Raw genomic sequence first — 47,108 nt, 5'->3', positions numbered from 1 at the left:
GGCCATACGCCGCTGAACAGGGCGCTTGCGCTTTTCTTAGTTAGATTTCTTTAAAATATTCCGGGTGATGGATTCTTATTTTTTTGGAGGTAACAGAGATAATCCTTTCTCTTTTTAGTTGATTGATTAATAGACTAACCGTTTCTCGGGTTGTTCCAGATAATTTGGAAATATGGATGGCTGTAAGGGGACAAGGAATAACGATTTCTTTGCCGTCCTTAACGCCGAGATCCTCCATTAAAAATTGAATCGTATGTAAGACACGCTCCTGAGCGTTGGGAATAAGGATTCTTTGGACTCGCTTTTGATGAAGGTATAGAATATCTGAGAGCTTATGTACGATATATAAGAGTTGTCTGGGGTTCGTTTTGAGTATCTCCTCAAGGAAATGGGTCTGAATAAAATATAAATGAACATCGGTAACGGCGATGGCCGTGTCCTGGTATACTTTATCCTGAAATATTCCGCCATAGGGGAACATTTGATTTTTTTTAATAAAATCTAAATAAAGCATATTGCCCTCTTGGCTGCCCCGTTCATACATGACATACCCATCAAGCAAAAAGAAAAATTTGTCACGCGGGTCACCCTGCATAAACAGACATTGGTTTTTCTTATAGCTGCGAAAATAAAAATGGGGAAGATAGGTTTGCAGCTTTTTTGCCGTAAGACAGGAAAAGACATCGAATTGCTGTAAATCAGATAGCACATCCATTTTTATCACAGATGAGTTGAGCATAAAAGTTCTCTCCTTTTCATGTGATTTCTATTCAATTTACGCTTGCAATAGATCGATTTGCTGCTTGAAGCTGACAGCCTCTTCAGGAGACCTGCAAATAATTAAGCACGTATCATTTCCGCAAATGGTTCCTGCTTTACCAGCAATGTCCATGGAATCCAACAGTGCTCCAAACGCATGGGCATGGCCAGGCAGTGTTTTAATGATAATAAAATAGTTAATGACCTCCATGCCAATCAGGGCATCCTTCAATTTATGGCGCAGTTTTTCAAAAATAAAATGATCCTGGTCAATCTTGAAGCTATACTTCGGAGTACCATCTTTGGAAGGAACTTTAATCAGCTTCAATTCGCGGATGTCCCTTGAAATGGTCGCCTGTGTGACCTGTAAGCCACTGCTATTTAGCCATTCTCCTAGCTCCTCCTGCGTCTTAATTTCATGCTCAGAAATAAGTTTTGAAATTGTTTGCAATCTCATCTCTTTATTCATTTGCTATGCTCACTTTCTATAAGATTCTTCATTTCCATCATATTGCCAAATGATGGAGATTGGTATGTATAAATAGTGAACATATTTAACAAAGACAACATAAATAGGACTGAGCCCAAAGTTTGAATTTGAGTTCAGTCCTGTTTAAGTGGAAATTGAAACATTTAGCCTATAAATCTAGTCCAAAAAGAAGAATTCTTATTAAAATTTACTCTAAAAGCATCTACTCAATTAATTTTGGAGAACTAACAATCGGGAAAACGCCCGCAGAAATATCATACACTTTCACAAACTTTAAGGTAACTATTTTGTCTTTAAACTCAATAACTTGACATTCTAGGAGGACAGTATCTTTAAGTGGAATTAGATCACCATTTTTCAATTCTTCCGCACCCTTCTTCTGATAAACACCAGAATCAATTACTTCGTTAGACAAACTAAACATATATACAGTTCTTCCCTTTATCAATATATTATCCAATGCAGCATTTATACTGTTATCTTTACCTTTTTTAAACGTAATAGATCCATCTGCATACTTAACTTTAATACTACTATTATCTTTTGAAATAACTAAATCATCATTATGGATTCTTTCCTTGTCACCAGGATCAACTTTATTCCAACCTTCAAGTATTGTACCCTCTGTATCGTATTTATTATCCAGGTTAATAAAAGGTAATGCTTCCCCAATCCATTTTTTGTTTTGAGCTACAGCACGCACTGATATATCTTTATTCGTAAATCCTAAGACTCTAGCAAAAGTAAATGGAACATTTCTTGTCAGGATAACCTCAATCTTGGTTGGGTCATCTTGATAAGAAGTATCAACAGAAGTAATCTCTAAATGTTTGACTCCATTTTTTTTGGCATAGTCTTCTGCTGTGCTTTTAGCAATATTTTCATTCGGTAAATCCTGCACTCCGGCTAAGGCAGCTGCATCTGCTGCAGACTGTAAACTACTTTTTTGAAAATACATGTTTCCTCCATCAGTAACCAAGGCTGTAAAACCAAGTAACGCTACTATTGATACTGCAAATAAGACAAGTGACTGACCAGACTCTTGTTTGACTAATAATTTTAACTTGTTAAGCATTCCTTATCCCTTCCTTTCTATAAGAAATTTGCCATTATATTTGGGGTAGAGGGTATCTAAGCTTTGTTTAGACTTGCATATTGATAATGCAGCCAACATAGATGCCTAACTGATTAATTGTCCCAGCTGGGAGTTCTAGTGTTGAGTAAGCAGCCTTAACTGGTTTTGTCATTCTCCAAGGCTTCAAACTATGATATACCTTGATAACCTCATTCTGTTTGTTAAGGAGAACAATATCGAGGGGAAACTTCATAAAAAACATATGGATAGCATTACATGGAACTATCCAAAGCCCTTCATCCTTAATAGGATCCTTTCGAAACATTAAACCTTTTAATCTTATAAAAAAAGAATCCGCCAATTTAATTTGATAAGGAATACTAATTACGTTTTCTACCATTCTCACAACTCCTTTAGGCTAATAATCACTATTAGTTCATTATATGCAACATGTAGTTCTTTTGAAAGAACAAAAAACTAAGAAATAATTAGAATAAGAGAGATAAAGGAAGATAAGTACATAAATACTAGTTGAAATGAACTATTTTGAATATTTGCAAGTTAGTATATTTGTCTTATATTTAGAATAAGTTCTTAATATAGAACGATATAAAACGAAAAAATTAGTAGGAGGAATAGAAATGGTACAAAAATTGAAGAACTTAGTTGTTGAAGAAGAAGGGCAAGCATTAACGGAGTATGGATTGATTGTTGGACTTATCGTGATAGGATGTATTGCTTCGATAAAATTAATTGGTCCTAAAGTCGCAAAGTTTTTTTCTGATATTGCTGCCGCATTGTAATAACTGAAGAGGACAGTAATAAAAATCATTTATAACCCTGCTCTTCAGGTGTGAGAAGCAGGGTTTATTTATACAGAATGGAGGGACAATAGCTTGGAAAATATTATTCTAATGATTGTTCTTTTGGTATGTCTGTTTACTGATATCAAATCAAGAAAAATATTAAATATTGTTACATTACCTACTATTTTATTTGGATTGGTCTTTAACATGTATTCCATGGGCATGGAGGGGGTTGTATATAGTGGAGAAGGTTTACTAGTTGGAATAGCTTTACTTATTATTCCTTATTTATTAGGTGGTATGGGGGCTGGTGATGTAAAACTATTGGGAGCAATCGGCGCACTAATGGGATCCAGCTTTGTTTTTTATTCGTTTATTTACACTGCGATACTTGGTGGAATTATTGCGCTTTTACTCATTATTAAAGCAAGGGGTTTTATTAACATAATGAAATCGTTCTTAGTTAATATTGTTTATTTTAGGAGTAATCTAGGCTCGATAATTATATCAAAGGATAAAAAAAGTAGTATCTCTTTTCCATATGGAATTGCTATCGTCCTCGGGACATTTTGCACACTTATCTGGGGTGGGTTTTGATGAAATCAGAAAAGGGCCAATCGCTTGTTGAATTTGCACTAATTCTTCCTCTTTTCCTCATGTTATTATTCGGAATTGTAGACTTTGGTAGGGCCTTTCATGCTTATCTGACAATCGATCATGCAGGAAGGGAAGCGGCTCGGGCTGCTAGCATTGGTAAAGATAATGCTGCTGTGAAGCTAGTGGCAAAGAAGCAAGGGTCTAGTATTGGATTGAATGAAGACAGGGTAGATATTTCAACTGCATCAAGGACACCGGGAACTGATATCACAATTACTATTAACTACCAATTTAATTTTATTACCCCGGTCCTTGGACCATTAGTAAAGACAATAAATTTAAAAGATACCACTGTAATGAGAGTGGAATAAATTCTAATTAATTATGAGAAAAAAGCTGTGTGTAATGATGTTGGTTATCTATTAAAACCCTATAATCTATAACACCGCTTTAATGATAGATGGAAAAATAAATCTTGGGTTTTAAGGGATGAGGAGGACACTATGAACACAAAAAAAATCTGGATAATCTCATTAATATTAGGTTTGGCGGTGGCAGGGGTTGTTTATTTGACGATCATTGATAAAGGGAATTCTTCCACTCCTGCAAGTGCGACCGTCTCTCAGGATAATGCAGAAACGAAGAGTCAAAAGACTCCTGAGGAAGTAGAAAAAGAAAAACAAGCAAAAAAAGATAAAGCGCTTCAGAGAGAATTCACCAATCCAATCGTGGATGTAACAAAAGGAAAGCGTGCAATTTCGATTAGAGTTAATTTAGAAACAGGTGTTTCCGGCTATGTTGCCCCAAATTCAATGGTCGATGTGATTGCCTATGAATCATCGAAAGACGAAAAAAAGGATAAAGAATTTAGATCTGCTGTCCTTGTCCTTGAGAACGTAAAGGTGCTTACCTCAGGTAAATCGTCTGACAACAAGGAGGCTTCCCTTCTTTATGAAACTGTTACATTGGAAGTCACCCCCGAAGAAGGGGTTGTCCTCAGTTTAGCTTCCAAAGATAAAGATGGATTCTATTTAATGCTAAGGAATACAGAGGATAAAGAAACTGGAAAAGCAGGCATAAAGCAAACGAGAGAGGTTATCAAATAGGGGGCAGTGATAAGAAATGAGTATAAACTGGGTCTACTTTTATGAAGAAGATGCTCCGCTTGGAGAAATTAAAACCTATTTAGAAAAACAGCAATTTCAATTAACGTCAACTAGTGAAATTGATAGGCTTCATTCACTTTTAAGCAGGAATAATCAGTCTGTATTATTTTTAGCGGCACATACTCAATTTAACATTTATGATCTTTGTCAGGAAATATCTGCATTATACCCATCTGTTTATATTATCTTGGTTGTGCCTGAAGAAGTGGAAAACCTTAAGAAGGCGATGCTAAATGGGGCCTCAGATACACTTCGTTCTACATATACGCTTGGAGAACTTTCTGAAGCAGTCGCTCATGCGAAGAATTTCATGCATCACCGCTCCAAGATGGAACCTAATTTACACCATCATAAAAAGGAAAAAGCCCGAGTCATTGCTGTCGCGAGCCCAAAGGGTGGAGTGGGCAGGACGATGCTTACTGTTAATCTAGCCGTTGCCTTTTCCAAAATGGGGAAGAAGGTTGCTGTGATTGATGGGAACCTCCAATTTGGTGAAGTAGCTATCTACTATAATATGAAACCGAAAAAAACGATTTATGAATGGGTAAAAGAGGGATATGGCCAAGCCGATTATTCGATCAGCCAATTTATGACACTTGTTGATGGTGGGGTCTCCATTCTAGCTGCGCCACCGCGTCCGGAATTCTTCGAAGGAATTTCAGAAAAGCATATCAAAGACGCCATTGAAGAGGCAAAGAAATCTTTTGATATCGTCTTTATTGATATGCCTGTCTATCTATCTGAAATCCATCTAAGATTTCTCGATTTGGCCGATGAGATCTTATTGCTTACAACTAATGAAATTTCTGTGCTCAGGTTAAGTCAGCTTTATCTTGATACACTAGAATCTATTCAGTTAAAGGATAAAGTAAACCTTATTCTGAACCGACAAGTAAAAAGCCAAGGGCTCGATCTTAAAAAAATTAAGGAAATCCTTGGAGTAGAGGTCTTTTTCACGTTGCCAGAACAAGTAAATGTGGCATCATCCTCGATAAAATCAGGCCAGCCGTTTATGCTTTCGAACTCAAGGAGCCAGCTTGGCAAGGCCGTTTGGAAGCTATCTGATAAGCTTTTTGAACAAAAAAGCGGTGAGATCAATGAGAGTAAGAAAGCTAAAAAATGGTTTAAGGTAGGAAAGTGAGGCGGGACGGATCGTGTCATTATTTAAACGTTATATCGAAGGATCTACGATAACTCCAAACAAGGAGGTTCCAGAGTTTTCTGTTCCGAAAAAGTCGCAGGAATTTTGGGAAATAGAAGCCGAACTTCACAATCACTTGTTAGACGAATTGAAAAAATATCCTGGACAGAGCAAAGAAGCGGAAAAAAGCAAAATAGAGGAACTGGGATCCGCGTTCTTTGACCAAGAAGGCGGAAGACTGACGTTTGAAGAAAAGCAAGAAATTTTGCATTACGTGAAGGATGAGCTTCTTGCTTATGGACCGATAACCCCACTATTAGAAAATCCTTTAATAAGTGAGGTTATGGTTAATAACTACAATGAGATTTACTATGAAAGAAAAGGTAAGGTTTACCGTAGTGAACTGAATTTTATCGATAACCAGCATGTCATGCGTGTCATCGAACGAATTGTCTCACCAATTGGTCGTCGGATAGATGAGAGTTCACCCATGGTGGATGCCCGTCTGCCAGATGGCTCACGTGTGAATGCCATCATTCCTCCACTTGCCTTAAAAGGACCGTGTTTAACGATACGTAAGTTCTCCGATACTCCGTTTACGATAAAAGATTTGGTTCAGTTTGGAACCTTATCGAAGGATATGGCTGATTTTCTAGAGGTTTGTGTGAAATCAAGGCTCAATGTCTTTATCAGCGGGGGGACAGGGTCAGGAAAAACTTCAACGCTAAATGTGTTATCTTCGTTTATTCCCAATGACGACCGGATTGTTACGATTGAGGATGCTGCTGAGCTTAAGCTTAATCAGGAACATATCATTGCACTTGAATCACGGCCCCCAAATATTGAAGGGAAAGGTCAAATCACAATTCGGGATTTAGTCCGTAACGCTCTCAGGATGCGTCCAGATCGAATTGTGGTCGGCGAGGTACGTGGTGCCGAGGCATTAGATATGCTCCAAGCCATGAATACTGGTCATGACGGTGGTTTGAGTACCGGGCATGCCAATTCTCCACGTGACATTCTGTCCCGCTTGGAAACAATGGTATTGATGGCGGGTTATGAACTTCCGGTTAAGGCAATCCGCGAACAAATTGCCAATGCGATTGATTTAATTGTTCATCAATCAAGAATGAAGGATGGGACAAGGAAAATCACGCATATCACTGAGGTGTTAGGATTAGAGGGAGAAACAATTGTCCTTCAGGATCTATATCTATATAAGGAATCGGGCATTAGCGATGATGGTCGAATAGAAGGGAAATTTACGAGTTCTGGAATTCGTCCAAGGTTCACAGAGCAACTTGAATTGAATGGCTACAAGTTACCAGCTTCATGGTTTGTTGGAGAGTGGCAGCCATGAAAATAGCCCTTTTATTGCTGGTAATATTTAGTTTTGTCACTGCTTTGATCTTTCTTTTCTTAAGTGGATATTCACGTAATAAAAGGATGAATAACCGCATGAAAGAATTTTTACCCTCTCAGCTAGTGGCTGAAACGAGCAATCAACAAGAAAAAGGACACTCATTATTTAAGCGCTTTTTCGATGCTATTGCGAATATCTTTAAAGATGTTCAATTTAGTGAGAGTACGGAGAAAATTTTATTAGAAGCTGGTAGTAAATTAAAGCCTGAAGAGTTTTTTGCGCTAAGAATTCTCGTTCCGGCAGGTAGTGGGGTCATTGCTGGCTTAATTGGACTGCCTTGGTATCTTATTTTGATTGTCATAATCATTGGATTCATCCTCCCGATGAATTTGATAAAAAGAAAAAGAAGGATACGGTTAGCGAAGGTAAACTATCAATTAATTGAAGTATTGGGGACGATGGCTAATTCGATGCGGGCGGGCTTCAGCTTCATGCAGGCGATGCAGCTAGTCGGTAAGGAAATACCTGACCCGATTGGGCCAGAATTTGAACGGGTGGTTCGCCAGGCGGGATTGGGGATGCCGGTGGATGATGTTTTTACAGACTTAGTGAAGCGCTTGCCCAATAAAGAATTGGATGTGGTTGTCCAAGCAATCCTTGCTCAAAGGCAGAGCGGCGGCAATTTAGCTGAACTGTTGGAAACCATGGAAGAAACCATTAGAGGCAGGGTGCGGATTTTGGAAGAATTGAAAACAATGACCGCACAAGGAAGGATGTCCTCATGGATTATTACCTTGCTGCCAGTCGCACTTGGTTTATATTTAGGACTGGTAAACTGGGATTACTTCGCTCCAATGTTGCAGCACCCCTTGGGCTGGACGATGATTTTTGTTGGGGCAACCGCAAATATCATCGGCTGGTTAATTATCCAGAAAATTATCCGAATCGAGGTGTAGGACAATGCTGGATTTGATTCTTATTTTTCTATTAGCAGGGTTTGTGACCACTGTTCTGGCAGGAATCTTGTTAACTGTTTTTAAAAGGCAAATTGCAGTCAATGAACGAGTAAACATGTATTTTAGTAAACCATCAAAAAAACAAAATGAGGATGAATTGAATGGAAGGAAGAGAATAACCTTAAGTGGATTATTCACTAGTTATTGGAAAAAGGGAACTGAAAAGTTAAATCAGAAGGTGTCTAAAGAAGAGAGAAAGAGGCTAGATATGCTGTTAAGGGACGCAGGCTATCCCTTTAAATCTGCGATTGATTTCCGACTTTTTCAAATCGTATTAAGTGTTGGAATGGGCTTGCCTGTTTTCCTCCTTATTTTACCCGCTTCAGAAAACAAAATGCTGGCTTGGCTGATGATTATAACCATCGCCTTTTTGGGATTCCGACTCCCAGTGTTTTACCTTGGGAAAAAGAAGACAGCGCGAATTCATGCGATTAATCTTTCGATGCCTGACTTTTTTGATACGGTAAACCTGTTGCTTGAGGCTGGGATGGGTCTTGATTTAGCTTTGGCTGAGGTCTCTAAAAAAATTAAGGGGCCACTCGCCGATGAGTTTTTTCAAACCTTAGAGGATATGAAACTGGGTAAATCAAGAAGGGAAGCTTTTTACGATCTTCGGAAACGTGTCCCATCTGATTCATTTCAAAGTATCATTACCTCGCTCATTCAGGCAGACCAGCTTGGAATAGGGATGGCGAAGGTCTTGGGGAATCTAACGGTACGCGTTCGCGAGCAGCGCCGCGAGGCAGCGCGCGAGCAGGCGATGAAAGCACCGGTGAAAATGCTGTTTCCAATGGTGTTTTTCATCTTTCCTTCCTTATTTATTGTGATACTTGGTCCATTAGTCATACAGTTGGTGACAAAGGGACTTGGCGGTTAATCTGAAAGGCTTGGGGTACAAAGGAGAGATTTGATGGATGGAAATATACTTAAAAAGGTTACGACAAGAAAAGGGATATTCATTAACAAAGTTGGGTAAACTCACGGGAATTTCAAAATCCTATTTAAGTTTGCTCGAAAGGGGGATTCAAAAAAATCCCAGTATTGAAATCATTGAAAAAATAGCCAAAGTGCTCAAAGTCGATATGAATTATTTGATTTTGCCAACAGAAAATAAAAGTCCCTATAGAAGTACATTAAAATTAGAAATTAGTTTATCTGAAGACGATATGAATCGGAAAAAGTTAAAGCAAATTCAGGAATTAATCAGCTTATTAGGAAAAGAGGAAACAGAGTAAAAATCAAAAAAGCCACTCGTATGGCTTTTTTTGTTGAGCAAAAATAGGGGAAGTAGCTAAGCGTGTAAGCAGACTCGTGATATATTACTTATATTGTAATAATTTAATAGTTTGGTAACACTTTGGTAAAAAAATCGTCTATAATGGAGAAAGAAATATAAAAAACATCAAAGAGGGATTGATCAATGGGGATCTTTAAAAGCAATTGGTCGAAGGGGACGTTAATTGCCGTCATTGGGGTTACTTTATTGTTTGTAGGAATTTTTATTGGTAATTATTTCCAAGTAAAAGCTGTTGGCAAGGAATCTAGAATTCCTCCAAAAAATGAAGCTACAAATCTGCCAATGAAGAAAAATGTATCAACAGAAATGATTGTTCGGAACACAAACGATTTAAAGTTAGAAAAAGAAATGATGAGAAAGAAACAAGAGGAAGCCGTGATTTGGAGAAATAACCAAGAACGAGAGTCAAGTAAAGTGCCAAACCCTACTACTACAGATATAGCCGCGGCACATTCCACTACAAAAGATAACACTACTTCTCAGCCACCGACAAAGGAATCTAATGCAACTCCGTCTAAACAACAAAATACACAACCTAGCAAAAGTGGGAAGAAAATAGTCTATTTAACATTTGATGATGGTCCTGCAGCTTTTTCTGATCAGATTATCGAGCTGCTTGAAAAATATCAATTTAAAGCTACATTCTTTATGATTGACGGAAATATACGCAGATATCCAGAAGCAGTTAAACTAATGACCGAATCAGGAGAAACGGTTGGATTACATAGTGTATCTCATAGTCAAAAGAAATTTTATAAATCTAAAAAAACAGTGCTCAGTGAATTAACCCAAAACCGAAACACGTTAGAGGAAGTGGCTGGTGTCAATTCTTTCATTATGAGGACCCCTTACGGAAGCGCCCCAAACATGACTCCCGAGTATAAAAAGGCCGTTAAGGAAAACGGGTATGTAATGTGGGACTGGAATATTGATAGTAAGGATTGGTACTATAAGGATAAACGCTATGTCGACAGTGTCATCGCGCAAATTAAACAAAAGAAAGACCAGAATGGACCACTTGTTATCCTTTTACACGAGCGAAAGGAAACACTTGCCCATTTGCCCATGCTTCTGGATTATTTAAAGAAACAAGGATATGAAGGTAAACCAATTGAAAAAACCACTCCGCCTGTTCAATTTTGAAATAAGACAAAATACGTGCCGATTTGATATAATAACGTTAGGATAAATATTTTTTCATGTGATTTATAGTGAAGATAATGGGGATCGATAATGGCCTATGATGAATAAATTATTGCAGAGCACAGGTTTCAAGAGAATATCAATTTTTGTCGTCATTGCTATTGCTATTTATGCAATGAAGTCGATGATTAATTTAATTTTACTGACGTTTATATTTGCCTTTTTAATGGATCGCTTAGTGCAATTCATTGAAAGAAAGATACCGCTTAACAGAAAGTTAATTGTTGTGATATCGTATGCAAGCATTGTCGGTCTGCTTTCTTATGGCTTGGTCATGTACCTGCCAATGATTTCAGGAGAAATTACTGCCTTAATCAAGCAGTTAACTGCCTTCTATACAACGAAGCATGATAATATTGTGCTGAATTACCTGATGAATCGAATGGAAGAAATAAAAATCTCTAGCTATTTAGAGCAAGGCTTTACCTTTGTCTTAAAATACTTTACGGATATTAGTAAAATTGGGTTGCAAATTTTATTGTCACTGCTAATGAGTTTGTTCTTCCTGTTAGAAAAACCGCGTTTGATTGAGTTTACAAAGAAATTCAGAACCAGTAAGGTTGCACCTATTTATTCTGAAATTGAATTTTTTGCACGGAAATTTGTAGGAACATTTGGTAAAGTCATTGAAGCGCAACTTATCATTGCTGTCGTGAATTGTATTTTGACAACCATTTCCTTATGGATATTGGACTTTCCACAGCTTGGCGGATTATCGATCATGATTTTCATTTTAGGACTGATTCCGGTTGCAGGAGTGATAATTTCGATGATTCCCCTTGCAATCATTGCGTACAGTATCGGTGGTTTGATCAAAGTCCTTTATGTCGGTATTGCGATTATGATTATTCATGGAATTGAAGCCTATATTCTTAATCCAAATCTAATGAGTTCCAAAACAAATCTTCCGGTTTTCTATACATTCCTTGTCTTGATTTTCTCTGAGCACTTTTTTGGGGTATGGGGATTGATCGTCGGAATTCCCGTCTTTGTTTTCTTGCTGGATGTATTAGAAGTGACCGAGAGTAAGAAGCGATAATAAAAAGCCCATTTGTGGGCTTTTTTGTTTATACTAAAAATATAAACCATTAAGGAGGATGACAATTTGAGCGAATGCAAATTAGATCATACCCATGAAGATGTAAAGAGTAAATACGAATCGATTGCTGCTTTTTTGCCTGAGGATATGAAGCCATTATTTATTCAATTCTTTGAAAAAGAGCATACACAGGACCTTTTGAACGAGATGTTCCATTTGCTGAAAAAATATGATTTAGCTACAGAAGAGGAACAAGCTAATAGAAACAACCGCTTATATTTGGTGCTGAAAAACGTATAAGGATCGGGGCCCCTTAATAAATGGGGCCTTGTTTATTTTTATTTTTTATAATGAAAAGGGTATTTGTTGAAAATATTAAGATAAGCAAAGTTATTTAAAGAAAAGAGGATACGATGGGAGAATTATTTCAATTATTAAAACGTGGCAATAAATCGGCTATGCTGGCGGCAATCATTAATACAATTATTTCGATTATTAAAGGTGTAGCTTTTATGTATACAGGCAATGTGGCCATGTTTGCTGAAACAATGCACAGTCTTGGCGATGCCGCGAATCAGTTCTTTGTTTTTGTCGGTTCTGCTTTAAGTAAGAAGGCACCGACGGAAAAATATCCAAATGGGTTTGGCCGGTTAGTCAACTTGGTACTTTTAGGTGCAGTACTGATTGTCGGAATTATGGCGTTTGAAACGATTAAAGAAGGCTACCATCATGTGATTCATCCAACCGAGTCAGGTGGTTTTGCTATTAATATTATCGTGTTAGCCGTAGCTACATTACTAGAAACCTTTGTCTTGTTTAAAGCAATGAAAGAGATTTTACATGATATCGAGATAGAAGCAAGCGGACTTCAGGTGTTTACGAAAAGTTTGGCCAATTTGGGAAGAGCTAAACCGGCGACAAAGCTGGTTTTCATGGAGGATCTTGTCGCAACCTTAGGAGGCTTGTTAGCGATTATTGCTGTCGTCATTTCTCGCTTTACAGGCTTCCATCAAATCGAGGGACTCGCTTCTATGCTTATTGGGGCCATGATGTTCTTTGTGGTGGGCAGGGTATTTTTGGACAATGCGGCAGGAGTTCTTGGACAAGCAGATGAAGAAATGGAAAATAGAATTGGCGTCATGGTCATGGAAGATCCAGATGTAAAGGATATTCAAGGGATAACCGTTATTAAGGAGGGGGAGGACCTGCATGTCGAGCTAGAAATCGAAGTGGACCCGAAATTAACGGTTGCTGCGGCGGATGATATTAAAGACCGTTTACACGAAAGAATTATGGCCGAAAAAGGCGTCGTCGATGTCACGATTGAGTTTGATGAAGAAGATGAAGTCATGTCTTGGAAGGCACGAACTGAGTCAACTGTAGATTAGAGATATAGAAGCAACTTGGAAGGCTTCTCTTGACGGACGAATAAAGCGCTTTTTAAGTGGAATTCTATTCTTATGAGTGATTTAGGAGGTAGGGTAAGGATGGAACACAAAATACGGTTGACCAGTGCGGAAATCGGTGGACTATGGGCTATCTATATTCAAGAGAATCTGTCTGTTTGTTTACTTACCTATTTTCTTCATCACAATCAAGATGAAGAGATTAAAAAACTTCTCCAACAGGCATATGAAATTTCGGAGGGACATGTTCAGAAGGTCACGACTATTTTAAATGATGAAGGTATTCCCATCCCTGATGGATTTTCAGAAAAGGATCTTAATTTAGAAGCACCGCCATTATTTTATGATATGTTTGGCCTCAGTTTCGTTTATTCGATGAGCCGTATGAGTATGATTAACACAGGGTTTATAACGGTAAATGTGGCAAGAAAAGATGTGATGGATTTTTTTGTTACGATGGTCCAGCAAACCTCGATGTTATATCAGCAATCCACTAACCTTATGCTCTCGAAGGGAATCTACGATCGTCCGCCGATGATACCCTATCCAAAAGAAGTGAAATATATTGAAAAACTGTCCTATTTAAGTGGATTCGGGAAAAAAAGGCCAATAAATGTGGCTGAAATTACAGAAATCTTTTTTAATACGGAGCGGAATTATTTTTCAATCCTCCTATGTATGGGGTTACTTCAAGTAGTTAAAGACAAGGAGATACATAAATATATTGAGGATGGCAAGAAAATATCTGAAAGGCAAATCAAAACTTTTAATGATATTCTAATGAGAGAAGAATTACTTGGGAATATATCAGCAAGTATCGAAGTGACAGATTCAACGGTTTCTCCTTTTTCCGATCGGCTTATAGTCACGCTTTTCCATTCATTGAACGCAATTGATATCGCGCTTATCGGCCATGCGTTATCATTATCCATGAGATCAGACCTGGCTGCTTATTATCAAAAGTACATTTTAGAAATTTTGGTTTATTCGGCTAAGGGGTTTGATCTAATGGTCGATCGCGGCTGGGCCCAGTTGCCGCCACATGCACCAAGTCGAAGGGATCTACAGAAATTGTAAGGTTCGCGAATTTCGCGAACCTTTTCTGCGCATGCGCTTTTCTTAACGGGCGCGTGCGCTTTTCTTATTCCCAAGGTTTATGTACTGTCAGCACGCTTGCCAGTTCTTTGCTGTTTTTTCTGTGGACTTTCCGTTTTTCGGCTCGTACTTTTCTTGTTTCATACAGCTTTTTTTCCTCTTCGGTTTCCGGGACGATTCCTGGGACTTTGGTTGGCTTTCCATTGTCATCCAGTGCGACAAACGTTAAAAAGGCGGTCGCGGCAATTTTTCTGTCACCGGACATTAGATTCTCGGCAATCACTTTGACGAAGATCTCCATCGAGGATGTTCCTGTTGACGAGACATACGTTTCGATGCAAACCGAATCCTTTGGTGTAATTGGACTAAGAAAGTCGACCGAATCAATCGAAGCGGTGACACATTCTGCTCTGGAATGTCTGACTGCCGAAATAGACGCAATCATATCAATATCACTGATTAACTTTCCACCGAACAAGGTATTATGGTTATTTACATCATTAGGAAAAATCCGACTTGTTCTCACAACTCGAGATTCATTACATGTTTTTGTTTCCATCCAATTCCTCCAAGAATCGTTTATTATAATTTACCCAGTTCACTAACTTTCTTGTCGTTTTTAGTGAAAAAGAGACATTTGTGGTACATTATTTACTATATCAATTGTTTGTCAGGAGGGAAACTAAATGGGATTACAAGAACAGATCATGAACGAGTTAAACATTAATCCAACCATTCAACCACAAGAGGAGATTCGGAAGCGGATTGATTTTTTGAAAAATTACATATTCAAGACAAAGGCTAAGGGATATGTGCTGGGGATTAGCGGCGGCCAAGATTCTTCGCTGGCAGGCCGCCTCGCTCAACTGGCGGTAGAGGAACTGCGCAACGAAGGAGTGGATGCATTATTTATTGCTGTTCGGCTTCCTTACGGAGTCCAGCAGGATGAGGAAGATGCGAAGCGGTCCTTAGCCTTTATCTGTGCCGACCGGGAGACGGTCTATAACATTAAAACAGCGGTAGATGACGTTCAAAAAGAATATGATGCTAGTTATCAAGGGGCGCCGTTAAGCGATTATCAAAAAGGAAATGTGAAGGCCAGAATGAGAATGATTGCACAATATGCAATTGGCGGAATGGAAGGACTCCTCGTGATCGGGACTGACCATGCAGCCGAGGCAGTTACTGGCTTTTATACAAAATATGGCGATGGAGGGGCTGACATCCTTCCGCTAAGCGGCTTAACGAAGCGGCAGGGGAAAGCCTTGTTAAAAGAGCTCGGTGCAGAGGAACGCTTATATTTAAAAATTCCAACGGCAGACTTACTAGACCAAAAACCTGGTCAGGCCGATGAAACGGAATTAGGAATTACTTACGATGAACTCGATGACTATCTGGAAGGAAAGTCTGTTTCCAAAGAGACTGCAGAGAAAATTGAACAACGGTATCTGATGAGCAAACATAAACGCCATCTTCCAGCCACCATGTTTGACGAGTGGTGGAAGTAAGTAGAAATATCCAAGAGATTGCCGCGCGTGCAGTCTCTTTTTTATTGTAATAGGAAATATTTTCAAAAAATTCATAAAAAGTCTATATTTATTCAGATTATTACGAGCAATCAGCTTTTATAATGAAATAAACAAATATTTCGTAATAAAGGGGGTGTAATGGTTTGAATTCGAGTTTAACAGAGGGCAAATTTCTTATTTACTCAACATTAGCAGTGCTTCTCCTGGTGGCTATCCATATTTTCCAACCTCAAATATACGCCATTTATAATCCTAAAAATTACGTTGGTTTTCATACACTTCTAGAGTCTTTCAGTATTTCCATTTCAGCAGCCATCATGTTATATGGGCTAAAACAATTTGGAGTGACAAGATCCAGTCGGATGCTTCTCATGACATTTACGTTTTTCTTAGTTGGGACCCTTGATTTGCTCCATACATTATCCTTTAAAAATATGCCCTATTTTATTACGGAAAGTTCCATTGCAAAAGCAACCTGGTTTTGGGTTTCCGCTAGATTCCTTCAAGCACTATTCATATTTTTAATCCTCCTGATCCCGGATCGGAAATTAACTAGAGATTACCGAGTGGCAGCCATTATCTTAGGCTATATCATCATAGGTTCCATTTCTTTCATGGTTATTCATTATGAAAATAATCTGCCGTTGCTTGTCGTTGAAGGAAAAGGAACTACGTATTTAAAAAATGGAATCGAGTATGTAGTAAGTATTATTCAATTCGGTTCATTACTCCTTACTTTATATCAATACCACCTAGAAAAAAGTGAAGAAAAATTAGCGATGGCACTAGCCATTGTCTTTCTACTATTAACAGAATTAGTTTTTACTATCTACCAGAGTGTATTTGATTTGGATAACTTCTCGGGTCATATCTTTAAAGCACTTGGTTTCTATTTCATCTTGAAAAGCTTCTATTTTGCACCCACAAAGGATAAAAGCTCCCAAAACGAACAGAGGACCAACAAGTTATTAACCGAACTTCCTGGTTTTATTTTTACAGCTGTTAAAAAAGGTAATGACTTTATTCTGACAGTTATCGAAGGAGATTTACTCCGTCAACTAGGGTTAAACCATGAGGAACTGGCCTCAAGGCCGCTAACAGAGGTTTTCTCGCCGAATAGAGGGACCTTGAATGATTATTGTCATCTTTCCTTCCGACTTCAAGAAAGCATCCGCTTTGAAATAGATTTCATGGAAAAGACTTTGCTTATTTCCATTAAACCAATTCTTGAAGATGGACAGAAAGAGACAATAATCGGAACGGTTATTGATATGACGGGAATCCATCACTTTCCCGTGCCAAGAAAAAATGAAAAAACAGACATGCGAAATAGTCAAAAAGTAGTCATGTAATCCATTTTTTACGGCCAAAGAAAAGTTTTATCAATATAATAAAATCCCCAGCCTATCAGAATTCCGCTGATAGGTTTTTATTTTATAAAAAGGGGCAAAATAAAATTGAATTCGTTCACAGCATTTCCTTTGACAGATGTCGAACTGTGTAATATGATTAATTCCGACAAAAACAATCAGAATTAGGGGGTTTCATCAGTGAAAAAACTAACAATTATTTTTGCACTCTTATTAAGCTTTATGGTTGTGCTAGCAGCATGCGGCAAGGATAATACCAATAAAGATAATAAAACAACAGACAATAAGACTGCTGAAAAGGCAAAGAATGATTTATTGAAATCGGTTAAAGACAAAGGAACGCTGTTAATAGGAACAGAAGGTACATATCCTCCCTTCACTTTCCATGATGCAAGTGGCAATCTAACTGGATTTGATGTGGACCTTGCGACTGAGGTTGCTAAACGGATCGGGGTTAAACCTGAATTTAAGGAAACACAGTGGGATGCAATGTTTGCTGGTTTAGATGCCAAGCGTTTTGATATGATTGCGAACGAAGTTGGGATCCGTCCAGACCGTCAGGAAAAGTATGATTTCTCAGACCCGTACATTACTTCAGCAGGTGTCCTGATTGCTCATAAAGATAATGATAAAGTGAAAGCATTTGAAGATATTAAAGGATTAAATGCTGCTCAATCGTTGACAAGTAATTACGGAGATATGGCTAAGAAATATGGAGCTAAGCTGGTTGGAGTGGATGGTTTCCAACAAGCCGTTGAGCTTCTTGCTCAAAAACGTGTCGATGTGACGATTAATGATAAGCTTTCATTTTTAGACTATAAAAAGCAAAAGCCAGATGCGCCAATCAAAGTGGTAGCTACCGCGAATGACGCTTCTTCAAGCGCCTTTATGTTTAGAAAGAAAAGCGACACACTTGTGGATGAAGTAAATAAAGCACTAAAAGATATCATCGATGATGGTACTTACAAAAAAATCTCTGAGAAATGGTTTGGTGAAGATGTACTTAAATAGTATTTTTGCTGATCCAGAAAGAATGGACAGGTTAATTGAAATTGCAAAGACTTCCCTCCAGCCGCTGCTGGAGGGTGCTGTTATGAATACCATTCCATTAACGATTATTTCATTTATCATTGGGATTATTCTGGCGGTGTTAACGGCTCTTGCCCGAATTTCTCAGAGTAAATTCTTTCAAGGGATTGCCAGATTTTATGTTTCGGCGATTCGCGGAACGCCATTGTTGGTGCAGTTATTCATCATTTTTTATGGACTTCCGAATATCGGAGTTACCTTGGATCCATTTATTTCAGCAGTGATTGGTTTTTCGCTGAGTGTCGGAGCCTATGCTTCAGAAATCATTCGAGCTGCGATTATCTCCATTCCTAAGGGTCAGTGGGAAGCCGGTTATTCGATTGGAATGACCTATACCCAGGCGTTAAAAAGGATCATTCTTCCCCAGGCAGCAAGAGTATCCATCCCGCCATTATCGAATTCATTTATCAGTCTTGTAAAAGATACTTCTCTTGCGTCAGTTGTCCTTGTAACAGAGATGTTTCGCCGGGCCCAAGAAATTGCTTCAACCACCTATGAGTTTTTATTGGTATACGTAGAGGCAGCGCTTCTTTATTGGGTCATTTGCTTTTTCCTATCGATCTTGCAAGGATACTTGGAAAAGAGAATGGACCGGTACACGTCTTAATGAGGGAGTTTTACGATGATTTCAATTAAAGGATTATATAAGCAATTTGGTCAATTAGAGGTGCTAAAAGGTATTGACTTAGTCGTTGAAAAGGGAAAAGTGGTTGTTGTCATCGGTCCGTCGGGTTCAGGAAAAACCACGATGCTTAGATGCTTGAATGTGCTCGAAACTCCGACTAAAGGTGTTATTTCTATTGAGGGTCAAAGCATGGACTTTTCTAAAGCTGTACCGAAAAAAAATATTGCTTCGTTTCGGCGCTTAACTGGAATGGTTTTTCAAAGCTATAATCTCTTCCCTCACAAAACAGCTCTTCAGAATGTCATGGAAGGGCCGATAATTGTTAAAGGTGAGAGTAAAGATGAGGCTCAGAAAAAAGCCAAAGCACTCCTTGAAAAAGTCGGACTTGGTGATAAAATTGATTTCTATCCCGCCCAGCTTTCTGGCGGTCAGCAGCAGCGTGTCGGCATTGCAAGGGCACTGGCAATGGAGCCTGAAGTAATGCTTTTTGATGAGCCGACGTCCGCACTAGATCCGGAGCTGGTTGGTGAAGTATTGAAAGTCATGAAGGACCTTGCCAGTGAAGGCATGACGATGATTGTTGTGACCCATGAAATGCGCTTTGCCCGTGAAGCGGCCGATGAAGTGATATTCATGGATCAAGGTGTGATTGTCGAAAGAAACAAGCCAGAAGAAATTTTTACCCATCCAAAAGAAGAACGAACAAGGAAGTTCTTGAATATGATTCAATAAGGTGTTGTAGCCATGTGCTATGGCACTTTTTTATTTTTATGGCGAAAAGTTCATAGTTTCTCCTTATTAACACGGCAGGAATTCGACAAGTTTTATCGAAATTGTAATAAATCTGGTAATATTTTAGAAAAAGTGAAACTTTTCCATAATTTAATCGTAAGTAAGTTATATACATAAGAAAGGACAGATGCTTATGGATGAGGAGTGGTGGTTACCTACCAAAATGAAACTGTAGTTTTTAAAATGAATAAGAAGGATTGATGCGTATGGAACCTTTCAGCATTCCTTTAGAAACGATTTATTTATATGGGTTAATCATTTCCGGAATATTAACCTTTGTTTATGTCTTGTTTGCCGATGTCTTTCATTTTCATGGGCCTGGAGACGGACTCGATTTTCTTAACCCTGTCCTAATCTTTGCATTCGTGACAATTCTATCTGCAAGTGGTTATTTATTTGAGCGGCTTTCATCTATTCATTATTTACTCATTCTAGGTATTTCAGCTGTTGCGGCTTTGATCGTTGTGACGTTATTAAATGTCTTTGTTCTCGTCCCATTGTCTGGTGCGGAGGAGTCACTGGTCTATAAAGAATCGGATTTACAGGGCAGGGTTGGAACAGTAATTACCTCGATTCCGGCTGATGGCTTTGGTGAAGTCATGATTGACAGTACAAGTGGAAGAATTGCGAAACCGGCATTAAGCTTTGATGGGGACTCGATTCCCAATGGTACGAGTGTCCTTGTGGTCCAGGTGAAAAATGGGGTTTTAGAAGTAACGATTCATCATCAATTAGAGAGTTTTTTATAGGGGGTTTTTAGGAGATGGAATTTAATTTTATTTGGGTGATTATCGGAATTGTTGTTCTTATTCTGGTTGCACTAATTGGCGTTTTTATTACAAAATACAGAACAGCAGGACCGGATGAGGCCTTGATTGTGACAGGAAGCTTCCTGGGCAACGGAAATGTCCACGTGGACGAATCCGGAAACAAAATCAAAATTATCCGCGGCGGCGGTACGTTTATTTTGCCAGTCTTCCAACAGGCAAAACCGCTAAGCTTACTATCTAGTAAACTGGAAGTAACGACTCCTGAGGTCTATACAGAACAAGGTGTGCCCGTCATGGCCGATGGGGTAGCGATTATTAAAATCGGCGGCTCGATCAGCGAAATTGCGACTGCTGCTGAGCAGTATCTTGGAAAGCCGAAGGAAGACCGCGAAAGTGAGGCCCGGGAAGTCCTTGAAGGCCACTTGCGTTCAATTCTTGGCTCTATGACCGTTGAAGAAATCTATAAAAATCGCGATAAATTTTCACAAGAGGTTCAAAGGGTTGCCTCGCAGGACTTGGCTAAAATGGGCTTAGTGATTGTTTCGTTCACGATTAAGGATGTTCGTGATAAAAATGGTTATCTTGATTCCCTCGGTAAACCGCGGATCGCGCAAGTAAAACGGGATGCTGATATTGCTACAGCTGAAGCAGATAAAGAAACTCGGATTAAAAAAGCAGAAGCATCTAAGGAAGCAAAGCGGAATGAATTAGAACGGGCAACAGAAATTGCCGAGGCGGAAAAAATCAATCAATTAAAAATTGCCGAATACCGCCGTGAACAAGATGTCGCCAAAGCACGTGCTGACCAAGCCTACGATCTTGAAAGTGCACGTTCAAAGCAAGAAGTAATGGAACAGGAGATGCAAATCAAGATTATTGAAAGACAGAAACAAATTGAATTGGAAGAAAAAGAAATTCAGCGCCGCGAGCGCCAATACGATTCGGAAGTAAAGAAAAAAGCGGATGCCGACCGTTATTCTGTTGAGCAATCTGCGGCCGCAAATAAGGCTAAGGAAATGGCAGAAGCCGAAGCGAATAAATATCGAATTGAAGCGATGGCGAAAGCGGAAGCCGAGCGGATTCGTTTAGATGGTCTGGCGAAAGCGGAAGCACAAAAGGCGCAGGGCTCGACGGAAGCAGAGATTATTCGCCTCAAAGGGTTAGCAGAAGCGGAAGCAAAAGAAAAAATCGCCGAAGCGTTCGAGCAATTCGGTCAGGCTGCGATTCTGGATATGGTCATCAAAATGCTGCCTGAATACGCGAAGCAAGTCGCAGCCCCATTATCCAATATTGATAAAATTACCGTTGTCGATACGGGCGGTTCTAGTGAGAATGGCGGTGCCAATAAAATCACCAGCTATGCCACCAACCTAATGGCTAGCCTCCAAGAATCATTAAAGGCCTCAAGTGGAATTGATGTCAAAGAATTAATTGAAAACTACTCCGGCAAGTCGAATGTTAGAAAAAGCATTGAGGAATTAACCCAAGAAGTTAAAAAAGCTGAATAGCATAAGAAAATCCTTATCAAAATCTGATAAGGATTTTTTTGTATTGTTTTTGTAGGTAAATAGAATTAAATTCCGAAAACCGAAATAAAGTGGTTTTTGTATAAAAAAGGAATTTTTGTTCGTTTTTTACTATAGACCTACTACGAAACCAGGGTAAAATCACTAGAATATCTGGGTGATTATGGATATTTTTATTAAAATATACCTAGTTTTTTACCTTAATTACATAAAATTTAAAATATTTACAATATTAAACATTCTTGTTAAAATTCGAATCAGACTCTTCAGAAAACATTCGACACCATATTAATAATTAGGGGGCTACATAGTTGAAGAAGAAAAGCGGCTTAAAGGTCTTTTCCAGCGTCGCAGCTACTACACTACTAGCGACGACATTATTTGCAGGCACATTTGCTGGGCCGAAAGCATCACCGGTGTCGGCCAAACAATTCTCTGCGGCAGAATCTGCTCCACTTGACCTGAATATTATTGATCAGGACAGGCTGGCAAAAGCGTTACAGAAAAGAGGTCTAATTTCTAAGAATGCTAGTCAGGCAGAAGTAACAAAAGCAGTAAAAGCTTATATCAAAAAGAAGCAAGCTGGAAAGCCTGGCAAAACTGACAAAGCTCTGACTAAAGAACAAAAGGCTTTTGACAAAAAAGCAAAGGACTTCGTCACAAAGCAAAAAGACAAGCTTACCAAGCAGCTTGCTAAAGGGCATGAAAACTTTAAAAAAGGCAAGCCTACTGGTGCCGTTAAAGTTGATTCTGCTAAACAAGCGGGCTATAACGGAGATGTTCGTGAGGATAAGGTGCTCGTATTACTAGTAGAGTATGCAGACTTTAAACACAATAACATTGACCAAGAACCGGGTTATATGTTTGCAAACGACTTTAACAAAGAGCATTATGAAAAAATGCTATTTGGCGATAAAGATTTCACTCTTTTCAATGGTGATAAAGTAAAGACCTTTAAACAGTATTATGAAGAGCAGTCTGGCGGCAGCTACACAGTTGACGGTACCATTTCTGATTGGTTGACAGTACCGGGAAACTTCGCAGACTACGGAAGTGACAACCCTGAAGGTGGTCACGATAACAAGCCAGGAACAAAAGGTCCGCGCGGCCTTGTAAAGGATGCATTGAATGCAGCTGTTGCAAAAGGAATGAATTTAGCAGATTACGATCAATTTGATCTGTATGACCTTGATGGCGACGGAAATCAAAATGAGCCTGACGGCTTGGTTGACCACTTGATGGTTCTTCACGCTGGTGTCGGCCAGGAAGCTGGCGGCGGAGCTTTAGGTGATGACGCAATTTGGTCACACCGCTGGGTTTTAAATGGAGTTTATCCAGTTGCAAACACAAATGCACAAGTTGATTATTGGGGTGGTAAAATGGCTGCCTATGACTACACTATTGAACCTGAAGACGGTGCAGTCGGCGTATTCGCACACGAATTCGGTCATGATTTAGGTGCTCCAGATGAGTATGACACTCAATATTCTGGCAATGGTGATACTGTTTCTCAATGGTCAATCATGAGCGGCGGAAGCTGGAACGGTAAGATTGCCGGTACAGAAGCACCAAGCTTCTCACCACAAGTGAAAGAATTCTATCAAAAAACAATTGGCGGGAACTGGGCTAATATTATGGAAGTAAACTATGAAAATATCGATAAAAATGGCCTTGCAGCTGTTATTGACCAGAGTGTTACCAAGTCAAAGAACCCGGGTATTGTCAAGGTAAACCTGCCTAATAAAAAGGTTCCTGGAATTGCCCCAGCGTTTGGTGCTAAGTACTATTACAGTACAAAAGGTGATAGCCTTGATACGGTACTGGAAACTCCAGTATTTGATTTAACAAATGCTACTTCAGCCACATTTGATTACAAACAATGGTACGAAGTCGAAACTGACTACGACTACCTAACTGTAAATGCAATAACTGAAGATGGCAAGAGCGTAGAACTAGATGTCATTGGGGATGAAAACACTGCAGGTGGTTTGGATACATCACAAGGCAAGTGGTTAGATAAATCCCTTGATTTAACTCAATTTGCTGGCAAAAAGGTTAAACTAGTATTCAACTATGTTACAGATGGTGGTCTTGCTCCAAACGGTTTTGCAATGGATAACCTTCAATTAACTGTTGATGGTGCTGTGAAATTCTCAGATGATGCTGAAGGCGATGCTAAAGTAACACTAAAGGGTTTCGAAGTATCTGACGGATGGATTAACAAGCCACATTACTATTACCTTGAGTGGAGAAACTACTCTGGCTCAGATACAGCATTGCAATTCTCTCGCGGTGTTAAGTATAATACTGGTTTAGTAGTTTGGTATGGTGATGATACGTTTACTGATAACTGGACAGGAATTCACCCGGGGGAAGGCTTCCTGAACGTAGTCGATGCGCATCCTGAAGCGATCATGGGTACATTAAATGGCAAGCCATCTACTAATCAAAGTGTAAGATACCAGGTTGCCGATGCAGCATTCTCCTTAGACAAGGCACCTGCTTGGTATATTGATTCACCGTCTCGAGGAATCTATGATTACAAAGGCCTTCCAGGTGTAACTGAATTTGATTCTACAAAGACTTACATGAACACAATCATTCCTGATGCCGGTGTTAAAGTACCAGCTCAGTATCCACTTAAGGTTCAAGTCATCGGTGAGGCGAAAGACAACTCCGCTGGTGCCGTTTGGGTCCATAAGTAAGATTTGATTTATAAATAAAAAAGGGAAAGACACTGTGTAAGCCTGGTGTCTTTCCCTTTTTTATTGCCTATAAAATAATCTCAAATTCTGTCCCACTATTCGGGCTGCTCTTTACCGTAATTGTGCCCTTGTGAGCCTCCACTAATTGTTTCACAATCGACAGCCCCAGCCCTGTTCCACCGAGTGCACGAGTTCTGGATTTATCAACCCGATAGAACCTTTCAAAAATTCGTGGTAAATCCTCTTCAGGAATACCCTTTCCTTCATCTTTTAACGTCATATGAATCCTTTCGTTTATCAAAGCTACATCGATGAAAATGCTTGTATTGGGTTCCGAATATTTCCGGGCATTATCAAGCAAATTTAAGATTACTTGCTCAAAGCGCACAGGGTCAATTTGAGCGTAGAGATCATCTGGACACTCAAGGTGGAGAATCATTCGATTCTCCTGGAGAGCGGGAGAAACTTTTTCAATCATCATTTCAAAATAAGGTAATAAATGAACCTCTTCTTTTTCAATCGGAAAAGTATTTTCATCCATTTTTGCAAGATTAAATAATTCCTTCACAAGTGTCGCCAGCTTGTCGGTCTCTTCAACAATAATTCCTAAATATTTTTCCCTGTCCTCATTATTAGTTTCTTGACGGCGAGCAATGTCAGCGTAGCCCTTAATATAAGTCAGCGGTGTACGGAGTTCGTGCGAAATGCTTGCTAGGAACTCATTCCGTTCATTTTTTAGAATTTCTAAATCATTTGCTAACACCTTAATAGATTCGCCAAGCTCTCCGATTTCGTCTGTGCCGAGCTTTGGCAGGGATACAGTGAAATCACCCTTGCTGATCCGTTTCGTTGCTTCATTCATTTGAATAAGCGGGTGCGTGACAAACCTTGTCAAAAAGACAATAATAATAATCATAAACAGAACAGAAAGCAGACCTGCAATCAAGAAATGCCGGTTAAGTCCTGAAATCATTTCTTTGATTTTTTGTGTAGTTTGGAACATATAGACATAAGCTGTGATTTTCTTCCCAACGGTTACTGGACTGATGGAGGCAATAAAGGGAGCATTTTTCCAGTCGTCTTCTAAGATTAATCCCTCATGCGGAATATTTTTCGGGACTGATTTTATGATTTTTTTCATTTCATCTGTAACCTTATTGGACGACATAAAGATCGTTCCATCTGGCTTGGTTAAGATGACTTGCATATCCGTACTTGCTTCCATCATCGCGATGTGTCTGATCGTATCATCATGGAAAGAAGCTTCAAGGATTTCGCTGTGATTATTTCCACGTGTCTGGAGTGAAAATAGCTCTTCATGGACCCTGGAATGAATGATATTATTATGCAGAAAAAACATCGAAATACATTCAAGGATAAAAATGGCAATAAAAAATAGTCCAGCTATTTTAACAGATATTTTATTCATATCAACCTACACCTCACTCCTTTAAGCATACATTATAGTTTGCCGCAGGAGTGCTTCATTTTGTATCGGGTTTTTTAATAATCAAAAAAAATAGGCGCCCCATCGACCGGGACGCCTGCACTATATAAAAAAGAGAGGTTAAATTTGGGATGAGTAAGATGGTTGGGAACCAAATACTGCATCGATGAGGTACTAACAAAAACTTGGGAGTCCTTTTAGTTATTACCTCATTCCTAACTACACTCACATCTTACCGAGAAAGATTGAAGATGTTATGAAGAACTTGTGGTGAATTTGTGAAGTTACAAACATCACAGACTTGAAATGATATAGTTATTATGTGGGGAGTGGTAAAAATGAAGATATTATTAGTAGACGATGAACGTAGAATCATAGAAGTTCTTGATGCCTATTTAGTAAGAGAAGGCTATGAAATTCATAGCGCCGATAATGGAATCGATGCCTTGAAAAAAGTAAAAACACTAAACCCTGACTTAATTATATTAGATTTAATGCTGCCCGACATTTCTGGTGAAGAAGTTTGCCGCCTTGTTCGTAAAGAATCGGACGTACCCATTCTCATGCTGACCGCCAAGTCAGCTGAAGATGACCGCATCAACGGGATCGTCATGGGGGCAGATGATTATTTAACCAAGCCGTTTAGCCCGCGCGAAGTTGTTGTTCGTGTTCAGGCCATTTTAAGACGTGTGAAGAAGACGGAGAAAGTGGAACGACTTGAATTCAATCGTAAAAAGCTGGTCATCGACTTAATAAAAAAAGAAGTAACCGTTAACGGAGACTACATTACCTTAACACCAATTGAATATAAGCTGTTAACCAATATGGCAGTGAATCCGGGCCGGGTATACAGCCGGATGGATCTGCTTGAAAAGATACAGGATGAAGGCATGTATTATGAAGGCTATGAACGCAGTGTCGATACTCATATCAAAAATCTTCGGAAAAAAATTGAGATAGATTCACGGCAGCCAGATTTTATTGTGACAGTTTTCGGGATGGGGTACAAATTTGGAGGGGTATTAGATGCTGCAAACGCTCCGGTCTAAAATACTCTTCTATTTAATACTCATCTCGATGATTGGGATTATTATTGTCAGCTTTTTTATCCAGTACGGTTTTGAAGAAAGTTTTAGCAGCTATTTAGATCGCAATCGGGAAAAAAAGATTGATCGAATTATCACCGAAATTGAAAAGGATTATCAACTAAATGGTCATTTTACCAGTGACCCGGTATTTGGCCTTTTGCACGAACATGCGATGACCGAGCAGCTTTATTTTCAATTGTATGATCGCCTCGGTCAATTGCAAATGGATTCTTCGAATATCCGGGGTTTGTTAAATAGCTTCGGGTTAGCTGAACCTGCTCCAAACGGGGAAGAGTGGCATTCCCAGACCTATACACTGAGGGTCGATAATCAGGTCATTGGAAAACTCGTCGCCATCTATCCGAAGGGCTTAATTGATGATGAATATACGTTTATCCAAACGATTCAATTGTACATTTATGCTGCCGTTTGTTTGACGATCGTGCTGGCGATTGTTTTTAGTATGCTTTTTTCGAAAAAGCTCACCTCCAGTTTACAGAAGCTATCATTTGCGGCAAATGAGCTGCAGAATCATAATCTTGACATTCGAATCCCTTTATCAGGCTTGCCAACGGAGGTAAAGGACATTGCCATCTCCTTTAATAATCTCGCGGTGTCGTTAGCCAAAGAAGAGAACCTAAGAAAGCATTTTACCGGCGATTTGGCGCATGAACTCCGCACACCGCTCGCGACACTCCGAAGTCAGATTGAAGCGTTTCAGGACGGCATTTGGGAGCCGACTCCGCAGCGATTGCAGACCACGCATGAAGAGCTAATGCGGTTAGTCAGACTGGTTAATGAATTAGAAAAGCTGCTCGCAGCTGAAAATCCCCAGATTCGACTTGAAAAAATTGAATTAGATGCAGGAAGTGTACTGGCAGCTTTATTTGAGATGTTTCTACCATTGTTTAAAGAGAAAGGTGTTCAGCTCCAGATTGAAGAACCAGCTCAGGATGAACTGTTTGAGGCTGATAAGGATCGCTTGATGCAAATCCTCTCGAACATCCTTAATAATGCCCTAAAGTATACACCGGCAGGAAAAAATGTCACCATTTCTGTAGAAACCAATATGGACGGCTATGTTGGCTTCAAGATTCAAGACGAAGGCTCAGGAATGGCGGGGGACGATATCCCTCATATATTTGAACGCTTTTATCGCGGCGATAAATCACGAGACCGCAAAACGGGAGGAGTCGGGATTGGCCTCTCCATTGTAAAAGCTTTAATGGATGCGCATAAGGGCGTCATTAAAGTAAAAAGCAAGTTAAATAAAGGTACGAGCGTTACCTTGTGGTTTCCGAAGGAAGATTAACGCTAAATAACACAACAGAAGACTGTACAGTATTTTGTGGCCAAGAAAAGAAAAATAGAAGTAAAAGTCATTCTAAAAAATGGCATCTTCCTACAAAGGAGGGTGCCATTTTTCTACTGATTTTCTACTTAGCTTCAGTTGCAAAATTTCCCATTGAAATGGAGAGCCGATTCCAACTGTTAATTTGATTGATCAAAATAACAAGATCTACATACTCTTTTTCACTAAAATGTGTACGCACCCGATTATAAAGATCGTCAGGTACATGTTTAGTTGGAACTAACGTCACATGTTCAGTCAATTCTAATGCCAATTTTTCAGCATCTGTGTAGAAATCGCAATCACTCCATGCGCTGACGCAGTATAAACGCTGTTCTGTTTCACCCATTTTTCGAGCGTCAGAGGTATGCATATTAATACAAAATGCACAGCCATTTATTTGAGAAGCACGGATTTTAACTAGTTCACGGAGTTTGCGGTCTATTCCAGTAGATTTAGTATACTTCTCCATTTCCATCATAATCTTAAGTGCATCAGATGCTACTTCATAATAATTAATGCGTTGTTCCATTTCGATTCCTCCTAAAATATAGTGATCTTTTATATTATCCTAAAACAGGAACGTATATTCCTATAATATGGCTCATTCTAAATTAAGGCAAGATTAGACTTATCGCCCTTGATAATTAATTGAGTCAATAAAAAAAACAGCTCCACACCGGAACTGTTAATTAGCGTGCTACAGGATAAAACTTTTTCCACTCATTTAGGAAGGAGACGGTGGAAGAATTCGGATGTTCGAGCACTCGTGGAGTAGGTCCGACTTGTTTTATTTCACCGTTTACGATGATGGCAAGCTTCGTCGTTAGGAAATGGATCTCCATCAAATCATGGCTGACAAACACGGTCGTTGTTTGAGCCTCTTCGATAATACCTTTGAAATCCTCCATTAACCTTATTTTTGTAGGAAAATCTAAAGCAGAAAAGGGTTCATCTAAAAACAGAATCTCAGGTTCGACAATCATTGCTCGTGCTAAGTTGACCCGTTGTGCCTCGCCACCGGATAAATAAAGCGCATTTTTTTTCGCTAGGTGACTGACTGCAAACAATTCCATCCATTGTTCTACTTTTTCCTTGATGATCGATTTGGGGACTTTTCTTAAGGTTAGACCAATCGCAATATTATCAAAAACGGTTCCATCTAAAAGCAAAGACTGTTGGAGCGCAATTGAGAACTTCCTTCGCAACTCAAGCGGTGCATTTCCGTTAGGAATGGCCTGCCCGCGGTAAAGGACTTCACCACTCGTTTGTTGATCAAGAAATGCCAGCACCTTGAGGAGCGTACTTTTTCCTGCGCCATTGGGACCCATGATGCCGAGAAATTCTCCCGTCTCAATCTGAAATTCAGGAATATCAAGGATCATTTTACGCTGCGCTTGATAGGTTAGCTTTTTCAACTCTAGTAATGGGCTCATGATATTCGCTTCCTTTGCTGTAAAAATGTTAACGCTGCCGTAATTAACAGGGCAACCGATAATAGTATGAACGAGAGTGCTAAGGCAATATCAAAATTCCCTTTTGAAACCTCCATCACAATCGTCGTCGTTAAGATACGCGTGTCACCTTGGATATTGCCGCCAACCATCATCGCGGCACCAACCTCAGCTATGACCCGGCCAAACCCGGCCATGATGGCAGCTAAAATAGCGATTTTCAATTGCTTGATGAGTAACCATAATGTCTGTACTTTCGTTGCGCCTAGGGCCTTTATTTGTAAAAGCATTTTTTCACTGATTTGCTGAAAAGCCGTGCAGGTCAGACTCGTGACAATCGGTAAACTGACTAAAATTTGGGCCATGACAATTGCTGTGGGGGAATAAAGAAGGGTTAGTCCGCCTAAAGGACCTGAGCGCCATAACAGCATCGTAATCCAAAGTCCGGCGACGACTGGTGGCAGCCCTAAACCGATATTGATGAACATTAAAAGAAGTCTCCGGCCTTTGAATCTAGTTAATCCCAGAAAAATACCCAGTGGTAGTCCGATGAGAGTACTAATCAGAATGGAAATAAGACAAACTTTAAGAGTGAGCCAGGTAATCGCAAATACTTCTTGATCACCGGAAAGGATCATGTCTATCGCTTTTTTCAGTCCATCAATGAGTAAGTCCATCTCTAGTGCCTCCAGGATTATCTATAGATGTATAAACAGAAGGACCCTTCGAAAAGGGCCTCCTGGTCAATTATTCTGTATATTTTTTGAATAATGATTGACCATATTCTTTCTTACCGAATTGTTCAATCACATCTTGTGTTTTTGGATCTACCATAAATTCTACAAATTTTTCAGCATCTTTGCTATTAATTTTATCATGTTTTTCAGGATTTACTTGCATCACATGGTAAATGTTCATTAAATCTTTGCCGCCTTCAACGACGATTTGAAGGGTGTTTAAGTTTTTCTCTTGGGCCAGCCATGTAGCACGGTCCGTTAAGACGTAACCCTTTTTCTCAGCAGCCACTTGCAAGGTTTGACCCATGCCTTGTCCTGTTGAAACGTACCATTCACCTGCTGGTTTAATGTTATCCATTTCCCAGATTCCAAGTTCTTTTTTATGTGTACCTGAATCGTCCCCACGAGAAACGAAAGTAGCTTTTGAATCGGCTAATTTTTTGAAAGCAGCCATAATGTCATCGCCGCTAACTCCAGCTGGGTTTTCCTTTGGTCCAACTAATATAAAATCATTGTACATTACGCGTTTGTAGTTAATTCCATCACCGGCATCAACCACTGCTTTTTCAGCTGCCGGAGCATGAACTAGAAGGGCATCTGCTTCACCTTTTGTACCCATTTCTAATGCTTGGCCGGTACCTACAGCAATCGTTTTTACTTTGACGTTATTTTCTTTTTCAAACATTGGGATAATAACATCTAATAAGCCGCTGTCCTGTGTACTAGTTGTTGTTGCTAGAATCATTTCAGTTGGTGCTGCTTTAGGTTCTTCTTTTTTCACTTTTTCTGCTGAATCTTTTGTGCCTGCATTTCCGCACGCTGCTAAAACTAACAGCATCATTGCGAATAGAAATGCTAAATAACGATTTTTTAACATGTTGTTGTTTCCTCCGTTTGACTAGTTTGATAGGTGATTTTACCTAATTCTGAAATATCATATCCTTCTAGATCCGTTAAACTGTCTTTGAAACTAGCAGATTGTAAAAACTGAATTAGGTCGGTTAAGCTTTGTTTATTTTCAGCGGTAAAGCGGAAAACCAGGTCGAAATTTTCTTTAGCTACGGGTATGAAGTCCAGTCCTAAATGGCTTGCTGCCGACTGAATTCCGAAGGTAACATCTGCCATGCCCCTGCTAATATAAGAGGCAGCTGATAAATGGTTCCATTCTTCATTGCTATATCCAGCTATTTTATTAGGTTCGATTCCATTAATGGATAACTTGGAATCGAGCAGAAATCTTGTGCCCGCGCCCTTTTGGCGATTAACAAATTGAACATCGTGTCGTGTCAGGTCAGCAAAATCATGAATGTTTTTCGGATTACCCTCCGCGACAATAAAGCCTTGTTGTCTAGCTGCTAATCTAAGTACCAGAATGGATTCATAGACAAAGAGTTGACGAATGAATGGCAGGTTATATTCCTGCGATGTCGGATCTAATAGATGAATGGCCGCAATATCGCATTGTCCCCGGTAAAGCATCATTAACCCTTCAAGACTGCCTATGTAGGAAGGATGGATTTGTAAGTTTAGGGCTCGTCCCGCTTCTTTTGTGAAATGTTCAACTAGAAAATCATGACTGCCCGATAGTTGAATCAATTTGGCAGGGTTGCTAGAATTCCCTGTTGGTTCATTGGGGCTTTTTTTAGTAGCAGGAGCCCTGGTATTCTCTTTATATCTTTCCAGCTCTGCATGTTCAATTCTCATTTTATTGCCGATTTTAAAGGCCTGCAGTTCACCTCTTTTAATCAGTTCATAAACGGTATGTTTTGAAATTTGAAAGATTTGAGCCACTTCATCGGGTGTGTACGCCTTCTCATCCATAAGTCACCCTCCTTTTTCCTATAACTACATTATCAAAAGAATAGCATACTAAATGTTATATTTGTTAAGTCTTGTTGAGTTTCGTTAAGTTTTGTTTAGAATTGTCATGAATTGTTCAAGAACGAAAGTAGTTTTCACAGTTTTTTCACAAACTTCACGGATTGTTCATTCATGAGCATAGAGATATATTGTACTATTAGGAGAGATTATTAAATTTGCGTAAAAGGGAAGGGATGTAAATGTCAAAGCTTCTATATATAACAGCAAATCCCAAAAATGATATTAGTCGTTCAAAAGGGCTGCAAATTGGGGAAGCATTTTTAGAAGAGTTTAAAAATGTTCAGCCTGATTTGGAGATTGAGCATATGCACCTATATAGCATGGATATCCCTGAGATAGACATGGATTTATTATATGCACGTGCTAAATTATCATTTATGGGCTATACAAAAGAGCAGCTTTCCGAGGATGAGCGGACGAAATTAGAAAAAATGCATGCGCTCGCTGACCGTTTTATTGATGCAGATTACTATGTGTTTGTTACCCCAATCTGGAACCTTGGCGCTCCAGCCATTTTAAAATCCTTCATGGATTGTTTATTTATTGCGGGAAAAACCTTTACCTATTCTGAACACGGTGCTGAGGGACTTCTTACTGGAAGAAAGGCCATTCACATTCAAACGCGCGGAGGTATTTATTCCACTGGAAGAATGGTCGATTTTGAAATGGGGGACCGTTATTTGAGCAAAGCGCTTGAATTCCTCGGTTTTGATTTAATGGAGACCGTCTATGCAGAAGGAATGGATCATTTTCCAAAACAGATTCCTGAAATTATGGACAAAGCGAAGAAACAAGCTGCAGAAGCGGCGAGAGAAATGGCGAAAGAGACAGTGACCCTCTAAATATAATAAAGGCGCGGTATCGATGAACTCGAACCGCGCCTTGCTTTTTTAAAATTTACCTGTGAATTGGAAAAATAACACCAGTAAACCTAATGCCCACACATAAATGGCAAATGGTTTTAATGAATGATTTTTCAAATAGCCAATCATCCATTTAACGGCAACATACCCGAAGATGGCAGATGCGACAATCCCAACGAGCAACGCCGACAAGGAGATTTCTTCGCCTTGCCCACCGAGTAGATCCTTCGTTTGCAGGACAATCGCGCCGGCAATCGCTGGTGTGGACAATAAGAAGGAAAAGTAAGCAGCTGTTTCACGGTCTAATTTCCGCCAAAGTGCCGCAACAATCGTCATCCCTGAACGAGAAATCGCTGGCATAATCGCAACTGCCTGAAAGGTGCCAATGATGAGGGCATCTTTATAGCTGATATCATCCATCTTTTTATAACCATTTTTTGCGGAATCAGCAAGCCACAAGAAAATCCCCGTAATTAAAAACTCCCAGCCAATCGTCACGCCCGTCTTCGAAATTTCATCAATATAATCCTTAAACGCCAGACCAAAGATTACGGCGGGAATCGTCCCAACAATCAACAAAAAGGTCAATTTACTAAACGGGTTTTTGATAATTTTTATAAATTCATCCTTATAAAAAACAAACACAGCCAATAACGTACCGACATGAAGCATGGTATCAAGCAAGAGCCCAGCTTCCTGCAAGCCAAATAAATTTCTGCCTAAATAAAGATGGCCTGTACTGCTGATTGGCAAGAATTCAGTCAGGCCCTGAATAATCCCCAGAATTAATGCTTCTAATTTTGTTAACATAATTACCCTCACATTCTAAAGAAATGATTAGCCTGTACATTTAAAAGATATGCTAAAATTACCTATTTAATGAAATTCTATTCTATTTTAGGATTTCTTTACCAGTTAGGCAATCAAAATATCGCATCTCTAAACAAAATAAGTGCAATTGGAGGGCAATCTCCCATAAAATAGAAGTATACTCGTTCGAGAGGAGAAACGCATTTGGAAACTTCACATCTACATTTTAATACGTCGATCGGTGTTATGAAGCCTGAAAATATTCGAAATAAAGACCAAGCCTGTCCATTTTGCGAAAGAGACCAACTTACTAATCTCATCGCTGTAGACCAACCAATTATTCTTTTGAAAAATAAATATCCCGTATTAGAAAATACCTATCAAACGGTATTAATTGAAACGGATGACTGTCACGGTGAATTATCCACCTACTCAAAAGAGCATCTACATAAATTGATGCAGTTTGGAATCAAACACTGGCTAGCGATGGAGGCAACCGGCCGCTATCAATCGGTGATTTTTTTCAAAAATCATGGACCCTTATCGGGAGGAACGCTCTCCCATCCCCATATGCAAATTGTCGGCTTGGAGCATATTGACTATAAAGAAAAAGTAACCCATGAGATGTTTGAAGGGATTAAGATTGCTGAATCCGCGGAAGCTAGGTTTACATTATCGACAAAGCCGCGTGTTGGTTTTTATGAGTTTAATATTGAAATGGATGATTCAGGTTATCAGGAAAGGTTTTCGGAGTATTTGCAAATGGCTGTGCATTATATTTTGAACCATTTTCCATTCAAAGCAACGAGCTATAATCTGTTTTTTCATCATATCGATCATAAAATCTATGCAAAGGTTGTTTCGCGCTTTGTTACTACTCCGCTTTATATTGGATACGGCATCCCGCAGGTGCCGAATAATTTGGAATGGATGGCAGGGGAATTGCGACGGATTTACTTTATGGAATAGGACTTTCTTATGTAAATTAACCCATTAACGGTTTAGAAGTTGTGATTTGTTGATAATAAAAATATAATGAAGGAATGTGGTATTTCTTTGTAAGGTGGAACCTATATGACTTCAAATACGAATAAAACTTCAAAACTTGATTACAATCTTGTTTTTATATTGATATTACTATTTCTAGCAAGCTGTTTAGCGATTTATAGTGCGCAGGCGAGCGGGCAATACAAGGAGAATTTCTTAATTAAGCAGATTTTCTGGTATGCGGTTGGCGGTGGAATTATTGCAGTAGTTATGACGCTCGACTCCGACCAAATACGAAAGCTGACTTGGTATGCTTATGGATTTGGAATCCTGATGCTCGGCTTTTTGATTGTTGCACCTGATAGTATCGCACCTGTTATCAATGGAGCGAAAAACTGGTTTAAAATCCCCGGTGTGGGTACAATTCAGCCGTCTGAGTTTGTTAAAATCTTCATTATTGTTGCGCTTGCTCGCTTGATAGAGGATCATCATAATAAGCATCAGATAAAAACGATCCAAACTGATTTCTGGCTGCTAGTTAAGATGGGGGCCGTCACAATGGGGCCATTAGGTCTTATCATCAAGCAGGACTTAGGTACAGCGCTCGTGTTTCTGGCGATTTTAATCGGAATGATATTTATATCGGGAATTTCATGGAAGCTGCTGGCACCATTGTTTACATTTGGAATTGCGTTAATCGGAACGATTTTTTATTTTGTTTTATGGAAACCAGAATTACTTGCGAAGTACCTTGGGGTAGGGGAGTATCAACTCCGTCGGATTTATTCATGGCTCGATCCCTATAGTTACCAAGGCTCGGATGCGTATCAGTTGACCAAATCGTTGCTTGCGATTGGATCCGGGCAAACGGGTGGTAAGGGATTTGGTAACCGTGAAGTCTATTTGCCAGAGAGTCAAACCGACTTTATCTTTAGCGTGGTAGGCGAAGAATATGGCTTTATTGGGGCAAGTGTGCTGATTAGTTTGTTTTTCTTGCTGGTTTACCATATTACAAAGGTCGGAATGGAAACAAAGAATAATTTTTATACGTATATTTGTGTCGGCGTCATCAGCATGATCACCTTCCACGTCTTCCAAAACATCGGGATGACAATAGGCGTTCTGCCGATTACAGGGATCCCACTGCCGTTTATCAGTTACGGCGGCAGCGCCTTGATGGGGAATATGCTCGGACTCGGCTTAATCTTTTCGATTCGTTATCATTATAAAAAGTACATGTTTTCAACATCCGCATAATATCGGTAGGAAAAGAGCGACGCGAGTTTTCGCTCTTTTTTTGTTGCAGCTGAAATAGGTGTTTGGCGGAATAAATCAAGAAATCGGGGGAATCCCGGTTCAGTTTGGCGGAATAAACTAGAAAGTTGGCGGAATCCAGCCAAGTTTGGAGCGCTAAATCTCATTTTAATGGGAGCCTGGTCTGGTTTGGCAGAATAAACTAGTAAATCGGCGGAATCCCGGTCTAGTTTGGCGGAATAAACTAGTAAATCGGCGGAATCCCGGTCCAGTTTGGCGGAATAAACTAAGAAGTCGGCGGAATCCCTCTGCTCAGATATATATACTAAACACTTTGCAAATAACATTACCGCTTATCTCACATCTGGAAAAAACAATCGGTATTTCGAAGTGTATTCTGTGGGATAATATTGCAGTCTACTTATTCCTGTTTATTCAAAACCTGCCTATATACCCAAATTATGAAGGACAGAAGGTGTCATGATGGAGAAAACATTTGCGAGGCAGTTCGAAGCTTTGCTTGAAAAATATAGTGAACTATTGGTTGGGGAAGCATCCGATGAAACGATGGAGAAGGTGAAGATGTGGGCGCTTTATACCCATATCGCCAAGTCCATGCCGGCATTGGCCAAGCATTGGAATGGGCTCTATCCAGATGCAAAGGAAGAAATGAAGCAGATTATTAATGAAGTTAAAGTGCTGAATGAACAGCATCGGAAAGATACGAAGGAATAAGCAATACATAGTTGAAAACATTTATAGAAAAGATATAGGCCATGCATGGGCACGGCCTATATCTCATCGATTACATTTTATCAGTTGGCTTGTCGTAGGATGATTGAGAGGAATCATTTAACTTTGAAAAGTCATTTTCTTCTGCAAATTCAGTCCCATAATTCAGGTTACCATAGCTTTGTCGATTAGTGGATTTTACATTCTCGTTTGTTGGCTGGAATAATAGTGGTAAGCAAGCAAGTCCGCTTATTCCAACAAGAGCATAAATGATTCTTGATATAGCTGACGTTTGGCCGCCAAAAATAGCTGCTACTAAATCAAATCTAAAAAAGCCAATTAATCCCCAGTTTACAGCCCCAATAATAACTAAAACCAAGGCAATCCGTTGTAAAGTTTTCATGATCTAAAACCCTCCAATTTTTTTCAATATCTAAATCTAAAAAGATTCCTAATTACTAAGAATCACATATATTTTATGTGGAAAATGTGCTCTTCATACAAAGGTAATAGTTACCATGAATTATCCAACACAACTAAGCAATAATCATCCAGATACATAAAAAGCCGGAAGCAGCAGATGCCTCCGGTTTTGCCGTTATTGAAGTGTGCCCCCGCTTGGAAGTTGGTTAGTATAACCTTGAAATTGCTGATAGGACTGCTGCAGCTTTTGCTGATCCGCCGCTTCGACGGCATACCAGCCCTTTTTAAACATCAAATCATAAAGTTCACGCTGACAGTTTTGTGTTTCCGAAAAGATTTTCATTATGTCCTGATACAATCCTTGGTGACTTGCTTCATGCAAGGCCATGCTGTACGAACTTGTCATATATTTTTCTGTTGCCAGTAAATCATTAATAAAATCACGGTCGTTCATTTGCGGAGTCTTTGGTACCTGGGTCTCAGGGTTTTGAATCTTCTGCTGTTGGTTCATAGATAAGCATCCTCCTTTATGGTTTATTGCATATTATTTAAGGGCTGCTGCTGGTTAGCATGCTGACCTAGGTGACCTAGGATCTGTTGATAGTGTTGCTGATGCATTTGGGCAACTTTTTCGGCTTCCGCTTTTATTTCTGGGTCCTGACACTGCCCGGCAAAAAAGTGTGCTTTCTTAGCAGACAGCAGGTTCCATGACATCATATCTGTTAAGTAAAGGGCATCCTTTGTTGATACGACTCCGGGAGGTTGTTGCATGGTTGTTTGTTGATTTTGCATGTTCATATTGGGCATATTCATATTTTGTTGCTGCATAATAACCCTCCTAATTCAATGTGATCTTTACTACATTATGGTCTCTCAAATAGGAACTTTTATGCAAAAAGAGAAACAGGCCGATGTGCTCAGCCTGTAATATTCTTTACGAGTAAGTATAAGTTTTGAACCTAGATTACTGTCTGGCTCCAGCGCCCAGTGGACTTCGCCCTTTTCCCTACGATAAGTCAACATCGAATCGCTAGCGCTCTCCGTGTTTCCTTTATCTCAGTCAAAGTGCTCCAGTCCATACGCCGCTAAACGGGCGCTTCCGCTTTTCTTATCTTTTAAATTGATTATTCTGGCTGTTTTTTTTGTCAACGTGAGCTTCCTCATTTCCCGGCCCGCCATTGCCCTTCACACTTGCCGCACTAACGCCCGCTTTGGAAGGTTCCTTTTTCATTTTCGCCATTGTTATCACCTCAAGAAATAGGATGCCCTTTTATAGATATTTATTTAAAAATTTATTTTTGAAAAAAGTTTAAAAATTCCGTGTTTAATGATTGCACAAATTTTCTAAATATTCTATAGTAGTTAGTAACGAGACTCATTCAATTGTGAATTTTTTTTGACTAAAAAATGAATGAGTATTCATTCAAATTCGAAGGGGGAGACAATGTTGAACCAATTAATTAAAAAAGCAGCTGTCCTAGGATCCGGAGTTATGGGGTCAGGAATCGCTGCCCACCTAGCAAATATCGGCATCCCAACACTATTATTGGATATTGTGCCACGAGAACTAACAAAAGAAGAAGAAGCAAAAGGTCTGACATTACAAGATAAGCAAGTTCGTAACCGCATGAGTGCAACGTCCATTCAAAAATTATTAAAGCAAAAACCAGCCCCACTCGCAGTGAAAAAGAATTTAGCGTTGATTGAAGCTGGCAACCTGGAAGACGATTTAGTCAAACTGAAAGACGTAGACTGGGTTATTGAAGTGGTCGTTGAGAACCTCAATGTCAAGAAACAGGTGTTTGAAAAGGTAGATCAACACCGTAAACCAGGCAGCATTATCAGTTCCAATACATCAGGAATCTCAGTTGAAGCAATGGTCGAAGGGCGTTCTGAAGATTTCCAAAAGCATTTCCTTGGCACACACTTCTTTAACCCTCCGCGCTATCTGAAATTACTTGAAGTGATTCCTACTCAATATACGGCGCCAGAAGTACTCTCATTCATGAAAACTTTCGGTGAGGATGTGTTAGGAAAAGGAGTAGTGGTTGCGAAGGATACACCAAACTTTATCGCAAACCGGATTGGAACTTACGGTCTCCTTGTTACTGTTCAGGAAATGCTGAAGGCAGGCTTAAGTGTCGGTGAAGTTGACTCGATTACCGGACCGTTAATCGGCCGTGCAAAAAGTGCAACCTTCCGTACCCTTGACGTGGTTGGATTGGATACCTTCTATCATGTCGCTAATAACGTCTATGAAAAAGTTGAAGGCAAAGAAAAGGAAGTATTCGAAATCCCTGCCTTTTTGAAAGCAATGGTTGAAAAAGGCTGGCTTGGCAGTAAATCAGGTCAGGGCTTCTTTTTGAAAAAAGGGAAAGAAATTCTTGAACTTGATCCTGTGACATTAGAATATGGTCCTCGTAAAAAGCTGTCCACACCTGCGGTCGAACTTAGCAAACAGGAAAAAGGCACCGCCAATAAATTGAAAGCGCTTGTATACGCCGATGACAAGGCTGGGCAATTCTTATGGAATACGATGGCAAAGTCGCTGGTCTACTCTGCCCAGCTATTAGGCGAGATTGCTGATGATATTGTATCTATCGACCGTGCGATGAAATGGGGCTTTGGCTGGGAAACAGGCCCATTCGAAACATGGGATGCGATCGGCGTTGAAAAGTCCGTTGCGAAAATGAAGGAAGCTGGCCTTGAAGTCCCAGCATGGATTACAGAAATGCTCGAAAAAGGACATTCCTCTTTTTATTTAGAAGAAAATGGCGAGCTGTTTTTCTATGATAACGGCCAATATCGATTGGTTGAATTCAATCCGAAGGCGCTCGATCTTAAAAAAATTAAGGACCAAAAAGGTGTTATTAAAAAGAATAGCGGGGCAAGTCTGATTGATATCGGTGATGGCGTGGCACTGCTAGAATTCCATTCACCGAACAATGCAATTGGTCTTGATATCGTTCAAATGATTAACTATGCCGTTGAAGAAGTGGAAAAGAACTATAAGGGGCTTGTCATCGGCAACCAAGGAAAGAATTTCTGTGTCGGAGCCAACCTGGCGATGATGTTAATGGAAGTTCAGGATGACAATATTTATGAACTGGATATGATTGTCCGCCACCTTCATAGTGCGCTGTTGAAAGTGAAATATAGTCCTAAGCCAGTTGTCGCTGCTCCGTTTGGGATGACACTTGGCGGCGGTGCTGAAGTTTGTCTGCCTGCTGCACACATTCAAGCATCAGCTGAAACGTATATGGGTCTAGTCGAAGTGGGTGTCGGTTTACTGCCAGGCGGAGGCGGAAACAAAGAGCTTTATATGAAGCACTTAGAAAACCTTCCAAACGGGGTTCCGTTTGATCTGCAAACGATCGCTAATAAAGTGTTTGAAACGATTGCGACCGCAAAAGTTTCCACTTCTGCAGAAGAAGCACGTGAAAATAATTTCCTAAGTAAGTCTGATGGAATCAGCTTCAATAACGACCATCTGCTTTATGATGCAAAGCAGGCTGTCCTCGCTTTACATGAAAAAGGCTATAAAGCAAAAGTTCGCCGTAAAGTTCCAGTCGTCGGTGAAACAGGTTATGCGACATTGTTACTAGGTGCTGAAGCGATGCGTTTATCTGGCTATATCTCAGAGCATGATTTAAAAATTGCGAAGAAAATTGCCTATGTCATCGCCGGCGGTAAGGTGCCGTTTGGTACAGAAGTAGATGAGCAATATTTATTGGATCTTGAACGGCAAGCATTCTTAAGCCTCATTTCGGAGCCAAAATCCCAGCAGCGCATGCAGCATATGCTTGTGAAGGGGAAACCGTTAAGAAACTAAAACAAGGATCAGACCCCTCTACTAAAAGGTTTTGCTAAAGATATTTTAGATCAAGGGGTCAGACCCCAGTATAAGAAAAATAGATAAATAATTTTTCAGAAAGCGAGGGAATTACATGAGAGAAGCGGTAATCGTGGCCGGAGCCAGGACCCCGGTAGGTAAAGCGAAGAAAGGTACGCTTGCCCATGTTCGCCCGGATGATTTGGGAGCATTGGTGGTAAGGGAAACATTAAAGCGTGCTGGAAATTATGAAGGAAATATAGATGATTTAATCATTGGCTGTGCGATGCCCGAGGCTGAGCAGGGCAACAATATGGCCCGCAATATTGGGGCATTAGCAGGACTTCCATATACAGTGCCCGCCATCACAGTCAACCGTTTCTGTTCTTCAGGATTACAGGCGATTGCTTATGCAGCCCAGGGAATTATGATTGGTCATACCGATACAGCAATCGCTGGCGGTGCCGAATCAATGAGTATGATTCCAATGATGGGGCATGTGGTCCGTCCAAATATCAAACTGGCAGAAACAGCCCCGCAATATTATATGGGCATGGGTCACACTGCCGAGCAAGTGGCCATTAAATATGGAATTTCCCGTGAGGACCAAGATGCCTTTGCAGTGAGGAGCCATCAGAAGGCAGCAAAAGCAATTGCTGAAGGAAAATTTGTTGATGAAATTGTTCCAGTCGATGTGACGATCAGGACGGTAGATAATGACAATAAGCTTGTTGAAAAAACGATACAATTTTCAATGGATGAAGGTGTTCGTCCAGATACAAACCTGCAAACCTTAGGTAAACTTCGCCCCGCATTCTCAGTGTCAGGCACCGTAACGGCGGGGAATGCCTCACAAACCAGCGACGGCGCAGCAGCCTTAATGGTGATGGACCGTGAAAAGGCAGAAGCACTTGGCCTTAAGCCGTTGGCAAAGTTCAGATCGTTTGCCGTTGGCGGTGTCCCGCCTGAAATTATGGGGGTCGGACCAGTTGTCGCGATTCCAAAAGCGGTCAAACTTGCTGGTCTAGAGCTTTCTGATATTAACCTGTTCGAATTGAATGAAGCTTTCGCGTCACAATCGCTGCAGGTTATCCGTGAACTTGGTCTAAACGAAGAAATCGTCAACGTAAATGGTGGCGCCATTGCCCTCGGACACCCGCTTGGATGTACAGGTGCAAAATTAACACTGACACTTATTCACGAATTAAAACGCCGCAACCAACAATTTGGAGTTGTGACCATGTGTATCGGCGGTGGCATGGGTGCAGCCGGAGTCTTCGAACTACTCTAAATCATTTTGAGCTGTACTTAGACATATACCTGTTACAAGGGGGCGGCTAGATGCCCCCATCTAATCAATGATTAGGAGGAATTAATAATGACAAACCAAACCGAAAAAGTCATTAAAGGCGGAAGCTTTTTAATTGAGGATATTTCCTATGAAAGACTGTTTACACCGGAGGATTTTACTGAAGAGCATTTGATGATTGCCAAAACAGCAGAAGACTTTGTGGAAAAAGAAGTGGTCCCGCAGCTGGAGCATTTAGAAAACCATGAGTTTGATCGGACGGTAAAGCTTCTTAAGAAAGCAGGCGAGCTTGGTCTTTTAGCAGTAGATGTACCTGAGGAATATGACGGCTTAGCCTTAGATAAAATCACTTCCTCCCTTCTGACCGAGAAAATGGCAGCTGGCGGCGGATTCTCCCTTTCGCATGGTGCTCACGTGGGTATCGGTTCCCTCCCCATCGTTTTATTCGGGAATGAAGACCAAAAACGCAGATATTTACCGGCCCTTGCATCAGGTGAAAAACTAGCTGCCTATGCCTTAACTGAACCAGGCTCAGGATCTGATGCCCTTGGCGCTAGAACAACTGCCAGATTAAATGCTGCAGGAACTCATTATATTTTAAACGGAGAAAAGCAATGGATTACCAATGCTGGTTTTGCAGATGTCTTTGTTGTGTATGCCAAGATTGATGGCGAGCAATTTACCGCATTCATCGTTGACAGGAACTTTCCTGGCGTTTCTACCGGCGCAGAAGAGAAGAAAATGGGAATAAAGAGCTCTTCCACTCGGACACTTATTTTAGAGGATGTTCCTGTTCCTGTTGGAAATTTATTGGGCGAAATTGGTAAAGGTCATGTCATTGCCTTTAACATCCTTAACATTGGGCGTTATAAGCTAGCGGTTGGAAGTGTCGGTGGTTCTAAAAAAGCTTTCGAAATAACAGTTAAATATGCAAATGGCCGTCAGCAATTCAAAACACCAATCTCACAATTTAATTTAACAAAAGAAAAATTCGGTACTCTTGCTTCTGAAATTTATGCGGCTGAAAGCTCGGTCTACCGTACGATTGGCCTATACGAAGATAACCAAGGAAAGCTGACAACAGAGCAAGAAAAGGACATTAAATTAGTGGCGAATTCGATTGCCGAATATGCGATTGAATGTTCACTTAATAAATTCTTCGCCAGTGAAGTATTAGCCCATGTAACAGATGAAGGTGTCCAAATTCATGGTGGATATGGCTTCATGCAGGAGTATCCAATTGAAAGAGCGTATCGTGATGCGCGGATTCAACGTATTTTTGAAGGAACGAATGAAATTAACCGCCTGCTGGTGCCAGGCACCTTATTGAAGAAAGCCTTCAAGGGTGAGCTTCCATTATTCCAAAAGGCGATGGCCTTGCAAGAGGAATTAATGATGTTAATGCCAGAAGAGCCTGGTGATGAGCCGCTTGCACAGGAAAAATATCTTGTCAGAAATGCGAAGAAAATTGCTCTATTATCCGCAGGATTAGCTGCCCAAAAATTTGGCAATGCGCTTGAAAAAGAGCAAGAAGTTTTAGCCAATATTGCCGATCTTATTTCAAACGTCTATGCAATGGAATCCGTTGTGTTACGTACGGAAAAAGCAATTGCAAAAACCGGTTTAGATAAAAACCAGCAAAAGCTTCTATATACACAGATCTACTGCCAAGAAGCCTTCAACGAACTTGAGGCGATTGCAAAAGAAACTTTAGTGTCGGTTGAACAGGGTGATACACTCCGAATGATGTTGTCTTCGCTTCGTAAATTTACCCGTCATACCCCAATTAATGTGATTGCGAAAAAACGTGAAGCCGCCGATGTTATTATCGACGCTGAACGCTATATTGTTTAATTAATAGTGCTCCCTTCCAACTCGGAAGGGAGTTTAAATTTTATATTAGAAAAGGAAGGAATTTTAAAAAATTAGTCGAATTTTATTATATTGAACATATTTTTTGCATTAGGATTTTAAAAAACGTTATGATAATATTCAAAGTGACGTAAGACAAGTCATTGATTTTTGCGGGAAAGGGCGGTGAAATTGATGTCTCTGACGTTTTACTGGTATCCGAAATGCGGCACATGTCGAAATGCGAAGAAGTGGCTGGATGCCCATCATCTTTCCTATGAAGAAGTACATATTGTTGAACATCCTCCAAGTCGTGAGGAGCTGCAGGATTTTTATCAAAAAAGTGGACTCGAATTAAAAAAATTCTTTAATACAAGCGGTATGAAATACCGTGAATTAGGTATAAAGGATAAAATGAAGTCTGCTACAGATGAAGAACTACTAGAGTTACTAGCTTCCGATGGCATGTTAATCAAACGTCCGATTTTAACGGATGGTGAGCGTGTCACTGTTGGCTTTAAAGAAGAAGAGTTTGAAAAAATGTGGCGTTAAGCCGCTTCTTCATCATTACTTATGGAAATCGATTTATTTCGATGATAGATTTTTTAAAAAAATAATGGAGGGATTTAGAAGATGAGTACACCAAAGGAATTACGTTATTCAGAAGAACATGAGTGGGTAAAGGTTGAAGGGGAAAAGGTGCGAGTGGGGATTACTGCTTTTGCACAACATGAATTAGGAGATATTGTTTTTGTTGAGCTTCCAGAAGTGGGCGATGAACTAAAAGCTGACGAACCATTTGGTAGTGTAGAATCAGTAAAAACTGTTTCTGAGCTTTATGCACCTGTCAGCGGTAAAGTTGTGGAAGTTAATGAAGACTTAAGTGACAGCCCTGAATTTGTCAACGAATCACCATACGAAAAAGCATGGATGATTGTTGTTGAATTAACTGACAGCAGCGAGCTTGATAAACTAATGACAGCTGAACAATATGAAGAAATGACAAAAGAAGACTAATGTATTCGGAAAGGCACCTAGTCAAGGTGCTTTTTCTCTTATTTTCCCACTTTTTCTTCTACTATTTTAGGGAAACTTATAATAAATATATTGAAGAGGGTGGGAGCATGACGTTAAAGCAGCAAAGAGTAGATGTAACAGATCGAGTCATTGGGAAAATGAAAAATGGAGAAATGGAACTGTTTCTTGATAATACGCCAATTGGAAAAATGAAACTCTCCGATCACATGCAAGTAGAATTAGAACATCATTTTGAAGTGGAGCAGCAAAAGATTTATCAACATGTTACAACAACGGAAGGTACAGATGCTAAATATACAGATTGTGATGATGGAGGCTGGTGTTAACGATGGTTAATTAGGTTTTCCTGCATAATGCGCAGGCAAATTCCTATTTTTAAAATGACAATAATGATAAAGTTAACATAGGCAGAAGAATGCACACGTAATCAATATTTTAGAATATGTTAACATAAACAACTTCTAATACAGGTGATGGATGATGAATGATTCGTATGTTGACAAAGTTCTTATTGTCGAAGGAAAATCAGATAAAAATAAAGTGAAAAGAATTGTTAAGGAACCAGTAGAAATTATTTGTACCAATGGTACGATCAGTATTACAAAATTAGATGAATTAATTGAATTTCTCGAGAATAAGGATGTCTATATTCTTGTCGATGCCGACTTCTCAGGAGAGAAACTCCGCAAACAGTTAAAACGAGAATTTCCACAAGCTGAACATTTATATATTGACCGGATGTATCGTGAGGTAGCAACTGCGCCAGTCCAACATTTGGCGACCGTTCTCATTGGAGCCAATATTGATGTTCATACCGAATTTTTAGAAATGGGTTAAAAGATATATGAACGAATGGAATCGAAATGAATTATCTGCCTTTCTTGAAAGGGAGGCGACTGGATTAGTCTATTTTTATACGCCCATGTGCGGGACGTGTCAGGTAGCCTCAAAAATGCTCCAGGTCATTGAGCAGCTGGTAGAACTTGAAATGGGCAAAATGAACTTAAACTTCTACCCTGACCTTGCTACTGAATTTGAAATTGAAAGTGTCCCCTGTCTACTATTTGTCGATGCTGGTAAGGTACGGGAGACACTCTATGCTTTCCAATCAGTTCCATTTTTGCTTGAAAAAATAAAACAGCATGTAACCTAAAGCAGATGCGCACTAGCATCTGTTTTTTTTTTTTTTTTT

Annotated in this window: 53 protein-coding genes; 36 read left to right on the top strand and 17 right to left on the bottom strand. The window is 39.8% G+C overall.

From position 1 onward, the window contains the following. Window positions 1-40: 40 nt before the first annotated feature. The 4 genes from BDR01S_RS17610 to BDR01S_RS17595 form a co-directional block, all read right to left on the bottom strand. Window positions 41-739: a Crp/Fnr family transcriptional regulator gene (locus BDR01S_RS17610; protein WP_418303033.1), complete on the bottom strand. Its 699-nt coding sequence runs from the start codon at window positions 737-739 to the stop codon at window positions 41-43. Between the two features lie 36 nt (window positions 740-775). After that, window positions 776-1,228, bottom strand: coding sequence for an arginine repressor (locus tag BDR01S_RS17605; RefSeq protein WP_066258714.1), 453 nt, complete (start codon window positions 1,226-1,228; stop codon window positions 776-778). 223 nt (window positions 1,229-1,451) lie between these two features. Beyond that, complete coding sequence (locus BDR01S_RS17600) at window positions 1,452-2,324, bottom strand: pilus assembly protein TadG-related protein (RefSeq protein ID WP_066258713.1); 873 nt, start codon at window positions 2,322-2,324, stop codon at window positions 1,452-1,454. A 67-nt stretch (window positions 2,325-2,391) separates the two neighbouring features. After that, window positions 2,392-2,724, bottom strand: a complete 333-nt coding sequence (locus tag BDR01S_RS17595; protein ID WP_066363271.1) for a DUF192 domain-containing protein — start codon at window positions 2,722-2,724, stop codon at window positions 2,392-2,394. Window positions 2,725-2,965: 241 nt separating this feature from the next. Between BDR01S_RS17595 and BDR01S_RS17590 the strand changes: the two genes are divergently transcribed. The 14 genes from BDR01S_RS17590 to BDR01S_RS17525 all read left to right on the top strand — a co-directional run bounded on the left by BDR01S_RS17590 (window position 2,966) and on the right by BDR01S_RS17525 (window position 14,435). Continuing rightward, window positions 2,966-3,127 carry a Flp family type IVb pilin gene (locus BDR01S_RS17590; RefSeq protein WP_066258705.1) on the top strand — a complete coding sequence of 54 codons (162 nt, stop codon included), beginning with the start codon at window positions 2,966-2,968 and terminating at the stop codon, window positions 3,125-3,127. 93 nt (window positions 3,128-3,220) lie between these two features. Continuing rightward, window positions 3,221-3,727 carry an A24 family peptidase gene (locus tag BDR01S_RS17585; RefSeq protein WP_066258704.1) on the top strand — a complete coding sequence of 169 codons (507 nt, stop codon included), beginning with the start codon at window positions 3,221-3,223 and terminating at the stop codon, window positions 3,725-3,727. Continuing rightward, complete coding sequence (locus tag BDR01S_RS17580; RefSeq protein ID WP_066258703.1) at window positions 3,727-4,098, top strand: TadE/TadG family type IV pilus assembly protein; 372 nt, start codon at window positions 3,727-3,729, stop codon at window positions 4,096-4,098. Before BDR01S_RS17585 ends, BDR01S_RS17580 begins: the two co-directional genes overlap by 1 nt. Window positions 4,099-4,230: 132 nt before the next feature. Further along, window positions 4,231-4,833, top strand: a complete 603-nt coding sequence (gene cpaB / locus BDR01S_RS17575) for a Flp pilus assembly protein CpaB (protein WP_066258701.1) — start codon at window positions 4,231-4,233, stop codon at window positions 4,831-4,833. A gap of 16 nt (window positions 4,834-4,849) precedes the next feature. Further along, a complete protein-coding gene (locus BDR01S_RS17570) occupies window positions 4,850-6,034 on the top strand; it encodes a CpaE/TadZ family protein (RefSeq protein ID WP_066258699.1) in 1,185 nt (394 codons plus the stop codon). 13 nt (window positions 6,035-6,047) lie between these two features. After that, complete coding sequence (locus tag BDR01S_RS17565) at window positions 6,048-7,394, top strand: TadA family conjugal transfer-associated ATPase (protein ID WP_066258697.1); 1,347 nt, start codon at window positions 6,048-6,050, stop codon at window positions 7,392-7,394. A 98-nt stretch (window positions 7,395-7,492) separates the two neighbouring features. Continuing rightward, a complete protein-coding gene (locus tag BDR01S_RS17560; RefSeq protein WP_169801458.1) occupies window positions 7,493-8,353 on the top strand; it encodes a type II secretion system F family protein in 861 nt (286 codons plus the stop codon). A gap of 4 nt (window positions 8,354-8,357) precedes the next feature. Next, entirely contained in the window at window positions 8,358-9,290 is a 933-nt protein-coding gene (locus BDR01S_RS17555; protein ID WP_066258694.1) for a type II secretion system F family protein, read from the top strand. A gap of 37 nt (window positions 9,291-9,327) precedes the next feature. Then, on the top strand, window positions 9,328-9,648 hold the full coding sequence (locus tag BDR01S_RS17550; protein ID WP_066258692.1) for a helix-turn-helix domain-containing protein: 321 nt from the start codon (window positions 9,328-9,330) through the stop codon (window positions 9,646-9,648). Window positions 9,649-9,833: 185 nt separating this feature from the next. Continuing rightward, window positions 9,834-10,853 (top strand): polysaccharide deacetylase family protein, encoded by a 1,020-nt coding sequence (locus BDR01S_RS17545; protein WP_066363269.1) that lies wholly within the window; start codon window positions 9,834-9,836, stop codon window positions 10,851-10,853. A 100-nt stretch (window positions 10,854-10,953) separates the two neighbouring features. Beyond that, entirely contained in the window at window positions 10,954-11,952 is a 999-nt protein-coding gene (locus BDR01S_RS17540; protein ID WP_439951485.1) for an AI-2E family transporter, read from the top strand. A gap of 66 nt (window positions 11,953-12,018) precedes the next feature. Beyond that, complete coding sequence (locus tag BDR01S_RS17535; RefSeq protein ID WP_066258688.1) at window positions 12,019-12,252, top strand: group-specific protein; 234 nt, start codon at window positions 12,019-12,021, stop codon at window positions 12,250-12,252. Window positions 12,253-12,365: 113 nt separating this feature from the next. After that, on the top strand, window positions 12,366-13,340 hold the full coding sequence (locus tag BDR01S_RS17530) for a cation diffusion facilitator family transporter (protein WP_066258683.1): 975 nt from the start codon (window positions 12,366-12,368) through the stop codon (window positions 13,338-13,340). 99 nt (window positions 13,341-13,439) lie between these two features. Continuing rightward, window positions 13,440-14,435 (top strand): DUF3231 family protein, encoded by a 996-nt coding sequence (locus BDR01S_RS17525; RefSeq protein ID WP_066258681.1) that lies wholly within the window; start codon window positions 13,440-13,442, stop codon window positions 14,433-14,435. Window positions 14,436-14,499: 64 nt separating this feature from the next. Here the strand turns inward: BDR01S_RS17525 and BDR01S_RS17520 are convergent, their stop codons facing one another. Further along, complete coding sequence (locus BDR01S_RS17520) at window positions 14,500-15,012, bottom strand: acyl-CoA thioesterase (protein WP_066258679.1); 513 nt, start codon at window positions 15,010-15,012, stop codon at window positions 14,500-14,502. A 127-nt stretch (window positions 15,013-15,139) separates the two neighbouring features. Between BDR01S_RS17520 and nadE the strand changes: the two genes are divergently transcribed. The 8 genes from nadE to BDR01S_RS17480 all read left to right on the top strand — a co-directional run bounded on the left by nadE (window position 15,140) and on the right by BDR01S_RS17480 (window position 24,859). Continuing rightward, window positions 15,140-15,961: an NAD(+) synthase gene (gene nadE / locus BDR01S_RS17515; protein ID WP_066258678.1), complete on the top strand. Its 822-nt coding sequence runs from the start codon at window positions 15,140-15,142 to the stop codon at window positions 15,959-15,961. A 164-nt stretch (window positions 15,962-16,125) separates the two neighbouring features. After that, the gene (locus BDR01S_RS17510; protein WP_066258677.1) at window positions 16,126-17,334 is read left to right on the top strand and encodes a membrane-associated sensor domain-containing protein; all 1,209 of its coding nucleotides are present in this window, start codon (window positions 16,126-16,128) and stop codon (window positions 17,332-17,334) included. A 198-nt stretch (window positions 17,335-17,532) separates the two neighbouring features. Next, complete coding sequence (locus BDR01S_RS17505; RefSeq protein WP_280513225.1) at window positions 17,533-18,363, top strand: amino acid ABC transporter substrate-binding protein; 831 nt, start codon at window positions 17,533-17,535, stop codon at window positions 18,361-18,363. Further along, entirely contained in the window at window positions 18,350-19,048 is a 699-nt protein-coding gene (locus tag BDR01S_RS17500; protein ID WP_066258675.1) for an amino acid ABC transporter permease, read from the top strand. Before BDR01S_RS17505 ends, BDR01S_RS17500 begins: the two co-directional genes overlap by 14 nt. A gap of 15 nt (window positions 19,049-19,063) precedes the next feature. After that, window positions 19,064-19,798 carry an amino acid ABC transporter ATP-binding protein gene (locus BDR01S_RS17495; protein ID WP_066258674.1) on the top strand — a complete coding sequence of 245 codons (735 nt, stop codon included), beginning with the start codon at window positions 19,064-19,066 and terminating at the stop codon, window positions 19,796-19,798. A 266-nt stretch (window positions 19,799-20,064) separates the two neighbouring features. After that, window positions 20,065-20,607, top strand: coding sequence for an NfeD family protein (locus BDR01S_RS17490; protein ID WP_066258673.1), 543 nt, complete (start codon window positions 20,065-20,067; stop codon window positions 20,605-20,607). A gap of 14 nt (window positions 20,608-20,621) precedes the next feature. Continuing rightward, entirely contained in the window at window positions 20,622-22,136 is a 1,515-nt protein-coding gene (floT, locus tag BDR01S_RS17485; protein WP_066258671.1) for a flotillin lipid rafts scaffold protein FloT, read from the top strand. Between the two features lie 329 nt (window positions 22,137-22,465). Beyond that, window positions 22,466-24,859, top strand: a complete 2,394-nt coding sequence (locus BDR01S_RS17480; protein WP_066258670.1) for an immune inhibitor A domain-containing protein — start codon at window positions 22,466-22,468, stop codon at window positions 24,857-24,859. A gap of 67 nt (window positions 24,860-24,926) precedes the next feature. Here BDR01S_RS17480 and BDR01S_RS17475 read toward each other — a convergent pair whose 3' ends face one another. Beyond that, the gene (locus BDR01S_RS17475) at window positions 24,927-26,288 is read right to left on the bottom strand and encodes a sensor histidine kinase (protein ID WP_066258669.1); all 1,362 of its coding nucleotides are present in this window, start codon (window positions 26,286-26,288) and stop codon (window positions 24,927-24,929) included. Window positions 26,289-26,644: 356 nt separating this feature from the next. Between BDR01S_RS17475 and BDR01S_RS17470 the strand changes: the two genes are divergently transcribed. Next, window positions 26,645-27,355: a response regulator transcription factor gene (locus tag BDR01S_RS17470; protein ID WP_066258667.1), complete on the top strand. Its 711-nt coding sequence runs from the start codon at window positions 26,645-26,647 to the stop codon at window positions 27,353-27,355. Beyond that, a complete protein-coding gene (locus tag BDR01S_RS17465; RefSeq protein ID WP_066258666.1) occupies window positions 27,333-28,706 on the top strand; it encodes a HAMP domain-containing sensor histidine kinase in 1,374 nt (457 codons plus the stop codon). Before BDR01S_RS17470 ends, BDR01S_RS17465 begins: the two co-directional genes overlap by 23 nt. A 124-nt stretch (window positions 28,707-28,830) precedes the next feature. On the opposite strand, the gene BDR01S_RS17460 is transcribed toward BDR01S_RS17465, so the two are convergent. From BDR01S_RS17460 to BDR01S_RS17440, 5 genes are all read right to left on the bottom strand, one after another. Next, window positions 28,831-29,277, bottom strand: a complete 447-nt coding sequence (locus BDR01S_RS17460) for a carboxymuconolactone decarboxylase family protein (RefSeq protein WP_066258663.1) — start codon at window positions 29,275-29,277, stop codon at window positions 28,831-28,833. Window positions 29,278-29,437: 160 nt separating this feature from the next. Beyond that, window positions 29,438-30,181, bottom strand: a complete 744-nt coding sequence (locus BDR01S_RS17455) for an ABC transporter ATP-binding protein (RefSeq protein WP_066258661.1) — start codon at window positions 30,179-30,181, stop codon at window positions 29,438-29,440. Then, a complete protein-coding gene (locus tag BDR01S_RS17450; RefSeq protein WP_066258659.1) occupies window positions 30,178-30,876 on the bottom strand; it encodes an ABC transporter permease in 699 nt (232 codons plus the stop codon). Before BDR01S_RS17450 ends, BDR01S_RS17455 begins: the two co-directional genes overlap by 4 nt. Before the next feature lie 70 nt (window positions 30,877-30,946). Further along, window positions 30,947-31,813, bottom strand: coding sequence for an ABC transporter substrate-binding protein (locus tag BDR01S_RS17445; protein WP_066258657.1), 867 nt, complete (start codon window positions 31,811-31,813; stop codon window positions 30,947-30,949). Beyond that, complete coding sequence (locus tag BDR01S_RS17440) at window positions 31,807-32,757, bottom strand: helix-turn-helix transcriptional regulator (protein WP_066258656.1); 951 nt, start codon at window positions 32,755-32,757, stop codon at window positions 31,807-31,809. Before BDR01S_RS17440 ends, BDR01S_RS17445 begins: the two co-directional genes overlap by 7 nt. 239 nt (window positions 32,758-32,996) lie before the next feature. Between BDR01S_RS17440 and BDR01S_RS17435 the strand changes: the two genes are divergently transcribed. Next, a complete protein-coding gene (locus BDR01S_RS17435; protein WP_066258654.1) occupies window positions 32,997-33,659 on the top strand; it encodes an FMN-dependent NADH-azoreductase in 663 nt (220 codons plus the stop codon). 48 nt (window positions 33,660-33,707) lie between these two features. Here BDR01S_RS17435 and BDR01S_RS17430 read toward each other — a convergent pair whose 3' ends face one another. Further along, the gene (locus tag BDR01S_RS17430; protein ID WP_066258652.1) at window positions 33,708-34,490 is read right to left on the bottom strand and encodes an undecaprenyl-diphosphate phosphatase; all 783 of its coding nucleotides are present in this window, start codon (window positions 34,488-34,490) and stop codon (window positions 33,708-33,710) included. 204 nt (window positions 34,491-34,694) lie between these two features. Between BDR01S_RS17430 and BDR01S_RS17425 the strand changes: the two genes are divergently transcribed. After that, window positions 34,695-35,459, top strand: coding sequence for a DUF4931 domain-containing protein (locus BDR01S_RS17425; RefSeq protein ID WP_082797476.1), 765 nt, complete (start codon window positions 34,695-34,697; stop codon window positions 35,457-35,459). Window positions 35,460-35,564: 105 nt separating this feature from the next. Continuing rightward, complete coding sequence (locus BDR01S_RS17420; protein WP_066258650.1) at window positions 35,565-36,734, top strand: FtsW/RodA/SpoVE family cell cycle protein; 1,170 nt, start codon at window positions 35,565-35,567, stop codon at window positions 36,732-36,734. On the opposite strand, the gene BDR01S_RS17415 is transcribed toward BDR01S_RS17420, so the two are convergent. After that, a complete protein-coding gene (locus tag BDR01S_RS17415; RefSeq protein ID WP_066258649.1) occupies window positions 36,701-37,078 on the bottom strand; it encodes a hypothetical protein in 378 nt (125 codons plus the stop codon). The genes BDR01S_RS17420 and BDR01S_RS17415 overlap by 34 nt on opposite strands. A 136-nt stretch (window positions 37,079-37,214) precedes the next feature. Here BDR01S_RS17415 and BDR01S_RS17410 point away from each other — a divergent pair, with 136 nt between their 5' ends. Then, on the top strand, window positions 37,215-37,466 hold the full coding sequence (locus tag BDR01S_RS17410; protein WP_066258648.1) for a DUF2573 family protein: 252 nt from the start codon (window positions 37,215-37,217) through the stop codon (window positions 37,464-37,466). 70 nt (window positions 37,467-37,536) lie between these two features. Here the strand turns inward: BDR01S_RS17410 and BDR01S_RS17405 are convergent, their stop codons facing one another. The 4 genes from BDR01S_RS17405 to BDR01S_RS24990 all read right to left on the bottom strand — a co-directional run bounded on the left by BDR01S_RS17405 (window position 37,537) and on the right by BDR01S_RS24990 (window position 39,126). After that, a complete protein-coding gene (locus BDR01S_RS17405) occupies window positions 37,537-37,866 on the bottom strand; it encodes a DUF378 domain-containing protein (protein ID WP_066258646.1) in 330 nt (109 codons plus the stop codon). A gap of 195 nt (window positions 37,867-38,061) precedes the next feature. Further along, complete coding sequence (locus BDR01S_RS17400; RefSeq protein WP_066258644.1) at window positions 38,062-38,397, bottom strand: spore coat protein; 336 nt, start codon at window positions 38,395-38,397, stop codon at window positions 38,062-38,064. Window positions 38,398-38,420: 23 nt separating this feature from the next. After that, window positions 38,421-38,714: a hypothetical protein gene (locus BDR01S_RS17395; protein ID WP_066258642.1), complete on the bottom strand. Its 294-nt coding sequence runs from the start codon at window positions 38,712-38,714 to the stop codon at window positions 38,421-38,423. Between the two features lie 280 nt (window positions 38,715-38,994). Beyond that, entirely contained in the window at window positions 38,995-39,126 is a 132-nt protein-coding gene (locus BDR01S_RS24990) for a YuzL family protein (RefSeq protein WP_082797475.1), read from the bottom strand. Window positions 39,127-39,333: 207 nt separating this feature from the next. On the opposite strand from BDR01S_RS24990, the gene BDR01S_RS17390 reads away from it, so the two are divergent. The 8 genes from BDR01S_RS17390 to BDR01S_RS17355 all read left to right on the top strand — a co-directional run bounded on the left by BDR01S_RS17390 (window position 39,334) and on the right by BDR01S_RS17355 (window position 47,069). After that, window positions 39,334-41,718, top strand: a complete 2,385-nt coding sequence (locus BDR01S_RS17390) for a 3-hydroxyacyl-CoA dehydrogenase/enoyl-CoA hydratase family protein (protein ID WP_268874697.1) — start codon at window positions 39,334-39,336, stop codon at window positions 41,716-41,718. A 115-nt stretch (window positions 41,719-41,833) separates the two neighbouring features. Then, window positions 41,834-43,009, top strand: a complete 1,176-nt coding sequence (locus BDR01S_RS17385) for an acetyl-CoA C-acetyltransferase (protein ID WP_066258638.1) — start codon at window positions 41,834-41,836, stop codon at window positions 43,007-43,009. A gap of 87 nt (window positions 43,010-43,096) precedes the next feature. Beyond that, complete coding sequence (locus tag BDR01S_RS17380; RefSeq protein WP_066258637.1) at window positions 43,097-44,881, top strand: acyl-CoA dehydrogenase FadE; 1,785 nt, start codon at window positions 43,097-43,099, stop codon at window positions 44,879-44,881. Between the two features lie 192 nt (window positions 44,882-45,073). Then, window positions 45,074-45,430 carry an arsenate reductase family protein gene (locus BDR01S_RS17375; RefSeq protein WP_066258634.1) on the top strand — a complete coding sequence of 119 codons (357 nt, stop codon included), beginning with the start codon at window positions 45,074-45,076 and terminating at the stop codon, window positions 45,428-45,430. 81 nt (window positions 45,431-45,511) lie between these two features. Then, a complete protein-coding gene (gene gcvH, locus BDR01S_RS17370; protein ID WP_066258632.1) occupies window positions 45,512-45,895 on the top strand; it encodes a glycine cleavage system protein GcvH in 384 nt (127 codons plus the stop codon). A 107-nt stretch (window positions 45,896-46,002) separates the two neighbouring features. Next, window positions 46,003-46,242: a YusG family protein gene (locus BDR01S_RS17365; RefSeq protein WP_066258630.1), complete on the top strand. Its 240-nt coding sequence runs from the start codon at window positions 46,003-46,005 to the stop codon at window positions 46,240-46,242. 154 nt (window positions 46,243-46,396) lie between these two features. Next, window positions 46,397-46,753 carry a toprim domain-containing protein gene (locus BDR01S_RS17360; RefSeq protein WP_066258628.1) on the top strand — a complete coding sequence of 119 codons (357 nt, stop codon included), beginning with the start codon at window positions 46,397-46,399 and terminating at the stop codon, window positions 46,751-46,753. Between the two features lie 7 nt (window positions 46,754-46,760). Further along, complete coding sequence (locus tag BDR01S_RS17355) at window positions 46,761-47,069, top strand: thioredoxin family protein (RefSeq protein WP_066258624.1); 309 nt, start codon at window positions 46,761-46,763, stop codon at window positions 47,067-47,069. The last annotated feature ends 39 nt before the right edge of the window (window positions 47,070-47,108 follow it).

Source organism: Neobacillus drentensis NBRC 102427 (assembly GCF_001591445.1).
Lineage (GTDB): Bacteria > Bacillota > Bacilli > Bacillales > Cytobacillaceae > Neobacillus > Neobacillus drentensis.
This window is presented reverse-complemented; position numbering and strand designations above follow the sequence as displayed.

Excerpts from the sequence above, each read along its gene's own strand:
- BDR01S_RS17610 (WP_418303033.1), bottom strand. The coding sequence starts at position 739 with ATGCTCAACTCATCTGTGATAAAAATGGATGTGCTATCTGATTTACAG.
- BDR01S_RS17605 (WP_066258714.1), bottom strand. The coding sequence starts at position 1,228 with ATGAATAAAGAGATGAGATTGCAAACAATTTCAAAACTTATTTCTGAG.
- BDR01S_RS17600 (WP_066258713.1), bottom strand. The coding sequence starts at position 2,324 with ATGCTTAACAAGTTAAAATTATTAGTCAAACAAGAGTCTGGTCAGTCA.
- BDR01S_RS17595 (WP_066363271.1), bottom strand. The coding sequence starts at position 2,724 with ATGGTAGAAAACGTAATTAGTATTCCTTATCAAATTAAATTGGCGGAT.
- BDR01S_RS17590 (WP_066258705.1), top strand. The coding sequence starts at position 2,966 with ATGGTACAAAAATTGAAGAACTTAGTTGTTGAAGAAGAAGGGCAAGCA.
- BDR01S_RS17580 (WP_066258703.1), top strand. The coding sequence starts at position 3,727 with ATGAAATCAGAAAAGGGCCAATCGCTTGTTGAATTTGCACTAATTCTT.
- cpaB (WP_066258701.1), top strand. The coding sequence starts at position 4,231 with ATGAACACAAAAAAAATCTGGATAATCTCATTAATATTAGGTTTGGCG.
- BDR01S_RS17570 (WP_066258699.1), top strand. The coding sequence starts at position 4,850 with ATGAGTATAAACTGGGTCTACTTTTATGAAGAAGATGCTCCGCTTGGA.
- BDR01S_RS17560 (WP_169801458.1), top strand. The coding sequence starts at position 7,493 with ATGAAAGAATTTTTACCCTCTCAGCTAGTGGCTGAAACGAGCAATCAA.
- BDR01S_RS17555 (WP_066258694.1), top strand. The coding sequence starts at position 8,358 with ATGCTGGATTTGATTCTTATTTTTCTATTAGCAGGGTTTGTGACCACT.
- BDR01S_RS17550 (WP_066258692.1), top strand. The coding sequence starts at position 9,328 with ATGGAAATATACTTAAAAAGGTTACGACAAGAAAAGGGATATTCATTA.
- BDR01S_RS17545 (WP_066363269.1), top strand. The coding sequence starts at position 9,834 with ATGGGGATCTTTAAAAGCAATTGGTCGAAGGGGACGTTAATTGCCGTC.
- BDR01S_RS17540 (WP_439951485.1), top strand. The coding sequence starts at position 10,954 with ATGAATAAATTATTGCAGAGCACAGGTTTCAAGAGAATATCAATTTTT.
- BDR01S_RS17530 (WP_066258683.1), top strand. The coding sequence starts at position 12,366 with ATGGGAGAATTATTTCAATTATTAAAACGTGGCAATAAATCGGCTATG.
- BDR01S_RS17525 (WP_066258681.1), top strand. The coding sequence starts at position 13,440 with ATGGAACACAAAATACGGTTGACCAGTGCGGAAATCGGTGGACTATGG.
- BDR01S_RS17520 (WP_066258679.1), bottom strand. The coding sequence starts at position 15,012 with ATGGAAACAAAAACATGTAATGAATCTCGAGTTGTGAGAACAAGTCGG.
- nadE (WP_066258678.1), top strand. The coding sequence starts at position 15,140 with ATGGGATTACAAGAACAGATCATGAACGAGTTAAACATTAATCCAACC.
- BDR01S_RS17500 (WP_066258675.1), top strand. The coding sequence starts at position 18,350 with ATGTACTTAAATAGTATTTTTGCTGATCCAGAAAGAATGGACAGGTTA.
- BDR01S_RS17495 (WP_066258674.1), top strand. The coding sequence starts at position 19,064 with ATGATTTCAATTAAAGGATTATATAAGCAATTTGGTCAATTAGAGGTG.
- BDR01S_RS17490 (WP_066258673.1), top strand. The coding sequence starts at position 20,065 with ATGGAACCTTTCAGCATTCCTTTAGAAACGATTTATTTATATGGGTTA.
- floT (WP_066258671.1), top strand. The coding sequence starts at position 20,622 with ATGGAATTTAATTTTATTTGGGTGATTATCGGAATTGTTGTTCTTATT.
- BDR01S_RS17475 (WP_066258669.1), bottom strand. The coding sequence starts at position 26,288 with ATGAATAAAATATCTGTTAAAATAGCTGGACTATTTTTTATTGCCATT.
- BDR01S_RS17470 (WP_066258667.1), top strand. The coding sequence starts at position 26,645 with ATGAAGATATTATTAGTAGACGATGAACGTAGAATCATAGAAGTTCTT.
- BDR01S_RS17465 (WP_066258666.1), top strand. The coding sequence starts at position 27,333 with ATGCTGCAAACGCTCCGGTCTAAAATACTCTTCTATTTAATACTCATC.
- BDR01S_RS17460 (WP_066258663.1), bottom strand. The coding sequence starts at position 29,277 with ATGGAACAACGCATTAATTATTATGAAGTAGCATCTGATGCACTTAAG.
- BDR01S_RS17455 (WP_066258661.1), bottom strand. The coding sequence starts at position 30,181 with ATGAGCCCATTACTAGAGTTGAAAAAGCTAACCTATCAAGCGCAGCGT.
- BDR01S_RS17450 (WP_066258659.1), bottom strand. The coding sequence starts at position 30,876 with ATGGACTTACTCATTGATGGACTGAAAAAAGCGATAGACATGATCCTT.
- BDR01S_RS17445 (WP_066258657.1), bottom strand. The coding sequence starts at position 31,813 with ATGTTAAAAAATCGTTATTTAGCATTTCTATTCGCAATGATGCTGTTA.
- BDR01S_RS17440 (WP_066258656.1), bottom strand. The coding sequence starts at position 32,757 with ATGGATGAGAAGGCGTACACACCCGATGAAGTGGCTCAAATCTTTCAA.
- BDR01S_RS17435 (WP_066258654.1), top strand. The coding sequence starts at position 32,997 with ATGTCAAAGCTTCTATATATAACAGCAAATCCCAAAAATGATATTAGT.
- BDR01S_RS17430 (WP_066258652.1), bottom strand. The coding sequence starts at position 34,490 with ATGTTAACAAAATTAGAAGCATTAATTCTGGGGATTATTCAGGGCCTG.
- BDR01S_RS17420 (WP_066258650.1), top strand. The coding sequence starts at position 35,565 with ATGACTTCAAATACGAATAAAACTTCAAAACTTGATTACAATCTTGTT.
- BDR01S_RS17415 (WP_066258649.1), bottom strand. The coding sequence starts at position 37,078 with ATGTTATTTGCAAAGTGTTTAGTATATATATCTGAGCAGAGGGATTCC.
- BDR01S_RS17410 (WP_066258648.1), top strand. The coding sequence starts at position 37,215 with ATGGAGAAAACATTTGCGAGGCAGTTCGAAGCTTTGCTTGAAAAATAT.
- BDR01S_RS17405 (WP_066258646.1), bottom strand. The coding sequence starts at position 37,866 with ATGAAAACTTTACAACGGATTGCCTTGGTTTTAGTTATTATTGGGGCT.
- BDR01S_RS17400 (WP_066258644.1), bottom strand. The coding sequence starts at position 38,397 with ATGAACCAACAGCAGAAGATTCAAAACCCTGAGACCCAGGTACCAAAG.
- BDR01S_RS17395 (WP_066258642.1), bottom strand. The coding sequence starts at position 38,714 with ATGCAGCAACAAAATATGAATATGCCCAATATGAACATGCAAAATCAA.
- BDR01S_RS24990 (WP_082797475.1), bottom strand. The coding sequence starts at position 39,126 with ATGGCGAAAATGAAAAAGGAACCTTCCAAAGCGGGCGTTAGTGCGGCA.
- BDR01S_RS17385 (WP_066258638.1), top strand. The coding sequence starts at position 41,834 with ATGAGAGAAGCGGTAATCGTGGCCGGAGCCAGGACCCCGGTAGGTAAA.
- BDR01S_RS17380 (WP_066258637.1), top strand. The coding sequence starts at position 43,097 with ATGACAAACCAAACCGAAAAAGTCATTAAAGGCGGAAGCTTTTTAATT.
- BDR01S_RS17375 (WP_066258634.1), top strand. The coding sequence starts at position 45,074 with ATGTCTCTGACGTTTTACTGGTATCCGAAATGCGGCACATGTCGAAAT.
- gcvH (WP_066258632.1), top strand. The coding sequence starts at position 45,512 with ATGAGTACACCAAAGGAATTACGTTATTCAGAAGAACATGAGTGGGTA.
- BDR01S_RS17365 (WP_066258630.1), top strand. The coding sequence starts at position 46,003 with ATGACGTTAAAGCAGCAAAGAGTAGATGTAACAGATCGAGTCATTGGG.
- BDR01S_RS17360 (WP_066258628.1), top strand. The coding sequence starts at position 46,397 with ATGAATGATTCGTATGTTGACAAAGTTCTTATTGTCGAAGGAAAATCA.
- BDR01S_RS17355 (WP_066258624.1), top strand. The coding sequence starts at position 46,761 with ATGAACGAATGGAATCGAAATGAATTATCTGCCTTTCTTGAAAGGGAG.